General features: G+C 62.2%; 59 protein-coding genes and 1 tRNA gene (2 of these 60 cut by a window edge). 24 read left to right on the forward strand and 36 right to left on the reverse strand.

Features of this window, described 5'->3' with window-relative positions; translation table 11 throughout:
• A protein-coding gene (locus NKH16_RS03510; RefSeq protein ID WP_352571443.1) for a carbohydrate ABC transporter permease crosses the window boundary here: on the forward strand, positions 1–454 show its 3' portion. 464 nt of this gene lie to the left of the window's left edge; the window shows 454 of its 918 coding nt (coding positions 465–918); its start codon lies beyond the left edge, outside the window; its stop codon occupies positions 452–454.
• A gap of 50 nt (positions 455–504) precedes the next feature.
• Here the strand turns inward: NKH16_RS03510 and NKH16_RS03515 are convergent, their stop codons facing one another.
• On the reverse strand, positions 505–1248 hold the full coding sequence (locus tag NKH16_RS03515; RefSeq protein ID WP_352745753.1) for a creatininase family protein: 744 nt from the start codon (positions 1246–1248) through the stop codon (positions 505–507).
• Positions 1249–1253: 5 nt separating this feature from the next.
• Positions 1254–1820 carry a 6-phospho-3-hexuloisomerase gene (gene hxlB / locus NKH16_RS03520; protein ID WP_352745755.1) on the reverse strand — a complete coding sequence of 189 codons (567 nt, stop codon included), beginning with the start codon at positions 1818–1820 and terminating at the stop codon, positions 1254–1256.
• A gap of 185 nt (positions 1821–2005) precedes the next feature.
• Between hxlB and NKH16_RS03525 the strand changes: the two genes are divergently transcribed.
• Complete coding sequence (locus NKH16_RS03525) at positions 2006–3028, forward strand: aldo/keto reductase (RefSeq protein WP_352745757.1); 1023 nt, start codon at positions 2006–2008, stop codon at positions 3026–3028.
• Between the two features lie 88 nt (positions 3029–3116).
• Here the strand turns inward: NKH16_RS03525 and NKH16_RS03530 are convergent, their stop codons facing one another.
• The 4 genes from NKH16_RS03530 to NKH16_RS03545 form a co-directional block, all read right to left on the reverse strand.
• Complete coding sequence (locus NKH16_RS03530; protein ID WP_023674657.1) at positions 3117–3389, reverse strand: HU family DNA-binding protein; 273 nt, start codon at positions 3387–3389, stop codon at positions 3117–3119.
• A 196-nt stretch (positions 3390–3585) separates the two neighbouring features.
• Positions 3586–5997 carry an endopeptidase La gene (gene lon, locus NKH16_RS03535; protein WP_352619243.1) on the reverse strand — a complete coding sequence of 804 codons (2412 nt, stop codon included), beginning with the start codon at positions 5995–5997 and terminating at the stop codon, positions 3586–3588.
• Positions 5998–6263: 266 nt separating this feature from the next.
• Positions 6264–7538, reverse strand: a complete 1275-nt coding sequence (gene clpX, locus NKH16_RS03540; RefSeq protein WP_352449349.1) for an ATP-dependent Clp protease ATP-binding subunit ClpX — start codon at positions 7536–7538, stop codon at positions 6264–6266.
• Between the two features lie 304 nt (positions 7539–7842).
• Positions 7843–8472, reverse strand: coding sequence for an ATP-dependent Clp protease proteolytic subunit (locus tag NKH16_RS03545; RefSeq protein WP_023674655.1), 630 nt, complete (start codon positions 8470–8472; stop codon positions 7843–7845).
• 347 nt (positions 8473–8819) lie between these two features.
• Here NKH16_RS03545 and NKH16_RS03550 point away from each other — a divergent pair, with 347 nt between their 5' ends.
• A complete protein-coding gene (locus NKH16_RS03550; RefSeq protein WP_352745760.1) occupies positions 8820–9410 on the forward strand; it encodes a hypothetical protein in 591 nt (196 codons plus the stop codon).
• Between the two features lie 4 nt (positions 9411–9414).
• Here NKH16_RS03550 and NKH16_RS03555 read toward each other — a convergent pair whose 3' ends face one another.
• Complete coding sequence (locus tag NKH16_RS03555) at positions 9415–10506, reverse strand: NAD(P)/FAD-dependent oxidoreductase (protein ID WP_352745763.1); 1092 nt, start codon at positions 10504–10506, stop codon at positions 9415–9417.
• Positions 10507–10602: 96 nt separating this feature from the next.
• Here NKH16_RS03555 and NKH16_RS03560 point away from each other — a divergent pair, with 96 nt between their 5' ends.
• Positions 10603–11850 carry a cytochrome P450 gene (locus NKH16_RS03560; RefSeq protein WP_352745766.1) on the forward strand — a complete coding sequence of 416 codons (1248 nt, stop codon included), beginning with the start codon at positions 10603–10605 and terminating at the stop codon, positions 11848–11850.
• Positions 11851–12011: 161 nt separating this feature from the next.
• Here NKH16_RS03560 and NKH16_RS03565 read toward each other — a convergent pair whose 3' ends face one another.
• Entirely contained in the window at positions 12012–12926 is a 915-nt protein-coding gene (locus NKH16_RS03565; protein ID WP_352745769.1) for a LysR family transcriptional regulator, read from the reverse strand.
• Positions 12927–13035: 109 nt separating this feature from the next.
• Here NKH16_RS03565 and NKH16_RS03570 point away from each other — a divergent pair, with 109 nt between their 5' ends.
• Positions 13036–14493 (forward strand): LVIVD repeat-containing protein, encoded by a 1458-nt coding sequence (locus NKH16_RS03570; RefSeq protein ID WP_352745772.1) that lies wholly within the window; start codon positions 13036–13038, stop codon positions 14491–14493.
• A 158-nt stretch (positions 14494–14651) separates the two neighbouring features.
• On the opposite strand, the gene NKH16_RS03575 is transcribed toward NKH16_RS03570, so the two are convergent.
• The 5 genes from NKH16_RS03575 to NKH16_RS03595 form a co-directional block, all read right to left on the reverse strand.
• Complete coding sequence (locus NKH16_RS03575; RefSeq protein WP_352646533.1) at positions 14652–15002, reverse strand: cupin domain-containing protein; 351 nt, start codon at positions 15000–15002, stop codon at positions 14652–14654.
• Positions 15003–15007: 5 nt separating this feature from the next.
• Positions 15008–16288, reverse strand: a complete 1281-nt coding sequence (locus NKH16_RS03580; protein ID WP_352745774.1) for an O-acetylhomoserine aminocarboxypropyltransferase — start codon at positions 16286–16288, stop codon at positions 15008–15010.
• A 180-nt stretch (positions 16289–16468) separates the two neighbouring features.
• Positions 16469–16990, reverse strand: coding sequence for a CoA-binding protein (locus tag NKH16_RS03585; RefSeq protein WP_352542616.1), 522 nt, complete (start codon positions 16988–16990; stop codon positions 16469–16471).
• A 76-nt stretch (positions 16991–17066) separates the two neighbouring features.
• Positions 17067–17489 (reverse strand): VOC family protein, encoded by a 423-nt coding sequence (locus tag NKH16_RS03590; RefSeq protein WP_352702557.1) that lies wholly within the window; start codon positions 17487–17489, stop codon positions 17067–17069.
• Between the two features lie 9 nt (positions 17490–17498).
• Positions 17499–18320 (reverse strand): enoyl-CoA hydratase, encoded by an 822-nt coding sequence (locus tag NKH16_RS03595; RefSeq protein ID WP_352745776.1) that lies wholly within the window; start codon positions 18318–18320, stop codon positions 17499–17501.
• Between the two features lie 158 nt (positions 18321–18478).
• On the opposite strand from NKH16_RS03595, the gene NKH16_RS03600 reads away from it, so the two are divergent.
• From NKH16_RS03600 to rpsI, 3 genes are all read left to right on the forward strand, one after another.
• A complete protein-coding gene (locus NKH16_RS03600) occupies positions 18479–18943 on the forward strand; it encodes a PaaI family thioesterase (RefSeq protein WP_352745889.1) in 465 nt (154 codons plus the stop codon).
• A 214-nt stretch (positions 18944–19157) separates the two neighbouring features.
• Positions 19158–19622: a 50S ribosomal protein L13 gene (gene rplM, locus NKH16_RS03605; protein ID WP_023674645.1), complete on the forward strand. Its 465-nt coding sequence runs from the start codon at positions 19158–19160 to the stop codon at positions 19620–19622.
• A 1-nt stretch (position 19623) separates the two neighbouring features.
• Positions 19624–20106 carry a 30S ribosomal protein S9 gene (gene rpsI, locus NKH16_RS03610; protein ID WP_023674644.1) on the forward strand — a complete coding sequence of 161 codons (483 nt, stop codon included), beginning with the start codon at positions 19624–19626 and terminating at the stop codon, positions 20104–20106.
• Between the two features lie 113 nt (positions 20107–20219).
• Here rpsI and NKH16_RS03615 read toward each other — a convergent pair whose 3' ends face one another.
• On the reverse strand, positions 20220–21122 hold the full coding sequence (locus NKH16_RS03615; protein WP_352681584.1) for a LysR family transcriptional regulator: 903 nt from the start codon (positions 21120–21122) through the stop codon (positions 20220–20222).
• Positions 21123–21216: 94 nt separating this feature from the next.
• Here NKH16_RS03615 and NKH16_RS03620 point away from each other — a divergent pair, with 94 nt between their 5' ends.
• Positions 21217–22095 carry an aldo/keto reductase family oxidoreductase gene (locus NKH16_RS03620; RefSeq protein ID WP_352745891.1) on the forward strand — a complete coding sequence of 293 codons (879 nt, stop codon included), beginning with the start codon at positions 21217–21219 and terminating at the stop codon, positions 22093–22095.
• Between the two features lie 354 nt (positions 22096–22449).
• Here the strand turns inward: NKH16_RS03620 and NKH16_RS03625 are convergent, their stop codons facing one another.
• Entirely contained in the window at positions 22450–23508 is a 1059-nt protein-coding gene (locus tag NKH16_RS03625) for a glycerophosphodiester phosphodiesterase family protein (RefSeq protein ID WP_352745892.1), read from the reverse strand.
• Between the two features lie 305 nt (positions 23509–23813).
• On the opposite strand from NKH16_RS03625, the gene speB reads away from it, so the two are divergent.
• Genes speB through NKH16_RS03640 form a run of 3 tightly spaced genes read left to right on the forward strand, consistent with a single transcriptional unit; the run spans position 23814 to position 26617 of the window.
• A complete protein-coding gene (gene speB / locus NKH16_RS03630) occupies positions 23814–24821 on the forward strand; it encodes an agmatinase (protein ID WP_352449331.1) in 1008 nt (335 codons plus the stop codon).
• Between the two features lie 29 nt (positions 24822–24850).
• Positions 24851–25777: an N-acetyl-gamma-glutamyl-phosphate reductase gene (argC, locus tag NKH16_RS03635; protein WP_352449330.1), complete on the forward strand. Its 927-nt coding sequence runs from the start codon at positions 24851–24853 to the stop codon at positions 25775–25777.
• A complete protein-coding gene (locus NKH16_RS03640; RefSeq protein ID WP_352449329.1) occupies positions 25778–26617 on the forward strand; it encodes an aminoglycoside phosphotransferase family protein in 840 nt (279 codons plus the stop codon).
• Here the strand turns inward: NKH16_RS03640 and NKH16_RS03645 are convergent.
• Positions 26607–27701: a COX15/CtaA family protein gene (locus NKH16_RS03645; protein ID WP_352898380.1), complete on the reverse strand. Its 1095-nt coding sequence runs from the start codon at positions 27699–27701 to the stop codon at positions 26607–26609. The two genes, NKH16_RS03640 and NKH16_RS03645, sit on opposite strands and share 11 nt — an antisense overlap.
• A 151-nt stretch (positions 27702–27852) precedes the next feature.
• Here NKH16_RS03645 and NKH16_RS03650 point away from each other — a divergent pair, with 151 nt between their 5' ends.
• Complete coding sequence (locus tag NKH16_RS03650) at positions 27853–28080, forward strand: DUF2842 domain-containing protein (protein WP_023674629.1); 228 nt, start codon at positions 27853–27855, stop codon at positions 28078–28080.
• On the opposite strand, the gene NKH16_RS03655 is transcribed toward NKH16_RS03650, so the two are convergent.
• Positions 28077–29135 (reverse strand): polysaccharide deacetylase family protein, encoded by a 1059-nt coding sequence (locus NKH16_RS03655; RefSeq protein WP_352449326.1) that lies wholly within the window; start codon positions 29133–29135, stop codon positions 28077–28079. The genes NKH16_RS03650 and NKH16_RS03655 overlap by 4 nt on opposite strands.
• Positions 29136–29225: 90 nt before the next feature.
• On the opposite strand from NKH16_RS03655, the gene NKH16_RS03660 reads away from it, so the two are divergent.
• On the forward strand, positions 29226–30455 hold the full coding sequence (locus tag NKH16_RS03660) for a GNAT family N-acetyltransferase (protein WP_352745894.1): 1230 nt from the start codon (positions 29226–29228) through the stop codon (positions 30453–30455).
• A gap of 23 nt (positions 30456–30478) precedes the next feature.
• On the opposite strand, the gene NKH16_RS03665 is transcribed toward NKH16_RS03660, so the two are convergent.
• Complete coding sequence (locus tag NKH16_RS03665; protein ID WP_352745896.1) at positions 30479–32728, reverse strand: GumC family protein; 2250 nt, start codon at positions 32726–32728, stop codon at positions 30479–30481.
• Between the two features lie 255 nt (positions 32729–32983).
• On the opposite strand from NKH16_RS03665, the gene NKH16_RS03670 reads away from it, so the two are divergent.
• The 7 genes from NKH16_RS03670 (at position 32984) to NKH16_RS03700 (ending at position 39079) form a co-directional block, all read left to right on the forward strand.
• Positions 32984–33547 (forward strand): polysaccharide biosynthesis/export family protein, encoded by a 564-nt coding sequence (locus NKH16_RS03670; protein WP_023674625.1) that lies wholly within the window; start codon positions 32984–32986, stop codon positions 33545–33547.
• A gap of 12 nt (positions 33548–33559) precedes the next feature.
• Positions 33560–34684, forward strand: a complete 1125-nt coding sequence (locus tag NKH16_RS03675) for a glycosyltransferase family 4 protein (protein WP_352745899.1) — start codon at positions 33560–33562, stop codon at positions 34682–34684.
• Between the two features lie 116 nt (positions 34685–34800).
• Entirely contained in the window at positions 34801–36336 is a 1536-nt protein-coding gene (locus NKH16_RS03680; protein WP_352702579.1) for an undecaprenyl-phosphate glucose phosphotransferase, read from the forward strand.
• On the forward strand, positions 36333–37622 hold the full coding sequence (locus tag NKH16_RS03685; protein ID WP_352745902.1) for an O-antigen ligase family protein: 1290 nt from the start codon (positions 36333–36335) through the stop codon (positions 37620–37622). The genes NKH16_RS03680 and NKH16_RS03685 overlap by 4 nt, the downstream gene beginning before the upstream one ends.
• Before the next feature lie 36 nt (positions 37623–37658).
• Positions 37659–37735, forward strand: a tRNA-Pro gene (locus NKH16_RS03690).
• Between the two features lie 768 nt (positions 37736–38503).
• Positions 38504–38737, forward strand: coding sequence for a hypothetical protein (locus NKH16_RS03695; RefSeq protein WP_352471996.1), 234 nt, complete (start codon positions 38504–38506; stop codon positions 38735–38737).
• A 147-nt stretch (positions 38738–38884) separates the two neighbouring features.
• On the forward strand, positions 38885–39079 hold the full coding sequence (locus tag NKH16_RS03700; protein ID WP_352745904.1) for a hypothetical protein: 195 nt from the start codon (positions 38885–38887) through the stop codon (positions 39077–39079).
• 38 nt (positions 39080–39117) lie between these two features.
• Here NKH16_RS03700 and NKH16_RS03705 read toward each other — a convergent pair whose 3' ends face one another.
• The gene (locus NKH16_RS03705; protein ID WP_352542413.1) at positions 39118–39576 is read right to left on the reverse strand and encodes a YbaK/EbsC family protein; all 459 of its coding nucleotides are present in this window, start codon (positions 39574–39576) and stop codon (positions 39118–39120) included.
• 120 nt (positions 39577–39696) lie between these two features.
• Positions 39697–39975, reverse strand: coding sequence for a helix-turn-helix domain-containing protein (locus tag NKH16_RS03710; protein WP_352745907.1), 279 nt, complete (start codon positions 39973–39975; stop codon positions 39697–39699).
• A 317-nt stretch (positions 39976–40292) separates the two neighbouring features.
• On the opposite strand from NKH16_RS03710, the gene NKH16_RS03715 reads away from it, so the two are divergent.
• Positions 40293–40484, forward strand: a complete 192-nt coding sequence (locus NKH16_RS03715) for a hypothetical protein (protein WP_023674514.1) — start codon at positions 40293–40295, stop codon at positions 40482–40484.
• A gap of 126 nt (positions 40485–40610) precedes the next feature.
• On the opposite strand, the gene NKH16_RS03720 is transcribed toward NKH16_RS03715, so the two are convergent.
• The 7 genes from NKH16_RS03720 to NKH16_RS03750 form a co-directional block, all read right to left on the reverse strand.
• Entirely contained in the window at positions 40611–40952 is a 342-nt protein-coding gene (locus NKH16_RS03720) for a hypothetical protein (protein ID WP_023674512.1), read from the reverse strand.
• Between the two features lie 74 nt (positions 40953–41026).
• Positions 41027–41569 carry a MerR family transcriptional regulator gene (locus NKH16_RS03725; protein WP_023674511.1) on the reverse strand — a complete coding sequence of 181 codons (543 nt, stop codon included), beginning with the start codon at positions 41567–41569 and terminating at the stop codon, positions 41027–41029.
• 245 nt (positions 41570–41814) lie between these two features.
• Complete coding sequence (locus NKH16_RS03730) at positions 41815–42138, reverse strand: integration host factor subunit alpha (RefSeq protein WP_023717292.1); 324 nt, start codon at positions 42136–42138, stop codon at positions 41815–41817.
• Between the two features lie 105 nt (positions 42139–42243).
• Positions 42244–43215 carry a beta-ketoacyl-ACP synthase III gene (locus NKH16_RS03735; protein WP_023674509.1) on the reverse strand — a complete coding sequence of 324 codons (972 nt, stop codon included), beginning with the start codon at positions 43213–43215 and terminating at the stop codon, positions 42244–42246.
• Positions 43216–43224: 9 nt separating this feature from the next.
• Positions 43225–44295, reverse strand: a complete 1071-nt coding sequence (plsX, locus tag NKH16_RS03740; RefSeq protein WP_352449317.1) for a phosphate acyltransferase PlsX — start codon at positions 44293–44295, stop codon at positions 43225–43227.
• A 123-nt stretch (positions 44296–44418) separates the two neighbouring features.
• Positions 44419–44967: a YceD family protein gene (locus tag NKH16_RS03745; RefSeq protein ID WP_352681620.1), complete on the reverse strand. Its 549-nt coding sequence runs from the start codon at positions 44965–44967 to the stop codon at positions 44419–44421.
• A 40-nt stretch (positions 44968–45007) separates the two neighbouring features.
• Positions 45008–45547, reverse strand: a complete 540-nt coding sequence (locus tag NKH16_RS03750) for a ubiquinol-cytochrome C chaperone family protein (protein ID WP_352898390.1) — start codon at positions 45545–45547, stop codon at positions 45008–45010.
• A 114-nt stretch (positions 45548–45661) separates the two neighbouring features.
• On the opposite strand from NKH16_RS03750, the gene NKH16_RS03755 reads away from it, so the two are divergent.
• Entirely contained in the window at positions 45662–46195 is a 534-nt protein-coding gene (locus NKH16_RS03755; protein WP_352449315.1) for an outer membrane protein assembly factor BamE, read from the forward strand.
• Positions 46196–46319: 124 nt separating this feature from the next.
• Here the strand turns inward: NKH16_RS03755 and NKH16_RS03760 are convergent, their stop codons facing one another.
• Both NKH16_RS03760 and NKH16_RS03765 read right to left on the reverse strand, forming a co-directional pair.
• Entirely contained in the window at positions 46320–48461 is a 2142-nt protein-coding gene (locus NKH16_RS03760) for a sodium-translocating pyrophosphatase (protein ID WP_352745913.1), read from the reverse strand.
• 251 nt (positions 48462–48712) lie between these two features.
• Positions 48713–49213 carry a DUF2165 family protein gene (locus tag NKH16_RS03765; RefSeq protein ID WP_352472005.1) on the reverse strand — a complete coding sequence of 167 codons (501 nt, stop codon included), beginning with the start codon at positions 49211–49213 and terminating at the stop codon, positions 48713–48715.
• Positions 49214–49292: 79 nt separating this feature from the next.
• Here NKH16_RS03765 and NKH16_RS03770 point away from each other — a divergent pair, with 79 nt between their 5' ends.
• The gene (locus tag NKH16_RS03770) at positions 49293–49526 is read left to right on the forward strand and encodes a hypothetical protein (RefSeq protein WP_352449312.1); all 234 of its coding nucleotides are present in this window, start codon (positions 49293–49295) and stop codon (positions 49524–49526) included.
• A gap of 25 nt (positions 49527–49551) precedes the next feature.
• On the opposite strand, the gene NKH16_RS03775 is transcribed toward NKH16_RS03770, so the two are convergent.
• The 7 genes from NKH16_RS03775 to ribH form a co-directional block, all read right to left on the reverse strand.
• Entirely contained in the window at positions 49552–50301 is a 750-nt protein-coding gene (locus tag NKH16_RS03775; protein WP_352449311.1) for an ABC transporter permease, read from the reverse strand.
• Positions 50298–51236 (reverse strand): ABC transporter ATP-binding protein, encoded by a 939-nt coding sequence (locus tag NKH16_RS03780; protein WP_352745917.1) that lies wholly within the window; start codon positions 51234–51236, stop codon positions 50298–50300. The genes NKH16_RS03775 and NKH16_RS03780 overlap by 4 nt, the downstream gene beginning before the upstream one ends.
• Positions 51233–52408 (reverse strand): ABC transporter permease, encoded by a 1176-nt coding sequence (locus NKH16_RS03785; RefSeq protein WP_352745919.1) that lies wholly within the window; start codon positions 52406–52408, stop codon positions 51233–51235. Before NKH16_RS03785 ends, NKH16_RS03780 begins: the two co-directional genes overlap by 4 nt.
• A gap of 43 nt (positions 52409–52451) precedes the next feature.
• Entirely contained in the window at positions 52452–53363 is a 912-nt protein-coding gene (osmF, locus tag NKH16_RS03790; RefSeq protein ID WP_352449308.1) for a glycine betaine ABC transporter substrate-binding protein OsmF, read from the reverse strand.
• Positions 53364–53522: 159 nt separating this feature from the next.
• A complete protein-coding gene (locus NKH16_RS03795) occupies positions 53523–54740 on the reverse strand; it encodes an MFS transporter (RefSeq protein WP_352745922.1) in 1218 nt (405 codons plus the stop codon).
• Positions 54737–55237: a transcription antitermination factor NusB gene (gene nusB / locus NKH16_RS03800; RefSeq protein ID WP_352449306.1), complete on the reverse strand. Its 501-nt coding sequence runs from the start codon at positions 55235–55237 to the stop codon at positions 54737–54739. Before nusB ends, NKH16_RS03795 begins: the two co-directional genes overlap by 4 nt.
• Positions 55234–55426: the 3' end of a 6,7-dimethyl-8-ribityllumazine synthase gene (ribH, locus tag NKH16_RS03805; protein ID WP_352449305.1), read on the reverse strand. The gene runs 302 nt beyond the window's last position; 193 of the gene's 495 nt are visible here — the last part of the coding sequence; its start codon lies off the right edge, out of view; the stop codon is at positions 55234–55236. Before ribH ends, nusB begins: the two co-directional genes overlap by 4 nt.

Below are 55426 nucleotides of genomic sequence, written 5' to 3' on the forward strand. Positions count from 1 at the left end.
TTTCCTCGTGCTTTACCGTGAGGTCGGCCTGCTCGACACGCGCGTCGGGCTGATCCTGCTCTACACGCTGATGGTGCTACCGATCGTCATCTGGATCATGCGCGACCAGTTCAACTCCATCCCGGTGGAGTTGGAGGAGGCAGCACTCGTCGACGGCCTGTCGATCTGGGGCGCCTTCTTGCGCATCGTCATGCCAATCGCGCTGCCGGGCATGGTCGCCGCCTTCATCCTGGCGATGGTGCTGTGCTGGAACGAGTATTTCTTCGCTGCGCTTTTGACCTCGACCGACGCAAAGACCATCCCTGTCATGGTGGCGAGCCAGACCGGCTCACAAGGCATCAACTGGTGGTCGATGGCAGCGCTTGCCACCGCCGCCATCACACCGCTCGCCGTCATCGGCATCGCGCTCGAGCGTTACCTGATCATGGGCATGACAGCGGGCGCGGTGAAATAACTGCGCCGGCTCTCCCTTCTCCCCTTGTTGTGGGAGAAGGGAAAAGCGCGCTAACCCGAAAGTGTTGCCCGCAAATGCTCGAGGATCATGGCAACCCCTTTTTGCCCCAATTCCGCCGAGGCTTCGGGCGCACTTGCCGTGTACCAGCCGGTGTTGTCGGCGAAGCGGCCGACATCCACCGCTTCCGGGCACAGCGCCAGCATCAGTGACGTCTCGCCGGTGCCGGCATGGTCGAACGGGTACCGGCTGTGCATTGAAGCCGGCATCAGCGGATGCACCTGCACCCAGTTGAAGAAATTGCTGCCCTCGGCGTGCTCGGCATAATAGTCGGCCATCGCCGGAGAGCCCCACCAGCCTTCGCCACGTTCTTTCTCCAGGAAGCGGAAGATCGCCTGCCGGCCGGCGGCCTTGAAGGCGAGATCGGTTGGCATGCCGGCGGCAAAATTTTCGGTCTGGTGGTGAATGATGGCGTGGATGTTGCGGAAGCCGATGCGCAGCAGGCTGTAGAACAGTTCTTCCGCAAATGGCGCCAGCACATTGCCGCCGACCTGCACCGAGCCGCTGCCTTCCGGTGCTGCAACAGCATAGCTCGCCGCGCCGTAATAGAAGGGCGGCAGAATGACGATCTCGGCTTCTTTTTCGAACAGTTCCAGGCTCTTGACCACCGCCAGCGTGTCCATGCCGACGGCCATGTGCTCGCCGTGATATTCGAGCACACCCAGCGGCAACACGACCGGCCAGTTCTCGGCGATCGCCTTGCGGATCTGATGCGGCAGCATCAGTTCGTAGCGCATGACACCTACTCCATATTGGTGTGGCGGGCGCGCATCGCTTCCGCCGAGACGCCGGTCAGATCCCTGAGCTTCAGCACCATCACTTCGAAGAGGACGAACAGCGCGCCTTCGAACACCGAGCCCATCGGCAGGACGGATGTCTTTTCCGGCCCCTGGTCGTCGGCCATGGTCTGAGCCGGGATAAGCAGTGTGAAATCGGCCAGCTTCGCGGCAGAGCTGTCGGCTTGTGCGGTGAGCAGCAGGACTGTGGCACCGGCCTCGCGCGCGACCTGCATCAAGGTCAGCACCGTCGACGTCTCACCCGGGCCGGAACTGGCGAGGAAGACATCGGCCTCGCCCAGCGGCGGCGTGGTCATGTCGCCGACGACCGACACCGGCAGACCGAGATGGTAGAGCCGCATGGCAAAACCCTGGACCTGCAGCGCCTCGCGGCCGCAGCCATAGGTGACGATCCTTCTCGCGCCAGCCAAGATGGCGCAAGCTGCGTCGATACGGCTTTCGTCGATGCGCTCCAGCACGGTGCCAAGCTCGTTCAGCGCAATCCCAAACAGGTTTTCGCCGGCGTCCGTCATGACATTTGCACCAGCTTGCCGGTGCCGGAGAACCATTTGAATATCTCAGTCACATCTGCCCCGAACAGCTTGTTTTCACTCATGCTATCACCGCGAAAATCGGTGTCCAACGACACGCAGTGCTTTTGATGCGCCACAGCCGTGATAGTGTCACGGCAAAATCGCAAATGAGGAAACGGCAGCATATGAAGACACGGCATTTCGACCGCATCGGCAATGGCGGCATCACCTTCACCGAGCTCGGCTTCGGCACTGCGCCGCTCGGCAATCTTTATCGCGCCGTATCCGATGAGGATGCCAATGCTACGCTGGAGGCGGCATGGCGGGTCGGCTGCCGCTACTACGACACCGCGCCGCTCTATGGGCTGGGCCTTGCCGAAACGCGGCTCAATCCGTTCCTGCGTTCGAAGAAGCGTGACGACTACGTGCTGTCCAGCAAAGTCGGGCGCATCATGCGCGCCTGCCCGCCGGAACAGCGCACCGGCATCGGCAAATTCTTCGACACCCCATCGCGCCGCGAGGTCTACGATTACTGCTATGACGGCGTCATGCGCTCCTTCGAAGCCTCGCTGGAACGGCTCGGCGTCGACCGCATCGACATCCTGTTCGTGCACGATGTCGACATCTTCACCCATGGCAGCAAGGAAGCCTCGGACCAGCGCATCCAGGAATTCATGAGCTCCGGCTACTACGGATTGCTGGCATTGCGCGACCAGGGCGTGATCAAGGCGTTCGGCGGCGGCATCAACGAGTGGCCGGTTGCCCAGACGCTGGCCGAGCGCGGCGATTTCGATCTGTTCCTGCTTGCCGGGCGTTACACGCTGCTGGAGCAGGAAGCGCTGCAGTCTTTCCTGCCGCTATGCCAGCAACGCGGCATCGGCATCGTTCTCGGCGGGCCGTACAATTCCGGCATCCTGGCAACCGGGCCGAAGCCCGGCGCCTACTACAACTATTCGGAGGCGCCGCAGGACATCATCGACCGCGTCACCCGCATCGAGGCCGTCTGCAAGCGCCACGGCGTGCGCCTGATCGAGGCGGCGCTGCAGTTCCCGCTGCTGCATCCTTCGGTCGTCTCGGTAATCCCGGGCGGCCAGCGGCCGGGCGAAGTCGAAAGCAATCGCTCGCTGCTCGACACAAAACTGCCATCGGCGCTGTGGGCCGATCTCAAGACAGAAGGCTTGATGCGCGCGGATGCGCCGACGGCATAGCGCCGCCTTTTCCAACGACGCTGCGGGCACAGAAAAGAAAAACCGGATATACCGGCTTTTCTTTTCTCTGAAAGACTTAAGGAGGCGCTTAGTTGACCGCGTCCTTGAGGCCCTTGCCGGCCGAGAACTTCGGCACGGTGCGCGCCGGGATCTTCACTTCCGCACCGGTCTGCGGATTGCGGCCGGTCGACGCGGCGCGTTGTGACACGGTGAAATTTCCGAAGCCGACAAGCCGGACATCGCCGCCCTTTTTCAGTTCGCCGGTGATGACGGAAAACACCGCATCAACCGCCGACTGCGCGTCACCCTTCGAAATACTCGCGGCATCGGCGACAGCGGACACCAGTTCGTTCTTGTTCATAAAAATTCCCTTCCATGAGAAAACCGGAACACTCGACTCATCCGGCAGGAAACGGACTTTAGAAAGAAGCGCTCCGGCAACCAAGTCGAAAAGCGCCGGGAAAGTCGAAAAAAGCCCGGAAATCCGGGGTTCTTCACACGAAAAAGCCGGGCTCAAGGCCCGGCTCTCTCTTTGTGCATTGCAACTTTAGCAAGAGCTAATGCGCCAGCGATTTACCAGCTTCGTCTCCGACATCGACCACGGCCGGCGCATTGACGGGTTCGACCCACTGGATCGGTTCCGGCATGCGCACCAGCGCATGGCGCAACACTTCGCCAACCCGTGAGACCGGAATGATCTCCATGCCGCTCTTCACGTTCTCCGGAATCTCCGCCAGATCCTTGGCGTTCTCTTCCGGGATCAGCACCTTCTTGATGCCGCCGCGAAGTGCGGCAAGCAGCTTCTCCTTGAGGCCGCCGATCGGCAGCACCCTGCCGCGCAGCGTGATCTCGCCGGTCATCGCCACATCGGCCTTGACCGGGATTCCGGTCAGCACCGAGACGATCGCCGTCGCCATCGCCACGCCAGCCGACGGTCCGTCCTTGGGCGTTGCGCCTTCCGGCACGTGGACGTGGATATCGCGCTTGTCGAACAGCGGCGGCTCGACGCCGAAATCGATGGCCCGCGAGCGGACGTAGGACGCCGCCGCCGAAATCGATTCCTTCATCACGTCGCGCAGATTGCCGGTCACGGTCATGCGGCCCTTGCCGGGCATCATGACGCCTTCCACCGTCAACAGCTCGCCGCCGACTTCGGTCCAGGCGAGCCCGGTGACCACGCCGACCTGATCGTCGCTCTCGACCTGGCCGAAGCGGAAGCGCGGAACACCAAGGTAATCGGCAAGATTGTCCGCCGTGATGTTGATCGTCTTCTTCTTCGTCTTCAGGATCTCGGTCACGGCCTTGCGCCCGAGCTTCATCAGCTCGCGCTCCAGGCTCCTGACGCCCGCTTCACGGGTGTAGGTCTGGATGATGCCGCGGATCGCGTCCTCACCGACGGAGAATTCCTTCGGCTGCAACGCGTGGTCGCGGATCACCTTGGGCATCAGGTGACGTTTGGCGATCTCGATCTTCTCGTCCTCGGTGTAGCCGGCGATACGGATGATCTCCATGCGGTCCATCAAGGGCGCAGGGATGTTCAGCGTGTTCGCCGTCGTCACGAACATCACGCTCGACAGGTCGTATTCGACCTCGAGGTAATGGTCCATGAACGTCGAATTCTGCTCGGGATCGAGCACCTCGAGCAAAGCCGATGACGGATCGCCGCGGAAATCCTGGCCCATCTTGTCGATCTCGTCGAGCAGGAAGAGCGGGTTGGATTTCTTCGCCTTCTTCATCGACTGAATGACCTTGCCGGGCATCGAGCCGATATAGGTGCGGCGGTGACCGCGGATCTCGGCCTCGTCGCGCACGCCGCCCAGCGCCATGCGGATGAACTCGCGGCCGGTCGCCTTGGCGATCGACTTGCCGAGCGAGGTCTTGCCGACGCCGGGAGGTCCGACGAGGCACAGGATCGGCCCCTTCAGCTTCTTCTGGCGGCTCTGCACGGCGAGGTATTCGACGATGCGGTCCTTGACCTTGTCGAGGCCGAAATGATCCGTATCGAGCACGTTCTGGGCAAAGGCCAGATCCTGCTTGACCTTGGAGTTCCTGCCCCACGGGATCGACAGCAGCCAGTCGAGATAGTTGCGCACGACGGTCGATTCAGCCGACATCGGCGACATCGTCCGCAGCTTCTTCAGCTCGGCTTCCGCCTTTTCGCGGGCCTCCTTGGAGAGCTTGGTCTTCTTGATGCGCGCCTCGATCTCGGCGGCCTCGTCGCGGCCGTCCTCGCCTTCGCCGAGCTCCTTCTGGATCGCCTTCATCTGCTCGTTGAGGTAGTATTCGCGCTGCGTCTTCTCCATCTGGCGCTTGACGCGCGAGCGGATGCGCTTCTCCACCTGCAGCACCGAGATTTCGGCTTCCATGAAGCCCATCGCCTTTTCCAGCCGTTCCTTGACGGACAGCGTGGCGAGCATCTCCTGCTTCTCGGGGATCTTGATGGCAAGGTGCGAAGCGACCGTGTCGGCGAGCTTGGAATAGTCGTCGATCTGGCTGGCGGCACCCACCACTTCGGGCGAGATCTTCTTGTTCAGCTTGACGTAGTTCTCGAAGTCGGTGACCACGGAACGCGCCAGCGCCTCGACCTCGACCTCTTCCTCATCCGGTTCGACCAGCGCCGCAGCACGGGCTTCATGGAAATCGGGACGGTCGGTGAACGCGACGATTTTCGCGCGCGAGGCACCTTCGACCAGCACCTTCACGGTGCCGTCCGGCAGTTTCAGCAATTGCAGCACATTGGCGAGCGTGCCGATGTCAAAGATGGCATCGGGCTCCGGATCGTCGTCGGCGGCATTCATCTGGGTCGCAAGCAGGATCTGCTTTTCCTGACCCATCACTTCTTCCAGCGCCTTGATCGACTTTTCACGCCCGACGAAGAGCGGAACGATCATGTGCGGGAACACCACGATGTCGCGCAGTGGGAGGACTGCGAAGACGCCGTCGCTGGGAGCCTTGGATAATTTGGCCATTGTCCAACCTTTCATATCGCGGCCGCCAATCGGCCAACCGCGAATCTCATATTAACGACCGGGGATCGTTCCGCCTACCACCGTTTGTGACGGGAGTTTTACAGCACAGAATTCGGCACCACGGCCTTCTGCCATTAGTTGGAGGCACAGGGGGTAAAGATCAAGGGTCAACACGGTCCGTCCCTCCAATCCGCAGCGATGACGCGGTGTGACAGCAAAACGGCGCCCTGCGGCGCCGTTTCAGAAAAATCCATTGCCGGCTCACGTCAGGCGCTGACGTTGCCTTTCTTTTCCTTCTGCTCGGAATAGATGTAGAGCGGCCTGGCGTTGCCTGACACCACCTCTTCCGAAATAACCACTTCGCGCACGCCTTCCAGCGCCGGCAGTTCGAACATGGTGTCGAGAAGGATCGCTTCCATGATCGAACGCAGGCCGCGCGCGCCGGTCTTGCGGTCGATGGCGCGCTTGGCGATCGCCGACAGCGCGTTCTCGTGGAAGGTCAGGTCGACATTCTCCATCTCGAACAGCCGCTGGTACTGCTTGACCAGCGCGTTCTTCGGCTCGGTCAGGATCTGGATCAGCGCCGGCTCGTCGAGGTCCTCCAGCGTCGCCAGGACAGGCAGACGGCCGACGAACTCGGGAATGAGGCCGAACTTCAAGAGATCCTCAGGCTCGACCAGGCGGAAAACATCGCCGGTGCGGCGATCCTCGGGCGAAGCAACGATGGCGCCGAAACCGATCGAGGTCTTCCTGCCGCGATCCGAGATGATCTTGTCCAGGCCGGCGAAAGCGCCGCCGCAGATGAACAGGATGTTGGCGGTGTCGACCTGCAGGAATTCCTGCTGCGGATGCTTCCTGCCGCCCTGCGGCGGCACGGAGGCGACAGTGCCTTCCATGATCTTCAAAAGTGCCTGCTGCACGCCCTCGCCCGAGACGTCGCGGGTGATCGAGGGATTGTCCGACTTGCGCGAGATCTTGTCGATCTCGTCGATATAGACGATGCCGCGCTGGGCGCGCTCGACATTGTAGTCGGCCGACTGCAACAGCTTCAGGATGATGTTCTCGACATCCTCGCCGACATAGCCGGCCTCGGTCAGCGTCGTCGCGTCGGCCATGGTGAAGGGGACGTCGATGATGCGGGCCAGCGTCTGCGCCAGCAGCGTCTTGCCGCAACCGGTCGGGCCGATCAGCAGGATGTTAGACTTCGCCAGTTCGACGTCGTTGTTCTTGCCGGCATGGGCGAGGCGCTTGTAGTGGTTATGGACGGCCACCGACAGCACGCGCTTGGCGTAAGGCTGGCCGATGACGTAGTCGTCGAGAACCTTGAGGATTTCCTGTGGGGTCGGCACGCCCTCGCGCGACTTCACCATCGAGGTCTTGTTCTCCTCGCGGATGATGTCCATGCACAGTTCGACGCATTCGTCGCAGATGAACACCGTCGGCCCGGCGATCAGCTTGCGCACTTCGTGCTGGCTTTTGCCGCAAAACGAGCAATAAAGCGTGTTCTTGGAATCACCGCTGTTGTTGCCGACCTTGCTCATTTTCCTGTCCTTTCATGGCCGCCCGCCGATGGTCTGGTTGAAAGGGCGCATATTCAATCTATCGCGGGAATCCGCTGCCGCCAGTGCCCCGGCTCCCGCAACGCATTCCGTACGAAACACAAATCGGAAAACGGGGCAATGATTCGAACAACCCCACGCAAAGCTAAGCCGTCGAAAATCAACATAGCCTTAACGTAGGCAATTGCACCCGTCGAGGGAACAGCCAATTGTGGCCGAAATGCCGCAAGCTGCGCCAAAAGCGCGTGATCCCGCCACTCATTGCCACCGCGGGGCCACCGCGGGCCTATAAGGCAATACCTTCGACCGGCTCACGTGACGAAATGACCTTGTCGATGAGGCCGAAATCCCTGGCCTCGTCGGCAGTCATGAAATGGTCACGGTCGAGCGTTTTTTCAATCTCATCGTAGCTCTTGCCGGTGTGCTTGACGTAAACCTCGTTGAGGCGGCGCTTCAGCTTGATGATGTCCTGGGCATGGCGCTCGATGTCGGAAGCCTGGCCCTGGAAGCCGCCGGAAGGCTGGTGGACCATGATGCGGGCGTTCGGCGTGGCAAAGCGCATGTCCTTGTGGCCCGCCGTCAAGAGCAGCGAGCCCATCGAGGCGGCCTGACCGATGCAGAGCGTCGACACGGCAGGCTTGATGAACTGCATCGTGTCGTAGATCGCCATGCCGGAGGTGACGACGCCGCCGGGCGAGTTGATATAGAGGTTGATTTCCTTCTTCGGATTCTCGGCCTCGAGAAACAGCAGCTGCGCGCAGACCAGCGTCGCCATGCCATCCTCGACCGGGCCGGTGATGAAAATGATGCGCTCCTTGAGGAGCCGCGAGAAAATGTCGTAGGCCCGCTCGCCGCGATTGGTCTGTTCGACCACCATCGGAACGAGGTTCATGTAGGTTTCGACGGGGTTCTTCATGGACTATCCCTTTTTGAGGATGGGATTCCGGCGCCGGAGATTTGCAATCGGGCAGAATCGGTTCTGGATCGTTATTGTGTAAATAGGATGCCGGCTCACCCTAGCGCAAGGCCGCCTCTCCTAGCCATCCGGTTAAGTCGAATCAAGGTTTCCAAACCAGTTTCGCCTGTCGCCGTGCCGGCAGCCCCTCTCCTGCCGTGGGAAGGGGCGCTCATGCTTGGCCGTTGTTTAGCAGTTTCTTAACCGCATCGCTTAACGAAAAGTGGTGAAACCGCTTTTTCCGGCCACGGCTTACCCTACAATCCAACGTTGAACTCGCTTCACGCAGTTCAAACAGGGGGAGTGCGATGATCAGGAAAACTGCTTCCTTGGCCCTTGCCGGCATCACCGTCCTCGGCATGGCATCCGAAACGGCCGCCGGCGGACACGCGGTCGAATGCTACGAGCAGGTCAATCGGCCGGCCGTCTACGACACCGTCTACGAGGATGTGCTCGTCAGCCCAGCCGGCCAGCAGGTGCAGTATGAAGCGCCGATCTACGGGACGCGCGAGCGCGTGGTGCAGATCGCGCCGGCGCGCGTCAGCTACGAGATCGTGCCCGCCATCACCCGCACCATCTACCGCACCGTGAGGGTCGATGACGGCGGCTATTCCTGGGAATGGCGCATCATTCATGGCCGCAAGGTGCTGTGCAAGGTCAGGCACAGGGCGCGCTATGAACGCGTGGCCGAAATCGTCGTGGTTGAGCCGGAACGCCGGCGGCGCGTTGTCCTCCCCGCCGAGTACGAGGGCGTCGCCGAAGAGGTTCTCGTGCGGCCGGAGCAACGGCGCATCATCGACATTCCTGCGTCTTATCAGACAGTAGCTCGCCGCGTGGTGGTCAGGGAGGGCTCATCCAGCTGGCGGCGCGTGCATATTCCGAGGCATTGCCGATACTAGGCGCTCAGGCGCCCTCCGCCCTGAGCCATATCTTCAGGCCGTCGACATCGCCATTGCCGACGCAGGCCGCAACACGCCGGCCGACCGCCGCGCCGAACTTGTAGCCGTGGCCGGAGCAGGCCGAGACGACCAGGCATCTGCCTTTCCGGTGGGCCAGAAATTTCTCGTCGGCGGTGAAGGTGTAGGCGCAGGTGACCTTGTATTCCTCGATACGAGCGATCGGCGGCGAAAACAGGTTGCGGATCGCCTCAACCTCGCCCGGCACCGGCTGGCGGTTCCAGTCGGCATCGCTGGTCGGCACCCTGTGCAGGCCCGAGCCGAATTTCATGCCGGCGCCGCCGGAGGGCGGGATCACGTAGCCGTCGACGCTGCCGCCAATGTTGAGGACGACCGGTGCTGCCTGCCAGACCGCTTTCAGGTCCGCCGGCGGTTCGACATAGGCGAGCGCGGTGCGCCAGGTTTTCAGCTCGCCATCCAGCTCCGGGAACAGTTTTAGCACCCAGGCGCCGGCAGCGACGACGATCCGGTCGGCCTGCATCGTTTCGCCGCCCGCCAGCACGACATGCCCGGCCTCGGCGTCGATCTCGACCACCTTGCTGTTTTCGTAGACATTGGCGCCGTTCGCGCGCAGCCACCTGGCGAGGCCGGCAGCGATCTTGCGGCAGTGCAGCGCGCCGCCGTCCGGCGAAAAATACGCATAGCGGAATGAACCAGGTTCTAGGAACGGCCAGCGTTCGACCGCGGCATCCGGCTCGAACAATTCGAACGGGTAGTTCCCGGCTTCCATGCCTTCGCGGTATTCCTCGGCCTCATCGCCCGGCTGGCGCGAAATGCAGATGAAGCCGCGCGGATCGAGATGGCTTTCACCGAGATCGGCCCACATCTCATCCCAGGCTTCATACGCTTCGGTGATCAGCCGGCCATAGCCCGTTCCGGCCCGGTAGGCGCGGCGGATGATGCGATGATGGTCGCCGGAGGCGGCGAGCGGATTGGGGATTGGTCCCTGCTCGACGATCGAGACGAGGTGACCGGCCTTGGCCAGCGACCACGCCGTCGAAAGCCCGGCAATGCCCGCACCGACCACGATCACATTCATGAAACCGTCCTTCCGCAACCGCTTCGGCGGCTCACCTCACGGGAGGGCCAACATACGGTCTGGCACCAGACTGGCAAGCCGCGCTAATGATCTGGCATGACCGAATTGAAGCCGCCCTATCTTGCCTTTGATCCAGCCTCCCGCCGCCTGCGGCTCGATCCGCACGAACCGGCTTTTTTCCAGAACCCTTACGAAGCCTATGCCTTCCTGCATGGCGCATTGAACGCCTTCTTCTGGGAGGAGTTTGGTTTCTGGTGCTTTGGCGGCTTCGACGACGTCAACCGGCTGCTGCGCGATCGCCGCTTCGGCCGGCAGAACCCGGCCGGCATTCCGGACAGCCGAGGCATCGGTCAGGACCGCACGCACCTCAGCGCGTTCGACGGCATCGAGGCCAATTCGATGCTGGAGCTGGAGCCGCCTGTCCACACACGGCTCAGAACGCTGGTCAACCGCGCCTTCGTCTCGCGCCAGGTCGAGCGGCTCAGGCCACGTGTCGAGGCGCTGGCCAACGAACTGATCGACCGTTTCGAACCAGGAGGAGTCGACCTGCTGCCGGCATTCGCAGCTCCCTTGCCGATCACCATCATTGCGGAGATGCTCGGCGTGCCGGTCGACATGGGGCCGCAGCTGCTCGACTGGTCGCATCGGATGGTCGCCATGTACATGCATGGCCGCACCCGCGAGACGGAGGACACGGCCAATCGCGCCGCGCGCGACTTTTCCGATTTTCTGCGCGGCTACGTCGCCGAGCGGCGAAAGAGGCCGGGCGAGGATCTTCTGTCGCTGCTGATTGCGGCACAGGAGGACGGCCAGAAACTGTCGGAGGACGAGCTGGTATCCTCGGCCATCCTTTTGCTCAATGCCGGCCATGAAGCAACTGTCCACCAGACCGGCAATGCGGTGCGCTCGATCCTTGCGCAAGGCGGCGACGCGCGCCGCTTCTTCGCCTCACCGGAAGCAACAGCCGCGACGGTCGAAGAGTGCCTGCGCTTCGACGCGCCGCTGCACATGTTCACGCGCTACGCCTATCAGGAGGTCGAGGCCGGGCCGGGGATCATCGTCCAGCCGGGCGAGACGATCGGGCTGTTGCTCGGCATGGCCAATCGCGACCCTACTGCGTTTGCCGAGCCCCTCGCCTTCAGGCCGGACCGTGCCGACCAGAAGAACGTATCGTTCGGCGCCGGCATCCATTTCTGCATCGGCGCGCCGCTCGCCCGGCTCGAACTGCAGGTGTCGCTGAAAACCTTGTTCGAACGCCTGCCGCGGCTCCAAATGGCCGAACAGCCGCGCTTCCGTGACACGTATCATTTCCACGGGCTGGAAACGCTTGCCATCAGAATCTGAGGACGGCTTCCGACGACAGGCTTCGAAAGCCGGCTCCGGCGAATTCCGGTCAAATAGGTAACATCTCAAGGTCGCGAGTGCCAAATAATCGCCGATCGAACGATGAAGCTACCGGAAGCAAGACCTCACACTAACAATCCCGGATGCCTACAGAAATTCGGTCATGAAGCTTGAAGAGAGACGGGATTTGAATCTTTTTGCGTCGTCTCGCGGACGATGTCGAGGAAGGCCTTCAGCACCGGCGAGGGTTGTTCATGCCGGTAGATGATTGAAGTGTCGATGGACAAGGTTCGTCCCTGGATGGGGCGATAAACGACGCCGTGCCGGCGCAAATTTTGCAGACAAGCGGGCAGCAACGAGACGCCCAGCCCGACGGATACAAGTCCGATGATTGTCTGCTTGGGCGTTGCTTCTCGAACGATCCTCGGGCTGAACCCGGATGAACGGCACAGCCCGACGATCTCGTCATAGAGGGATGGATTGATGCTGCGCGGGAACTGAATCAACGCTTCGGAGGCCAGGTCGGCCAGCGCGACCTCTGCTTCCGAGGCCAGCCGATGCGTTTCCGGCAAGGCCACGATCAGGGGTTCGACCAGTATGCTTTCGACCCTCAATGCCTCGTGAACGACGGGAGGATGGACAAAACCGATATCGAGCTGGCGTTCGGCCACTGCCCTGACTTGATTGGGAATGCGCAGGTCGGTCAGGCTCAACTCGACCTCGGGATAGCGCTTGGTGAAGCGTTGGACGACAGAAGGCACCACACTGTAGATAGCCGCGTCGATGAATCCGACAGCAAGATGGCCGGTTTCGCCACGATCGGCTTTGCGAGCAAGCTCCACCGCCTGCTCTGTCTGGTGAAGCACGGCCCTAACCTCATCAAGGAACACACGCCCCGCCGCAGTCAGTTCGACCTTGCGCTTGGTGCGCTCCAGCAAGCGCACACCCATCGCCTGTTCCAGTTGCTGGATCTGCTTTGTCAGGGGCGGCTGTGAGATATGCAAGCGCGCTGCCGCGCGCCCGAAATGCAGCTCTTCGGCGACGGCCATGAAGGACTGCATCAGCTTGTGGTTCATCTTCAGCCTTTAATTTCCCAAATAGAATTACCCATGGCTCAAACGATATTGGACGGAAAGTATCGGAATCTGCAAAATCCGGAAAGCTGCAAAATCCGGGAGACGCGCTTTGAAAAATTCCGAGATTTCACGCCGCCAGATGCTGAAAGTGCCGCTCATCGGCGCGACGATCGCCGCGACATCTCAATCCGGTCTTGTCTGCGAGGCCCTTGCCCAACCCGTTCCAGCTTCGTCGCCAGCGCCCCCTGGCGCTTTCGCCCACAATGTCGAAGCAGTGGGTTATACCGATCTCGATCATCGCCCAGCCTTCAAAATGGCGATCAGGCAGGTTGGCGAACGTTGGTATCTCTACACTGGGCACTTCTGGCACTCCGGCTGGAGCATCGTGGACGTGACCGACCCGGCCAAGCCCGAGACGGTCAAGTTCGTGCCCTATCTCGGCACGAATACTTGGACTCTACAAATAGATTTGTCCGGCGACACGATGGTGACCGCCCTCGAAAAGCCCTTTGCTAATTTCGGCGGTGACCCCGACGCACCGTTCGGCGAAGGCGTTCTGATCTGGGATATCGCGGATCCCATCAATCTGAAACAACTCAGTCACTACCGCACCGGCGGAAACGGCACGCATCGCAACCTCTATCCCGGTGGACGTTATGTCCACCTTGCCGCCGGCATGCCGGGTTACAGGGGCAACATCTACGTCATCCTCGATATTTCGGATCGCTCGAATCCGCGCGAAGCCGGACGCTGGTGGGTGCCGGGCCAGCACGAGGCCGGCGGCGAGAGCTTTGCGGCTGCGAAGCCCGCCGCCGACCAGGAGACCGCCGATCGCTACCGGTTGCGACTGAAGCCGCAATGCATGTGCGGCGCCTTCTGCGCCAGCACGGGCGAGGATGTCTCGCTGCACGGCCCGCCTTATGTCACTGGCGATCTTGTCTATTTGCCTTATGGTGCGGCGGGAATCGTTGTGCTCGATATTAGCGACGTCTCCCAGCCGAGGCAGGTCGGCGGCCTGAGCTTCAGCCCTCCGTTTCATTCGCGCTTCGGTGTGCATAGCGTGCTGCCGATTCCAGAGCGCGGCATTGCCTTCGCCAATTCGGAGAACGTCACCTATGGACTTGGTCCGATGCATCACGCTTCGATCGTCGATATTTCCGATTCCAGTGAACCCTTTCTGCTGTCGCTGTTGCCCGAACCAGTGCCACCCGAAGGCGCTCCCTATTCGGATTTCACAACTCGTGGCGGCTGGCGCGGACCGCACAACATCAACCACCACCAGCATCATCCCGATGTCCAGAAACAAGGCGATCTGTTCTATATCGCGCACTTCAACGCTGGGCTCAGGGTCTATGACGTCTCAAATACTCGGCTTCCGCGCGAGGTCGGCTACTTCATCCCGCCGGAGCCAGTCCGACGCTACGGCCCTATGCCGGAAGACAAGCTGGTTGTTCAGACCGAGGACGTGGTCGTGGACCGGCGCGGCTTCATTTACATAACTGACAAGAACCTGGGGCTCTGGATTCTCCGCTACACCGGCCCGCGGCCGGAAACGGATCGAACGTGACGGTCACATTCACCCTGAATGAAGCCTTAGTCGGAGCGCGGAAGCGGAGGCAGTCATGATTCGCTGGGAAAGTTTCATGGCACCGCGACATGATGAGCCGATACGGATTTTCCGACACGGACATCGATGGCTTTTGTAAAGTCCGGCGCCATGCGAGATCAAAGCTTGATTACATACTCCTTGCGCGTCGTTTCAAGCACTTCCCAGCTTCCTCTAAAGCCCGGCCTCAGCACGAAACTGTCGCCTGCCCTGACGGTGCGCGCATCGCCGCCGTCTTCGGCGATCACCGAAACCCCTGACAGGATGTGGCAGAACTCCCACTCATCATATTCGATGCGCCATTTGCCGGGCGTTGCTTCCCAGACGCCGGCATAGAGGCCGCCGTCCTGTTCCTCGACATTCCAGGTGCGGAATTTCGGATCGCCCGAAATCAGGCGATCCGGCGCTGGTGCGCCAAGTTCCGGTTCGACGGTGTCGACGCCGACGGACAGAAATTTCGGCGTGGTCATGGCGATCAAACCTTGGCGAGAGCCTGTTCCAGATCGGCGACGATGTCGTTGACGTCCTCGATGCCGACCGAAAGCCTGACCGTGTCCGGCCCTGCCCCCGCGTTGATCTTCTGCTCGTCGGAAAGCTGGCGATGCGTGGTCGATGCCGGGTGGATGACCAGCGACTTGGTGTCGCCGACATTGGCCAGATGCGAGAACAGTTCGAGCGCCTCGACGAACTTGATGCCCGCCGCATAGCCGCCCTTCAGCCCGAATGTGAACACCGCGCCGGCGCCAAGCGGCGAGTATTTCTTCTGCAACGCGTTGTTCTTGTCGCCGGGCAGGCCGGGATAGGAAACCCAGGCGACCTTGGGATGGTTGGAGAGCCATCCGGCGACCGCCGCCGCATTGTCGCAGTGGCGCTGCATCCTGAGCGGCAAGGTTTCCAGACCGGTCAGGATCAGGAAAGCGTTGAACGGCGAAATCGCCGCGCCGATATCGCGCAGGCCGAGCACTCGGGCGGCAATGGCGAAAGCGAAATTGCCGAAGGTTTCGTGCAGGACGAGGCCGCCATATTCGGGGCGCGGTTCCGACAGCATCGGATATTTGCCCGACTTCGACCAGTCGAAGGTGCCGCCGTCGACAATGGCGCCGCCGATGGAATTGCCGTGGCCGCCGATGAACTTGGTCAGTGAATGCACGACGATGTCGGCGCCATGCTCGATCGGCCGCAGCAGGTAGGGGGAGGCCAGCGTGTTATCGACGATCAGCGGCAGGCCGTGCTTGCGGGCGATGTCGCCGATCTTCTCGATATCGACGAAGACGCCGCCAGGGTTAGCCAGGCTCTCGATGAAGATCGCCTTGGTCCTGTCGTCGATCTGACTCTCGAAGGTCGAGATATCGTTGGTGTCGGCCCAGCGCACCTGCCAGCCGAAATTCTTGAAGGCGTGGCCGAACTGGTTGATCGAGCCGCCGTAAAGCTTTGTCGCGGAAACGAAATTGTCGCCGGGCTGCATCAGGTTGTGGAAGACCAGCACCTGCGCGGCATGGCCGGAGGCGACGGCAAGGCCTGCCGTGCCGCCTTCGAGTGCCGCGATGCGCTCTTCCAGCACCGCCTGCGTCGGGTTCATGATGCGGGTGTAGATGTTGCCGAACGCCTTCAGCCCGAACAGTGAGGCGGCATGGTCGGCATCGTCGAAGACGAAGGAGGTGGTCTGGTAGATCGGCGTCGCGCGTGCGCCGGTCGCCGGATCCGGCTTGGCGCCGGCATGGACGGCGAGCGTATTGAAACCGGGCATGCGGGCCATCGAAAAACCTCCCTCAATGGTGAATGGTGAATGGTGAATGGTGAATGGTGAATGGTGAATGGTGAATGGTGAATGGTGAATGGCAAAGTCGGCCAGCCCCACCCTGATTGCAAGCGGCTCATATGCCGCCTTGCCCGCCTTCCAGAAAAATCCTTCTATTCACCATTCACCATTCATTACCTACTTCTGGCGAACGCCGAAACTCTGGAACCCCGGCCGCATCAGCGGCTTCTTCGACGACAGCACGCCTGAATTGACGCCGGTCCAGCCGATCTCGCCGGACAGCTTGCCATATTCGATCTTGGGGCAACGGTTCATCACCACCTTGATGCCGGCGGCTTCGGCGCGTGCGGCCGCCTCGTCATGGCGTATGCCAAGCTGCATCCAGATGACCTTCGGCAGCGGATCGAGCCGCAACACCTCGTCGACAATGCCCGGCACGGCAGCGGAAGCGCGAAACACGTCGACCATATCGACAGGTTCCGGAACGTCGGCGAGCCTGGCATAGGTCATCTGGCCCAGAATCGCCTTGCCGGCCTGGCCGGGATTGATCGGGAACACCGAAAACCCCTTGCCGAGCAGATATTTCAGCACGAAATAGCTCGGCCGCACATCGTTGGCCGACGCGCCGACCATGGCGATGGTCTTCACGGAATTGAGAATGCCGGCGATATAGGCGTTGTCGTAGGCGTCGTGGTTCATGCCTCGTCATACAGCGCTTCGGAGTGAGGTGCCAACAGCCGAGCAAGTGGCTTGCAATGGGCCAGGGAGAACGTCGTCAGCCCGGCAGCGAAATCGATCCGTCTTCCGCGATCGGAAAAGCGGGATTGTGCGCGACTTCCCAGACATGCCCGTCCGCATCGGCGAAATAGCCGTACCAGCCGCCCCAGAAGGCGCGCCCGGCCGGCTTGACGATCTTGCCGCCGGCCTTCTCAGCCGCCGCAAGCACTTCGTCGACCTCGGCGTCAGAGCGGGTGTTGTAGGCAAGGTAGACGGCCGAAGGTGCCTTGCTGAAGGTCACGCCCGAATCCTCTTCGGCGCTTTGCCGCGGGAACAGGCCGAGAATGGCGCCGCCCATCTGGAAGAAGGCAACGCCCTCGGTGATCCCGGCATGGCGCTTCAGGCCCATCGCCTCATAGAAGCGCACCGCGCGGTCGAGATCGTCGGTAGCTATGGTGATGATGGAGATGCGCGGTTCCATATCCGCCTCCTATTCCTCCGGCCATTCCGGCTTGCGCTTGCCGATGAAGGCACCGATGCCCTCTTCCGCATCGCGCGCCAGCATGTTCTCGACCATGACGCGCCCGGTGTAATCATAGGCCTCGGCCAGCCCCATTTCTGCCTGTTCGTAGAAGGCTTCCTTGCCGATCTTGACGACCAGGGAGGATTTGGACGCAATGGTTTGCGCGTATTTGGTGACAATCTGATTCAGATATTCGCGCGGCACGACGCGGTTGACCAAGCCGAATTCCTTGGCGGTTGCCGCATCGATCGTCTCGCCGGTCAAAAGCATCTCCATGGCGTGCTTGCGCGAGACGTTGCGCGACAGCGCCACCATCGGCGTCGAGCAGAACAGTCCGATATTGACGCCAGGCGTGCAGAAGGTCGCCTCGTGCGAGGCGATGGCGAGATCGCAGCTGGCGACCAGCTGCAATCCGGCCGCCGTCGCCAGGCCGTCGACTTCGGCGATCACCGGCTTAGGATGGCGAACGATCGCCTGCATCAGTGAAGCGCAGGCGGAAAACGTCTTTTCGAAAAAGGCCCTGCCGCGATCGGCATCGGCGCGGTGCGCGCTCAACTCCTTGAGGTCGTGTCCGGCGCAGAACACTTTGCCGGCCGCCCCAAGGACGATGACGCGGACGGATTTGTCGGCCTTGGCGCGGTCGAGTTCCGTCATCAGCGCCGCCATCACTGCAAGCGAAAGAGCGTTGGCCGGCGGATTGGCGAGCGTCAGACGGAGCACGCCCTTGTCCAGCCTGGAGACGACGGGCCCTTCGGCAACGGCAGGTTTGATGGCAACGATTTCGGCCATGGGGTCCTTCCTCCGCGATTCCGGATCGATGATGGACTAATCTAGTATGCCGTCTCGCTTCGTCCAACTCCCTCGTCCGCTTCTGCCATAATGAATGAGCTGTTGCCAGAAACGCCACGTCGCGTTCATACATGCAGGGCGCAAACCGGGAGACTGAAATGCCCGCCCACAGCAATCTCAAGCCGGTGCTGACGGCTGCTGAAATCAACGCGCTGATGGCGACCATTTTCCCGCAGCTCAACGACCAGTTCACCTTCTACGAGGCGTTGGAGGTGTTTCCAGGCGGCTGTGTCGTGCGGCTCAACGCCGACGAGCGCCATTTGCGTCCCGGCGGCACCGTGTCGGGTTCAGCGCTGTTCACGCTGGCCGACATAGGCGGCTATGTCTGCGTGCTCTCGCATGCCGGACCGGATGCACTTTCGGTCACCACCAGTCTCAACATCAATTTCGTCCGCAAGGCCGAGGCCGGGCCGATCGACGGCCATTGCCGCATCCTCAAGCTCGGCAAGAGCCTGATGGTGTTCGATATCGACATCGTCGCCAGCCCGGAGGGACACACGGTAGCGCACGCAACGGGCACCTATTCGATCCCGCCAAAGCGGGTTGATGGTGTGGTAAAATAATACCTTTCATCCAAGGCGTTGTTTTTGCTGGATTTTGATAGCTCGCCGACATTTCACGCGCCTTGACGCAGTCGCCGTCCTCTCCTATAAGCCCTCACGGAACAGCGGCCCGCAAAGGCCGCCGTTTTGTTATTGGCCGCGGGCGAGCGCCTTTCGCCAATCCAAGCAACAAGAAACGCCTTCTTTTGAAGGTCCGAACCGAAAGCAACAATCCATGGCAACCTTTTCGCAGAAGCCTGCGGATGTGGTGAAGAAGTGGGTGCTGATCGACGCCGAGGGTCTCGTCGTCGGCCGTCTCGCCACTGTCATCGCCAATCATCTTCGCGGCAAACACAAGCCCACCTTCACCCCGCACGTCGACGACGGCGACAACGTCATCGTCATAAATGCCGACAAGGTGGTGTTCACCGGCAAGAAGTTCACCGACAAGGTCTATTACTGGCACACCGGCCACCCCGGCGGCGTCAAGGAGCGCACCGCGCGCCAGCTGCTCGAGGGTCGTTTCCCCGAACGTGTCGTCGAGAAGGCCGTCGAACGCATGATCCCGCGTGGCCCGCTCGGCCGTCGCCAGATGAAGAACCTCCGCGTCTATGCAGGCACGGAACATCCGCATGTCGCCCAGCAGCCCGTCGTCCTCGACGTGGCCAAGCTGAACGCCAAGAACAAGAAGGTTTCGTAAGATGGCTGAGCTTTCCTCGCTCGCAGAACTCGGAGCTGCCACCGGCAATACCAACACCCAGCCGGCCGCACCCGTCCACGTCCAGAAACTCGATAAGTCGGGCCGCGCCTATGCCACCGGCAAGCGCAAGAACGCCATCGCCCGTGTCTGGGTGAAGCCCGGCTCCGGCAAGATCGTCGTCAACGACAAGGTGTTCGCCGAATATTTCGCGCGCCCGGTCCTGCAGATGATCCTCAACCAGCCGATCATCGCCGCCAACCGCGCCGGCCAGTATGACATCGTCGCCACCGTCATCGGCGGCGGCCTCTCCGGCCAGGCCGGTGCCGTGCGCCACGGCATCTCCAAGGCGCTGACCTATTACGAGCCGGCGCTGCGCGCCGTGCTCAAGAAGGGCGGCTTCCTGACCCGCGACAGCCGCGTCGTCGAGCGCAAGAAGTACGGCAAGGCGAAGGCCCGCCGGAGCTTCCAGTTCTCCAAGCGCTAAGCGCTGCGCAATTACACGTTTTCGAAAGGCCGCCTCCGGGCGGCCTTTTCTTTTCATACAGGGGCATCACCCCCCACCCGCGCCTGCGGCGCGGTTCATGCCTGGCGCAAAGCTCAGGTCCGGCTGTCCTTGATGAAGTCAATGAACGCCCGCAACGGCGCCGGCACGAGGCGCCGGCCGGGATAGTAAAGGAACGGCCCGGAGAAGCTCTGCCACCAGGGTTCAAGCAGCGGTTCGAGCGCCCCGCTCTCGAAGTGAGGGCGTAGCCAATCCTCGAACAGGCTGATGATGCCGGTGCCGGCGATGGCTGCATCGACTTTGAGGTCAGTCGCCCCGCCCAGGGTCACGACAAGCGGCCCCGTCGGGTCGACCCGCACCACCTCGCCGTCGCGCTCGAATTCCCACGGCGGCATCGCACGGCTGGCAAAGCGGCCGCGCAGGCAGGCGTGGCCGAGCAGGTCGCGCGGGTGTTGCGGCCGGCCATGACGATCCAGGTAGGCCGGGCTGGCGGCGGTGGCGAAGCGCTGCACGCGCGGTCCGATCGGCACAGCGATCATGTCCTGCTCCAGCCGCTCCTCATAGCGAATGCCGGCGTCGCACCCCGCCGCCAGCACATCGACGAAGCTCTCCTCCGAGATCACCTCCAACCGGATGCCCGGATAGGCGGCGAGAAAAGGCGGAACGATGCTGGGCAGTACCAGCCGCGCCGCGCTGACCGGCACATTGAGGCGCAACGTACCTGCCGGCCTGTCGCGAAAGCCGTTCACTACGTCGAGGGCCGACTCCACCTCGGTCAAGGCAGGACCGAGCCGCGCCAGCAGGCCTTCGCCGGCTTCCGTCAGGACAACGCTGCGGGTCGTCCGGTTGAGCAGCCTGACACCGAGCTGCGTCTCCAGGCGCCGCACCGCCTCGCTCAAGCCGGACGCACTGCCGCCGCTGGCGCGTGCCGCATCCCGAAAACCTCTGGCGCGCGCTACGGCCACGAAGGCGTTCAGGTCCCCGAGATCAATCTGCATTGTTCGTCATTCCGCACAGCCCGTGCGAATTGTACCCAATTATCATGAGATCGGACAGGGTCTATCTGTGCACCGTTCCTGAAGGAGAAAGACCATGTCCAGCGTCGACCAGTCCGGCACATTCATCCTCGGCGACCGCAAGGTGAGACGGCTCGGCTACGGCGCCATGCAGCTCGCAGGGCCAGGCGTCTTCGGCCCACTAAAGGACCACGACGCGGCATTGGCCGTACTGCGCGAAGCCGTTGCACAAGGCGTCAACCACATCGACACCAGCGACTTCTATGGCCCGCACGTGACCAACCTGTTGATTCGCGAAGCGCTCGCACCCTATCCCGACGACCTCGTTATTGTCACCAAGATCGGTGCCCGACGCGGCACGGATGGCTCATGGCTGCCGGCCTTCTCGGCAGAAGAGCTGACACAGGCGGTGCACGACAATCTGCACAATCTCGGACTCGACGTGCTGGAGGTGGTCAACCTTCGGGTCATGTTCGACGCGCATGGCCCTGCCGAAGGGTCGATCGAGGCGCCGCTTGCGACGCTTGCCGAGCTCCAGCGACGGGGCCTCATGCGCCACATCGGGCTGAGCAACGTCACCGCTGCACAGATCGCCGAAGGCCGCAGGATGTGCAGGATCGTCTGCGTGCAGAACCAGTACAATCTGGCGCATCGGGGCGACGATGCCTCGATCGACGATCTGGCCCGCGACGGCACCGCCTATGTGCCGTTCTTCCCACTTGGCGGCTTCAACCCGTTGCAGTCGTCGACCTTGTCCAAGGTCGCCGCACGCCTCGGCGCCACGCCCATGCAGGTCGCGCTCACTTGGCTGCTTCGCCGCGGACCCAACATTCTTCTGATCCCCGGCACGTCTTCCGTCGCGCATCTGCGGGAGAACCTCGCCGCTGCCGACCTCGAATTGTCGGACGATGTCATCAAGGAGCTGGATGGTGTGGCAATGGCGGCCTGCGGGTAGATTACCGAAGGCAGTGATGAGCCAATCTCCCCCAAGTGGGTTCCCTTGCGGGGGAGATTGCCGGCAGGACAGCGAAGGCGCGCGACCTCACAGGCGGGACAACCGAGACGCTGAAGGATCGTCGCATTTTTCTGCCACTACGCCACATTTTGTTCTTGCTTTGTGCCGGCAGCTATGCTACTAATCTCCGTATGGTGCTAATTGGCTCCAACGACCCGCCCACAGAGGCGGGTTTTCTGTTTCTGGGTTCCTTCGAAAGTTGGCGCTGCCGGCCTGGGGTCGGCGGGACAGCGCCCTTCTGCCCTGCCGGGCATCGTCCCCACAAGAGGGAGATCCAGTTCTCGCCGCGCCGGTCTAGTTGATGCTGGCCGTGTTGGCCGGCTCGGCCGGGCGCTTCTCACCGGCATAGGGCACGCGAAAACCGTTCGCCGCCAGCCAACTGATGGCGGCCTTCGGTTCGTCGGTCTGGATGATGGTGGCGCCGCGCTCGACCCAGAAGCCATAAGTCTCGCGCGGCAGGCTGGCCGCAACCGCCAACTCGTCGCCGCGACCGCCGGCGAGGAAGCCTCCCGGCTTGTTGACGATGGCATAGGTGTCGGCCCAGATGTGCCAGTCGCCCCTCACCGCCAGCGCGCGCATGCGCGGGCTGAACAGCGGGCCGCCGGTCTCGGTCAGTGTCTCTGATCCCATGCGCCAGTTGATCATCTCGACCGCGCGCATCGGGAAGGCCCGGCCCACTTTCTCGGCAAACATGGCGTCGCGAACCGCGTCATCGGCGATAATCGGCATGAACTGGAAGCCGCTGCCGATCGCGTCCATGGCGGCCTTGACACTGGCAATCCGCTCCGCATTCCACAGGTTCTCCTTGACGATCACCTGTTCGGCCATGCCGAGGTCGCGCGCAACCGCGACCATGCCGACGAGGCTTTCGGTGTCGAGCTTGTTGTCGAGATTGATGAGGATCCTGTCCCTGGTCGTCATCAACATCTCGCGCAACGTCGAGACCGTCTCGCCCGTAACGGCGCCGGTGCCTTCGATCACCAAACGGCACGTCTTGAGTTCGGCCATCGTGCGGTTGACCACCTCACCCTTGCAATTCGTCGTGCGGTCGAGCCAACTGTCATGCATGACGACGAACTGTCCGTCCTTCGAGCGCCTTATATCGACCTCGACGATTTCGGCGCCCATTGCGATCGACGCCTCGGCGGCGGCGATCGAATTTTCGGGATAGAGCGTCTTGCCGGATTGCATGCCGCCGGCGCGGTGCGCGGCCACTATCACATGGTCGCGCCATTGGTTGGCGTGCTCGAAGCGGTCGAGAATCTGCCTGGCGCGCGTTTCGCCTGCCGATGCCTGGCCAAGGGAGAGCGCCAGCGCCGCGGAAAGTAGAAGGCTCAGCCAAATCGTTCGCATGAGACAGGTCATTCGCACGAGAATCGCTCCGTACCGGGATCGCACCCCGGTTAAGCGATGCCCGTGACAGGCAGGTGAACGAAGCCGGCTTGCAAAATGCCGGAAAATCAGGTCAGCGCCGGCCGAAGCAGTCTTCGGCGGCTACTTTCGGTTGCTTGCCAGGCAATCTCCTGGCGAGCCATGCCGGGTTCGCCTGGCGAGCAAGGATTTGTGACCGGATCGAATGGCCATGATCCTCCGCAGGGGTCGCAATTCTGAGAATTATGTCCAATAAGGTTGCGCGTCGACGCACAGGAGATCGCTTCATGCCGCCAAGGACCATCGATCATGCCTTCACCACCCGCTCCAGGACGGGTGCGTCGTTCGAGCCGACCTATGCCGGCGCCCTGTCGTTCATGCGGCGCAAATATTCGAAGGACGTGAAGGACGCCGATGCGGTGGTGTGGGGCATTCCCTTTGACGCTGCGGTCACCAATCGGCCGGGCGCCCGTTTCGGACCGCAGGCAATCCGCCGCGCCTCGGCCATCCTCGACAACGATCCGCAATATCCGTTTTCGCGCGACCTGTTCGAACAGCTTGCCGTGGTCGATTATGGCGACTGCCTGCTCGACAGCGGCAATCACCAGAAGACGCCTGCCACGATCGAACGCGAAGCGGCGAAGATCCTGAAATCCGGCGCCTTTCTGCTGTCACTCGGTGGCGATCACTTCGTCACCTGGCCGTTGCTCAAGGCGCATGCCGCCATCCATGGCCCGCTGGCTCTGGTGCAGTTCGACGCACACCAGGACACCTGGCCCGACGACGGCAAGCGCATCGATCACGGCTCCTTCGTCGGCCGTGCAGTCAAGGAGGGCATCATCGACCCCGACCGGTCGATCCAGATCGGCATCCGCACCCACGCGCCCGACACGTTCGGCATCAAGATCCTGTATGGCCATGAAGTGGAGGAAATGCGTGCGTCGGACATCGCCTATGCCATCGTCGACCGTACGGGCGGCAAGAAGACCTACGTCACTTTCGACATCGATTGCCTGGACCCGGCTTTTGCGCCCGGCACCGGAACGCCGGTCGCGGGAGGCCCGTCTTCGGCAAAGATCCTGTCGGTGCTGCGCCAGATCAATCAGCTCGATATCGTCGGCGCCGACGTCGTCGAGGTTGCGCCAGCCTATGATCACGCCGATATAACGGCAATTGCCGGGTCGATGGTGGCCATGCACTATCTCGGGCTGTTGGCGGAACGAAAGGCCCGACTCGAAGAAATGAACCAGGGCAATCATGGCGTTGCCGGATTGAACCAGGCAAGCGGCATATAGCTTTGAGATAACAGGAATTTTGGCAAGCAATGAAACCGAAAATCTTCATCGACGGCGAGCACGGCACCACCGGTCTGCAGATAAGGGCGCTGCTTGCCGAGCGTGGCGACCTGGAAATCATCTCCATCCCGACCGAGCGCCGCAAGGAAACGGCAGCGCGCGCCGAGTTCCTCAATGCCGCCGATGTCGCGATTCTCTGCCTACCGGACGCGGCCGCCAAGGAAAGCGTTTCGCTGATCGCCAATGACACCACCAAAGTGATCGACGCCTCGACGGCGCATCGTGTCGCCGATGGGTGGGAATATGGTTTCGCCGAAATGGACAAGGACCAGGCGAAGAAGATCGCTTCGGCGAAGCGCGTCGCCAATCCGGGCTGCTGGCCGCAAGGACCAATCGCGACGCTGCGGCCGCTGGTTGCGGCGGGGCTGCTGCCGGCCGATTTTCCGGTCACCGTCAACGGCATTTCCGGCTATTCCGGCGGCGGCCGGCCGATGATCGAGGATTATGTCGGCAAGGGCGAGGATGCGCCGGAATTCCTGCCCTACGGGCTGACGCTGCAGCACAAGCACGTGCCTGAGCTTAGGACCTATGCTAAGCTTTCGCACGATCCAATCATGCAGCCGGCGGTCGGCAATTTCGCGCAAGGCATGATCACGGTGGTGCCGCTGCAACTCGGCGGCCTCGACCATGTGCCGACCGGCGCCGAGCTTCACGCGGCGATCGCCGATCATTTCGCTTCCATCGATGGCGGCGTGGTCGAGGTGGCGCCGTATCTGCATCAGGAACGCATGCCTGACATCGATCCGGAGATCTATAATGGCACCAACCGGATGAAGCTCTACGTCTTCGCCAATGACGATCGAGCGCAGGCGCTGCTGCTTGCGGTCTATGACAATCTCGGCAAGGGCGCCTCGGGCGCCGCCGTGCAGAACATGGATCTGATGCTCGGCCTCTAAATGGATGTGCCGGCATTTCCAAAGCGCTGGAAGGTCGGCGCGCCCGAACTCATCGCCGAAACGTTCAGCAGCCGCATCTGGAAGGTCGCGCGCGAGGACGGCTCGCCGGCAATCGTCAAGGATCTAAAGCCTTTCGACGATGTCGAGGACGAGTTGCGTGGCGAGCATTTCCTCGCCTGGCGACGCGGCGAAGGCGCGGTGCGGCTGCTGGGCCGCGATGGCCACCGCATGCTGCTCGAGTATGCCGGCGAAACCTCGCTGTCACAGATGATTGCGGATCAGGGCGACAATGCCGCCACCGCGATCGCGGCGGAGGTAATGGCCAAGCTGTTCTCGCCGTCGAAGCACCCTGCTCCACCGGACCTTCAGCCGTTGCGGACCCGGTTTTCCAGCCTGTTCAAAAAGGCGAAGGCCGATCGCGCCGCCGGCGAAAAGAGCCTGTATGTCGAAGCTGCCGAAATCGCGGAACGGCTGTTGTCCAATCCGCACGACGTACGGCCGCTGCATGGCGACCTGCATCACGACAACATCATGCACGGTCCGCGCGGCTGGCTGGCGATCGATCCAAAGGGCGTTCTCGGCGACCCCGGCTTCGATGCCGCCAATGTGTTCTACAACCCACTCGACCGAGACGATCTTTGCCTCGATCCGCGGCGGATCGCGCATATGGCGCATGTCTTTGCAGCAACGCTCGGCCAGTCGCCGCCCGCGATACTGGACCACGCCATCGCCTATGGCTGCCTGTCGGCTGCATGGCACCATGAAGATCGCAATGCGGTCGACGAAAACCGCGAACTGGCGATTGCCGCGGCAATCCGGCGGGTGCGGCTCAGCCTCTGAGAGCGATCTCGTGGGGCAGCGGGTAAGCGCCCTTGGTACCGCGCCAATGCGCGGCGGCGAAGCCCAGCAGAAACAGCGCGAATGCCTGATGCGTCAGGGCCATGTGCAGAGGCACCTGCATCAATAGCGTGCCGATGCCGATCGACGCCTGCACCACGACAATCAGGAACAGCAGCGTCGCGCGTCGGGCATGCGTCGTGCCCGGCAGGCGCTGGCGTGTCGCAATCATGTGCCAGAGCGCGACCGCGAAGATCGTGTAGGCGCCGACCCGGTGGACGAATTGCACCGTCTTCGGGTTTTCGAAGAAATTGCGCCATGCCGGCTCCAGCAGCAGCAGGTCGCCGGGAACCAGCTTGCCGTCCATCAGCGGCCAGGTGGTGTAGCTCAAGCCGGCGTCTAGCCCTGCGACCAGCCCGCCGAGATAGATCTGGACCAGCGCCAGCAGCACCAGGAAGCCGGCCAGACGTTGCGTCGAGCGGTCGGCAGCAGGTTCCGAGTGCGGCGCCAGCCCACGCGCGACCACCATGGTCGCCGTGAAGATCAGCGCCGCCAGCGTCAGATGCGTCGCCAGCCGGTATTGGCTGACCGAAACCCGGTCAACCAACCCGGACGCCACCATCCACCAGCCTATCGCGCCCTGCAGGGCGCCGAGAAGGAGGATGCCCGACAACTTCGTGCCGAGGCCCCGCTCGATGCGGCGCGTCGCCCAGAAGAGCAGCAGCGGCAGGGCGAAGACCACGCCGACACTACGCGCCAGGATGCGGTGCACCCATTCCCACCAGAAGATCGACTTGAACGCCTCGATGCTCATGCCGTTGTTGAGTTCGGCATATTGCGGGGTCTGCTGGTAGCGCAGGAACTCCTCCTGCCACTCGGCATCATTGAGCGGCGGGATGACGCCGTGTATCGGCTGCCATTCGGTGATCGACAGGCCGGAATTGGTGAGCCTTGTAGCGCCGCCGACCAGTACCAGCGCAAACAGCACCAGGAGCACGACATAGAGCCAACCGCGTACCAGCGCGCGGTTGCGAAGGTCGCGATCGCGGGCGGCGAAAGGCGCGGCATCGGATATGGCAGCAGCCATGGATTTGTCCCGGCGGTTGAAGTCGCGGATTGGTGAACCATCGCAACCCGGCTTGCAAGACCGGACAGCGCGGCACGCCGTCGCGCCGTTTCTGGCGGGTTGCGCGTATTGGCTGTTCGGCCTAAGCGATAGCGATCAACGAGATCGCGCCATGCCCATTCGCCTGAAAAAGCTGATCGGAAGCTTCCTGCTGGTAGTGCTGGTCATAGTCTATGCGCTGGTCGCCTCGATTGTGGCGGTCGCCCAATTGTCGCAGTCCGGGCCGCTGGCGCACTTCATCTTCTTCCTGCTCAGCGGGCTTTTGTGGGTGCTGCCGGCGATGGGCATCATCAAATGGCTGATCCTGGAGCCGCGGCCGAAGGGGCGAGGCAACAGTTAGATCGTCACCACCGTCTTGCCGGCATTGGCCAGCGGCGTCGTCACGCCCGACAACATTGTTCGGATGTGGGCGACGCTCTGGTAGCGGCCATTGACCGAAATGCGCGGCAGGGCGTGCAGGAAGCCGGCATGCTCGGCGCGGAGTATGCCGTGGCGGGTCGTCACCGCCGAGGCGTAGCCGGCATCGCGGACTAGGCCTACTTCGCGGCGGCCGACGGCACTGGCATAACCGTAGGGATAGGCGAAATGGCGCGGCTCCTCGCCGAGTTTGGCCTGCAATATGCGCTTGACATCGCCGATCTCATGTCGCGCATCGCTCTCGGAAAGCCGCTTCAGATTGCAGTGATTGACGCTATGTGCGCCGATCGTCACCAGCGGGTGCCCGGCCATGGTGCGGATCTCGTCCCAGTTCATCAGCGTGCTCGGGCGCGGACCACCCAACTCGATGCCGTTCGAGCGCGCCAGATCCCGCAACACCGCACGCTGGTCCTGCTCGCGCACCTTCAGCGTCAGATGAGCGTGCAGGCGCGCATTGGCCTGGACCTTTTTTCCCGGACTCGAGCAGTCGATTGTCACCGGGCCATCCGGCGTCGTCAGCGTCAGGCGATCGCGCGCATTGACGATGTCCTCGACCACGTCCCACCACAAATCGGCAGCGCCGTCGATCAGCCCCGGCGCGACGTAGATGGTGATCGGCGCGCCGTGTTTCTCCAGCACCGGCAGCGCCTCGGTCATGTTGTCTCGATAGGCGTCGTCGGCGGTGATTGTCGCAAACTGGCCGTCCTTGTCGCCAGCCTTGATGCGCTCGATCGCCTCGTCAAGCGTGACGAAACTGTAGCCGTTCGCCTTCATGTCGGCGATCACGGTGTCGAGGAACCCGGGCGCGATGTTCAAGTGGCGGTTGACGCCGTTCGGCTTTTCCGGCGTCGCGGTAACCCGATGCAGCATCAGGATGGCGCCAAGGCCGCCGATAAACGGCTTGGCCAGCGGCGCGAGACCGGAATAGCGGGCGATATTGAGCGCCAGTTTGCGGATTGCCTCGCCCCCGTCGATCATTCATTCACCTTTTGCGCCTAAGCTCATCAAGCATGGAATGCGCCTGCGCGGGACCCCCAATCGCGACGAATACGCCCTAAGGATTGAGGTATGGTTGACGCCACCGCGTCATTTGACGGCAATCGGCTGGCAAGCAGCGAGGCGTCGCCGTGTGCCTTGCCGGCCGGCAAAGCCGGCCTGTCAACCTCGGTCGCCGATAGTGCGGCGTTGGCGGCGTACGCAGAATTCTGCCATTCGGCGCTTTTTGCCCCTGCGCAAAGCGCAGGCTGGATCCTGAACTGGGCCGCACATACCGGCGCCGACGTTGTCGTTGCGACGCTGCGCGCCGAGGACAGGCCGGTTTTCTCACTGGCGCTGGAGGTCACTCGCAGTGGAGCGTTCCGCGTCGCCCGGTTCATGGGCGGCCGCCATGCAAACGGCAATTTTGCCGCCGCCGACCCGCAATGGCTGGCGAATGCCGATAGCGCGGCGATCCGCTCGATGCTGGCTGCGATTGCCAAGGCGCGGCGCGACATCGATCTTGTTGCGCTGGAGCGGTTGCTGCCCGATCTCGACGGCGTTGCCAACCCGCTCTCCGCCTTGCCGCATTTTTCGAGCCCCAATCTGTCGCTGGCCGCCGGTCTTGTGGGAGGATTTGACGCACTGCTCACCCGCGTGAGCGGCAAGCGCAGGCGCAAGAAGCATCGCTCGCAGGCGCGCAAGTTCGAGGCCGTTGGCAGCTATCGTCGCATCGAGGCGAGAACTGCGGACGAGGTGCACATGCTGCTCGATGCCTTTTTCGAGATGAAGGAATTCCGCTTCCGCAAGATGGGCATCGCCAATGTTTTCGGTGAGGCGGAGGTGCGCGCTTTTTTCCGCTCGCTGTTTGCCGACGCGCTTCAAGAGGAAGATCCGTCCTTCGTCCTGCATGGGCTGGAAGTCGCCGGCAAACTTCGTGCAGTCACCGGGTCGAGCCGCTCGGGCAAGCGGCTGATCTGCGAATTCGGGGCGATTGCCGAGGACGACCTCGCACACACCAGCCCGGGCGACTTCCTGTTCTTCGAGAACATCCAGGAAGCCTGCGAGGCGGGTTTCGAAATCTATGATTTCTCGGTCGGCGACGAACCCTACAAGCGATTGTGGTGCGATGTCGAAACGCAGCATTTCGAGGTGCTGGTTCCGCTGACGCCGAAAGGTCGTGCGCTGGCGCTTGCGCTCAGGCACGGCGCAAGCCTGAAGGCATTCATCAAGCACAGCCCAATGGTCTGGAAGCTGACCAAGCTGCTGCGCCGTAAAGCCGTGGGGCGGACAGCACCGGCCGCAGGCGAAGACGACAGCTGATTTCGATTTGAGAGAAAACTGCCTCAGGCGGCCGAGCGCCGTCCCGGCATTGGGCCCGGCGCCACATGGCCGATGGGCGTGACCAGCGTCAGGTCGGGATAGCCACTCTCGATGAGCGCGACCGCGGCCTGCGTCACCTCGTCGTCCGGCTCAAGCATGGAGAGCAAGACCTCGGTCCCCTCGCCCACCAGGCGGCTGATGCCTTGCGCGTCGGCCGGTCCGCATTCGACCACGACCAAATCATAGGCGGTGGTCAGCGACTGCATGATGATCGGCAGCCGGTCGGCGGCGCGCATGGCGCGGACCGGATCGGCTGTGCCGACGGGAATAACGTGGCAGTCCGAATAGAGATCGGGGTGGATCACATCGCTGAACTGCGCTTGCGAGGCGAGCAGATCGGTGATGCCCGGAAACAGCCCGCTGTCCAGCATCGGCCGCGAGGCGGCACCCGAAGCGGTGAGATCAAGCAGCAGCACGCGAAGCCCGGCGTCGGAGACTGCGCGCGCCACCAGCACTGCCGAGGCAGCCGCCTCGTCGCCTTCTGGCGACACGAATATGGCGCGGGCGGCACCGGTGGCGATCAGTTTTTCCGCGGCCTTGTCGATGTCGACCTCGCCGAGGATAGAACGTGCCGGTTCAATGTCTCCAGCGGCCATTTCAGAGTACTCCGGTTCGATTTTCTCGGCAGCCGCTTCCGCCACCGCGACGGGTTCCGGCTCCACTTTGCTTTCAATGATATTGTCGTCGTCGGCCTCATCGATCTCGACGACTGCCGGTTCGGACCGGCCAACCGACGGGTCGGGCTCGGCCATCACGCGTTCGGCCTGGACAGCCGGCATCGCAACCTGCTCGATGCGCTCGAAATGGGCACCGGCGGCCGGACGCATGGCGCGGCCGGAAAACAGTTCCTGCAGCAGCGTGACGATCGCCATGATGAGCAACGAGCCGACAAAGGCCGCACTGACAATCGGACCAATCTTGGGGAAATAAGGTTCGGCCGGCACCTGGGCGTCCGAAAATACGCGAGCGTCGACGGGCAGATAGTTGCGATCCTTGCGTGCGGCCGCCTGGAGATAGCTGGATGAATAGAGATCGAGCTGCTGACGCTTGGTCGCGGCATCACGCTGCAGCGCATCGAGTTCCACCTGCTCTTCGCCGGCGCGGGCGGACGCCGCCTTCAGCGTGTTGACGTCTGCCACGAGTTGAGCCTCTCGCGCCTTCGCCGTCTCGGCCTGCGCCATCAGACCTTTCATGATCTTTTCCGCTTCGTTGCGGATCTGGCGGTCGAGATCCGCGAGCTGCGACTTCAGCGCGCGGATGCGCGGATGGTTGTCGAGCAAGGTGGTGGAAAGGTCGGCGATGTTGTTCTTGAGTTCGACTTGCCGCTCGCGTAGGCGCTGGATCAGTTCGGAAGACAACACCTCCGGAACGGCATCCAGCGAGCCGCCATTGCGCAACGCCCTGCGCACGCTGTCGGCGGTCGCTTCCGCCGAAGCGCGATTGGCGCGCACGCGTGACAGTTCGCTCGACAATTCGGACAGCTGCTGGGTGGCAAGCACCGAATTGTTGCCGCCCATCAAAAGATCGGACTGCGCACGGAATGCGGCAACCTTGGCTTCCGCCTCCTTCACCCGGTTCTGCAGATCCGCGATTTCCGGCGCCAGAAAGTCGGTGGCGGCGGAATTCGATTCGAGCTTGGCATTGCCCTTGGAGGCGATATAGGCGTTTGCAATGGCGTTCGGGATCGCGGCGGCAAGCTTTGGATCCTCTGACGAGAACTCGATTGCGATCGCGCGGGTTTTTTCAACGCCATAGACGTTGAGCTTCTCATGCATTGCGTCCAGCACGCGCTCTTCCAGCGGAATCTCGAACGGATCGCTTTTCAAGCCAACAAGGACAAGGGCGCGGCTCAGCGCCGACATCTTCAGCGCCTCGTCGAATTCGGGCAATTTCGCCAGGTTGAGCTTCGCCGCCACCTGCTTGAGGATGTCGGGGGACGAGATGATCTGGACCTCGGTGGCCACAGCCTCTTCGTCGGGAATCGACCGCTCGTTGCTGTTGGCCCCGGCTGGCCGCGTGAACTCCGATTCTCGAGGCCCGATCTCCAGCTTGGCTGCCGCCTTGTATTCGGGCGTTGCAAGCCAGGCGAGCGCAAAGGCCAGGCCGGTTACAACCAGTGCGACGACAAGGATGCGCAGCCAGTTTCGCGCCAGGCTGGCGAAAAGCTGCCTGAGATCGACGTCGACATCTGCGGCCGCGGATTGAACGGACATGCATCCCTGCTCCGGTACTGAGTCAGCATGCACCGTAAACAACTATGGTAACTCAGCCGTTAATATCGCGGTAAGAACCTGTCAGGCTCTATTAATAAGCCGCAAACAAGAGGCTGAAAACCATCTGCATTCGTCGATCCGGCCCGCATCGGCCGCGCGCCTTTACCGGCCATTAACCCTAACAGGATGATAACCGAGCTCGATCGTTAAGGTTTGCCGCAGAGTCGCCGGCTATTCAAAGGTACGTGTCCGCTCATGAAAAGCACTGCTCCCCTTTTCCGCGCGCTGCTTGCCGTATCGATGCTTTCGGGCTGCTCCAGCTACCGGCCGACGCCGGCCGCATTCCATGAAGTTCTCGACCAGCCCTATCGCCTCGGCGCCGGCGACCGCGTCCGCGTAACCGTGTTCGAGCAGGAAGGACTGACCAATACCTACAGCGTCGACCAGTCCGGCTATCTCTCGCTGCCGCTCGTCGGCAACGTGCCGGCGCGCGGCCACACCGCCCAACAGCTTGAAAGCGAGATCGCCGAGAAACTGCGCCAGGGTTATTTGCGGGATCCCGATGTTTCGGTCGAAATCGATCGCTACCGGCCGATCTTCGTCATGGGTGAAGTGGGTGCGGCGGGGCAGTATTCCTACGTTCCAGGCCTGACCGTGCAGAAAGCCGTCGCCATCGCCGGCGGGTTCACGCCACGCGCCAACCAGGAAAGCGTCGACATTACCCGCGACATCAACGGCAAGGTGATAACCGGACGCGTGGTGACCTCCGACCCGCTACTGCCCGGCGATACAGTCTATGTTCGCGAACGCCTGTTTTGATGTGCTGACAAAGTGGCGGACACACTCAGGATCGTCCACTGCTTTCGCTCACCGGTCGGAGGCATCTTCCGGCATGTGCGCGACCTGACCGAGGCTCAGGTCGAGGCCGGCCATGCCGTCGGCATCGTCTGCGATTCGACGACGGGCGGCGATTTCGAGGAACGGCTGTTCGAACAGATGAAAGGCAGCCTGGCGCTCGGCATTCACCGCACCCCGATGCAGCGGCATGTCGGGCCAGGCGATCTCGCCTCGGCCCGGCGCACCTATAGGATCATAAAAGAATTGCGGCCGGACGTGCTGCACGGGCATGGCGCCAAAGGTGGCGCCTATGCCCGTCTGTTCGGCTCATTGTTGCGGGTATCCAGGTCTCGCGTAGCCCGCCTTTATTCGCCGCATGGCGGCTCGCTTCACTATGACGAGACCACCGCCATGGGGAAGCTGTTCTTCGCGCTCGAGCGCTTCATGGCTCGCTTCACCGATTGCCTGCTGTTTGTTTCCGATTATGAGCGGCGGACCTATCGCAGGAAGGTCGGCGAGCCGCCCATTCCGAACGCTCTCGTCCACAACGGCCTGCGCGCCGCCGAGTTCGAGCCGGTGCGGACCGAGCACAATGCGGTTGACCTCCTCTATATCGGCATGATGCGCGATCTCAAGGGCCCGGACATCTTCATCGATGCGCTGGGGCTAGCCGCGACACGGCTCGGCCGCCCATTGAAAGCGCTGATGGTCGGCGACGGCGACGACCTGGCGCGCTATCGCGCCCAGGTGAATCAGCTCGGCCTCGAGGTCAGCTTCCTGGCGCCGATGCCGGCCAGGCTCGCCTTCAGGCTGGCCGAACTGGTCGTCGTTCCCTCGCGCGCGGAAGCCATGCCCTATATAGTTCTGGAAGCGCTCGCCGCCGGCAAGCCGATCATCGCGACGGCGGTCGGCGGCATACCGGAAATCTTCGACACCGGCTCACCTGTCCTGATCCGGCCCGACCCGCGCGAACTTGGCGACAAGATAAGCGCCGCATTGGCCGATCTCGACACCTACAAAGGCCTGATGCCCGGCCTCGCCGACCTCAAGGCACGCTTCGGCGCCGATGTAATGGCCGCCGAAATCGAAAAGGCCTATTTCGCCGCGCTCAAAAAATAGAGCAACGGGTTTCCACCGGGCTGCTCCTGGTGAAAGCGTCTCCAAAGCCATCTGTTGTTTCAAGGGTTTCTTAGCTCTCTTTTGCTATTCACCTGAGGGAAACCTGCGGACGCCCCATGAACGAAATCGACCCAGCGCGCCGTTTTTCGCTAGACGCGGTGCGCAAATTCGACGCCCCTGCCGAGAACAATACGGCCGGCGGCATGAACGATGTTGCCCGCCAGGTCGCCTCGCAATACCGGCGCGATACGATGTCGCCGATCATGGTGAGCGGCGTCCTGCGCATGGTGGAATTCGCGCTGCTGTTGGTCTCAGGTCTTGCCGTCTATTTCTATTATGTCGGCTTTTTCAACTATCTTGCCTGGCAATACTCACTGACGATCGCCGCCACCTCGTTCCTCGCGGTCGTTCTGTTCGACGTCACCGACCGCTACCAGATCGTCGCGCTGATGCGGCCGATCGCCAATTTCGGCCGTCTCCTGCTGGTCTGGGCCGGAACATTCGCCTTGATGGCGCTCACCGCCTTCACCATGAAAATGTCGGAAGACTATTCGCGCCTGCTCTTCGGCACGTGGTTCGTCGTCGGTTTCGTGTTGATCCTGGGTCTCCGCCTGGTGATCTCGAAGCTGATCCGGCGCTGGGCGCGCGACGGGCGGATGGAGCGCCGCGCCGTCATCGTGGGCGGCGGCAAGGCCGCGGAGGTATTGATCCGCTCGGTCGAAAGGCAGCCCTACAACGACATCCGCATCTGCGGCATCTTCGACGACCGTGGTGACAAGCGTTCACCGCCGGTTGTCGCCGGCTATCCCAAGCTCGGCACGATTTCCGAGCTCATCGAATTTGCCCGCATCGCGCGCATCGACATGCTGATCGTTTCGCTGCCGCTGACCGCCGAATCGCGCGTGCTGCAATTATTGAAGAAGCTGTGGGTGCTGCCGGTCGACATCCGGCTGTCGGCGCATTCGAATGCGCTGCAGTTCAGGCCGCGCGCCTATTCCTACATCGGCTCGGTGCCGATGCTCGATATCTTCGACAAGCCTATCAACGACTGGGATTCGGTCGCGAAACGCGCCTTCGACATCGTCTTTTCGATCATCGGCATCATCGTGTTCTCGCCGGTGATGCTGGCGACCGCAATCGCGATCAAACTCGACAGCAAGGGGCCGGTGCTGTTCCATCAGAAGCGGCACGGCTTCAACAACGAGATCATCGACGTCTACAAGTTCCGTTCGATGTATACCGACAAGGCGGACCCGACGGCCAAACAGACCGTGACCAAGAACGATCCGCGCGTCACCCGCGTCGGCCGCTTCATCCGCAAGACCTCGGTCGACGAACTGCCGCAGTTCTTCAATTCGCTGTTCGGTTCGCTGTCGCTGGTCGGGCCGCGCCCGCACGCCATTGCCGCGCAGTCGCACAACCTCCTCTACAATGAAGTGGTCGACGGCTATTTCGCTCGCCACAAGGTCAAACCCGGTGTGACCGGCTGGGCGCAGATCAATGGCTGGCGCGGCGAGATGGACACCAACGAGAAGATTCGCATGCGGACGGAATACGACCTCTATTATATCGAGAACTGGTCGCTCTTGTTCGACCTCAAAATCCTGTTCCTGACGCCGATCCGACTGCTCAACACGGAAAACGCATATTGAGCGCGACGGCCTATGAATTGCCGGCGGCGGCGGTCAACGCCAAGCTGATTGCACTGATTGCGTCGGGGGCGGTTTTCCTCGGCGTTTTCCTGTCCGGTTTCGTCATTGCCGAGCCCGCGCCGTACGATCTCTACATGATCGGGCTGATCGTGGTGTGGCCCTTGTTCGGCATGCGTATACAGCGCGCGGCGGTGCCACTTCTGGTGCTGCTGGTTATCATGAACATCGGCGGTATGATCTCGATGACGCAGATGTCGGACCTCGCCGGCACGCCGCTCTATCTCGCCGTCTCGCTGTTCCTGGCCCTAACCGCGGTTTTTTTCGCTTCGGTAACGGCCGTCCGGCCCAGTCTCTACCGGGTGATCTTCGTCGCCTATGTGGTGTCGGCAGTGCTGACTTCGCTGGTCGGCATAGCCGGCTATTTCCATGCCTTTCCAGGAGCGGAGATCTTCACCAAATACGACCGTGCCGCCGGCGCCTTCCAGGACCCGAACGTGTTCGGTCCGTTCCTGGTGCTGCCCGGCATCTACCTGCTCTACCTGCTGCTTACCGGCTCGGTCGCACGCATGCCGCGATTGGCGGTGCCGTTGCTGATAATCACCGCCGGCATCTTCTTTTCCTTTTCGCGCGGCGCCTGGGGCATGTTCGCCGTTTCGGCGATCCTGCTGACCGGTGCCTTGTTCCTGCAGAGCGCCAGCGGCAAGTTCAGGCTGCGCGTCGTCGTCATGACCATCGCCGCCGTCGGACTGCTGGTCATCGCAATGATCGTCATCCTGCAACTGCCAGGCGTCGCCGAGATGTTCTCGAACCGCGCACAGCTCGAACAAAGCTACGACACCGCCCGGCTCGGCCGCTTCGCCCGCTATACGATCGGCTTTCAGATGGCACTGGAGCATCCTTTCGGCATCGGCCCGCTCGTCTTCGGCAAGATCTTCGGCGAGGACACGCACGACATCTGGCTGAAGATGCTGATGGATTACGGCTGGCTCGGCTTCGTGTCGTTCCTGACGCTGACGTGCTGGACGATCGCCGCCGGCTTCCGCATTCTGCTGCGCGACCGGCCGTGGCAGCCTTATCTTCTATGCGCCTACGTCGCCTTCATCGGCAATATCGGGCTCGGCACCTTCATCGACATCGACCACTGGCGCCATGTCTACCTGCTGCTCGGCTTGATCTGGGGTGCCATCGCGCTCGAATACCGCCACCAGTGGCAGCTGCGGGCGACGCAGCGACCGGCAATCCCCGTCGCGGTTGCTTCAGGCAGGACAGCAACCGAATTCGGTTGACCGGACCCGGTCTATCACGATACATCGCGACCGGTCCGGAGTGTAGCGCAGCCCGGTAGCGCACTTGACTGGGGGTCAAGGGGTCGTCGGTTCGAATCCGGCCACTCCGACCATTAAAATCCAAAGGCTTAGCCGGTTTTCCCCCAAAACTGGCTGTACAGACGATAGCCGCACTGCAGCCAGCGCAACATACGCAGGCGTGATCTCATCGAGGGAACCGATCACGCATCACTCGTGCGCGAGGCACGGAGGCTGGCGTCTAGCCAGAAGCCCACCGAGAAACCGCGCGGTAATGGCTAGGTAAGCTTTGCTGCTACGCCCAACCTTTATCGTGAGAAAAGGTCCCGCCGCACATGCCAGAACGGCGGGACTCGATCAGGCGCCTTGCATCAGGCAGGGGTGACTCGGGGGTTGGGCATGCCCGATACGCGCGGATCGAAGTGAACCCTAGGCGCATCAGCTGCAATGCGTCCACCAACCGTCGGTTGGAAAGAACTAATTCAATCCCGACGGCTGGCCTGGCCTGAACAGGCGCGCGCTCAAGGCTCAGTTTCTTCCCGGGGAGGAGCTTTTTGGTCAGGACAATCAGGATAGGGCAATTCTTCACACGGAGAGGGCCTGTCGCCAACGCTGCGATAATGTTCCGCGAGTTTTGCGAAACCGTAGGCGAAGGCGAAAAGAAGCGCGAGGACAACCGCTATTCGGACGGCCATACCGTATTGTAGCAGGATCCTCCCATTGGAGCGCGCGGCGTTTTGGTACGTTTGAATGTTGAGTTCGAAAAAGGTTGGCTCTAGTTGAATTGCCGTCGTCCGCAGTTGTAAGGGCGAGCGGACGCTACGAAGATGCCACGCACTTTCGCCCTTTTCGGGAGAGATGCAATGTCGCTTCAAGGAGTTGCCTGTCCTGCCGAGCTGACCATGTTGACCAAGGCACTTGATGCCCGATGCCGTGAGCTAGGCCTCGCTGATGGAGATCCAGGCAGAGAAGTGCTCGGCCGCAGAGTGATGGATTTATTTGAAAGTGGTCAGCTCAGCGCCGAAGATTTGAGACTGGCTCTGAGCGGCGAGATCTTTAACGCCAAAAATCCTCCGGCCGGAGCCAGTGGGCCTTGATACGGCAAGCGGCTATCCGCGCAGCCATTTGAATTACTGGCCCAGCGTCGGCTTCCGTGTGCGCAGGAGCGCGTGTGAACAAATGTGATTTTGCGGTCGGTGCCAGACGGGCTAACTTTACCCATCGAACGAAAGAGGAGAATGATCATGAAGACATTCCTCGCAATAGCCGCGGCACTGACCATGTCCATATCAGCTGCCTCTGCGGATTGCCCCGCGCATTCCAAGGTCCAGGCATCGGTCGACACGCAGACGAAGACAGCAAGCGTCGAGAACGCCGATATGTCGACTGTCACGGACGCTCAGACGATCAAGAAAGAAGAGCCACAGAAGACCGAGTAGCGGTAACGCTCAGCGGATCCCACGACCCGGATAAATGGCTACTGGCATACATCCACCCACTCGGCGTCGACGAGTTCGGCCAGGCGTTGCGGGCTGAGCCGTACGGCGGCATTCGTCGCGCCTGCCGCCGGGACGACCTCGTCAAAGGCGCGCAGCGAGATGTCGCAGTAGACCGGGAGCGGCGCCGGTAGGCCGAACGGGCACACCCCGCCGACGGGATGATCGGTCGCGGCGAGCACCTGGTCGGCGTCCAGCATTCGCGCCTTGCCACCAAACTGGTCCTTGAATTTGCGATTGTCCAGCCTGGAGATCCCGCTGGCCACGATCAGCATCGTCTGGTCGCCGGCGCGCAAGCAGATCGTCTTGGCAATCTGCGCCGGCGCTACGCCATGCGCTTCGGCGGCCAGAGCCACCGTCGCCGAGCTTGCCTCCGTGACGATGACGTCAATGTCGGGCGCGTGTGCGGCGAAAAAGGCGCGAACGGATTCGAGGCTCATCTCCGGCAATTTCCGTCTGGCGTCGCCGTGGCGGCCGGCAAGTCCACTACGTGGCCGAAAAAACGAAGCCCGCCAGGGCGACCCATGGCGAGCTCGTGGAATAAAAAGCATGACACGTCGCTACGACACGGATCGCCTTTTCGCAGGCAACACGGCTTCGTCGAACAGAGCGCTTTCCGGAAGTTGAAGCGCGGAGGCAATACGCCGACGTTTCGAGGGATCGGCATCCTTGCCGCTTTCAACGTCGGCAATCTCATAGGCTGCCAGCCCGCACGCCAGGGACAGCTCTTCGATGCTGTATCCACGGGCTTCCCGGGCGGTTCGGACGGCACTGCGTTCAGGCGCAACCGCGCTCGCCGCCAGTTCGGAGTAAGGTTCGCGTTTTGCTATTTGGGGCATTGGCAACTCCGTGGGATGAAAGAGTTAGATCAAATCATGTTGTTGCCTGAGACGATCGGGAGAATGCCCGCTCGCCGGTGATTTGCCAAGCATCAAAGATAGCGTCACGGCATCGTGAACCGACGCCGGAATGAATGGCGGATGCCCGCGCGCCGACATCTGGCCGGATCGTCAGCAGACACAGTTCGGAAACAAAATTCTACAGGCCGGAAAAACGGCCGAAAAACTCCAAAGCGATAGTCCCAACCGCAGCGCTCGACTCACCGACCTGAATCGGTGACGCTCAAATTCCGCCTGCGCAAAAAGGAAACGATGTCATGAAGAAGCCTCTTCTCTCCGCCCTTGGACTTGCAATCGCACTTGCCCTCTCGATGCCGATCATCGGCGCAAGCAGCGCGAATGCAACGACGATGCACACCACCGTCAAGAAGCATCACCGCCATCACTACCATCACCGCGTCCACCACTACCGCCACCATCACAAGAAGGTTGTCGCGAAGAAGTACTGAAAACACCCTCGGGCGAACAACCCGCAATCAGGCGTTCTGGTGCTTGATCAAGGGCGGCGCGCTTGCCGGGCTTTCCGTGTCGGCGAAAAATGGCGGCGGTCCGCTGACCACCGCCATTTGCTTATCTCAACGTGCCGATCTTGAACGCGCTCGCGGTGCTTGTTGCTGCCGGCCGCCGAGGAACAGACTGGCGACGAGCCCGACCAGAACCAGCCCGACAGCGGCCGCCGTCGCCGGGTGATCTCGGGCGGTCTTCTCGATCGCCCGGCCTTGCCTTCTGATTGCCGGCAAGGCGTCGCCGAGGCGCTCAGTGATATCCGAATAATAATCCGACGCGGTATCGCGCCCGTCTTCGTAAAAGGCGCCGCCCCGCTTTAACACGGCTTTCTTCAAGGTGGCCAGTTCCCTGGTCAGGGCCGCGACCTGTTTGTCCAGATCGGTGTCGGAGATGCTCGAAAGCGATGCCATGACGTGCTTCCTTCATCTGTAGAAGGAAGCCTAACGCATGACCCTGAAGACCGTTCCGGTCAGCCCGGCGGGCTCTAGCGAACCTGATCGAGCAGGCGCTTGCATTCCAGGAGGTCGAACAGCGCCTCCTGCAGCAATGCGCGATTGTCACGGGAAAGTTTTGACGTGTCCGGCGGAACCGGACCTTCCTCGTCGGTCTTGCCTATACCGAAAAAACGACGGCTGGGTTTCACCCTCGGCTGGCCAACCAGCATTTCGTCGTCCGGGCCGCGCGGCTGCGCCGCTTGCGTCAGCGGTACCGTGTCGGCCTGTCGGCGCTGCGAGATCGCCTCGACCGCCGCCATGTCGCCACTGCCGACGGCGATCAGAAACTGGTTGCCGTTCTCGCGCAACAGCTTCTGCACGCCCTTGATCGTATAGCCCTGGTCGTAGAGCATATGACGAATACCCTTGATCAGTTCTACGTCCTGCGGACGGTAGTAGCGGCGGCCGCCGCCGCGCTTCATCGGCTTGATCTGGTTGAAACGCGTCTCCCAGAAGCGCAGCACGTGCTGCGGCAAATCCAGATCCTCCGCGACCTCGCTGATGGTGCGGAAAGCATCAGGGCTCTTGTCCATGGGCGAATCCTCACGCTAGAGCATGATCGCGAAAGGCGGGAACCGGGTTCGGGCGACATCACGCTTAACAAGGAGAGCAGCTTTCCGTCCCGCCGGAACGGATCACACCCAAATACCGATCCGGCGTACCGAATCGCATCTTATTTCAGCGGTTTATGAAACAATATTCAAGCCCGGCGCAAAAGCAGGGTTCGCTTTTCAACCGAAGCCTGGAGCATGATTCTTGGCAAAGGGGGATTGGGCGGCTACTTGCTGCCCTTGGCTTTGCTGTTTTGATGGGAGCGCAGGATACGATTCTTCAGCACGTTCGACGACTTGAAGGTCATCACCCGGCGCGGCAGGATCGGCACTTCCTCACCGGTCTTGGGATTGCGCCCGATGCGCTCGTTTTTGGAGCGCACGTGGAAGGTCGCGAAGGACGACAGCTTCACCGTCTCGCCGCGAACGATCGCCTCGCAGATCTCATTCAGCACCGCCTCGACAAGCTCGGCCGATTCAGTACGCGACAGCCCAACCTTGCGGTAAACGGCTTCGGCGAGGTCGGCGCGCGTAAGTGTCTTTCCCCCCATACGAACCGTCCCATCAGCTCAAAAACATAAATCGATACAAGCAACGGCAGAACCTAAGTAATTGATCCGTCAAGGTCAAGGGACCCGAACCCGATAGTTCGGCACTTACCAGCGGAGCAGGACGGCACCCCAGGTGAAGCCGCCGCCCATCGCCTCGAGCAGTACCAGGTCACCCTTTTTGATGCGACCGTCGGCGACGGCTGCGGACAGTGCCAGCGGCACGGAAGCCGCCGAGGTATTACCGTGCAAATCGACGGTCACCACCACCTTCCGCTCCTCTATCCCGAGCTTTTTGGCCGAAGCGTCAATAATTCGTTTATTGGCTTGATGCGGCACGAACCAGTCGAGATCGGCGGCGCCGATGCCGGCCTGTGCGAACGTCGCCTCGATGACGTCGGTGATCATGCCGACCGCATGCTTGAACACTTCGCGGCCTTCCATCCTGAGGTGCCCGACCGTTCCGGTGGTCGACGGCCCACCGTCGACAAAAAGCTTGTCCTTGTGGATGCCGTCGGAGCGCAGGCTGGCCGCCAGAACGCCTCGGTCGGCGATGCCGCCTGCCCCCGTGCCTGCTTCCAGCACCATCGCGCCGGCGCCGTCGCCGAACAAAACGCAGGTCGAGCGGTCGTTCCAGTCGAGAATACGCGAAAATGTTTCCGAGCCGATCACCAGTACCCGTCTGGCCAAGCCGCCGCGGATATAGAGGTCGGCGGTCGTCACTGCATAGACGAAGCCGGAGCAGACCGCCTGCAGGTCGAAGGCAAAACCGTGGTGCATGCCGAGCCGGTTCTGGATCTCGACCGCGGTCGCGGGAAAGGTGTTGTTGGGCGTCGAGGTCGCCAGCACGATCAGGTCGATGTCGTCAGCCGTCAGGCCGGCGCTGTCGAGGGCTGCGCGCGCTGCCGCCTCGCCCAGCGAGGCCGTCGTCTCGTCGTCGGCCGCAATGTGGCGCTGGCGAATGCCGGTGCGCTGGACGATCCACTCGTCCGACGTCTCGACCATGCCTTCGAAATCGGCATTCTTCATAATGCGGCGGGGCAGCGCGGCGCCCGTGCCGCGCACGACTGATCTGATCAATGCTCTTTCCTATTCCTTTGCGTCGATGACGACGTCGGATTTCCGGATTGTCTGGGCATTCGGATTGCGGGCATGGAACAGGTCGAGATCGGCTTCGATGCGGTCAAGCAGATTGTTGCGCACCATGTCGTAGCCAAGCTCGATCGCCGCCGCGAAGCCATCCGAATCAGCCCCGCCATGGCTTTTCACCACGATGCCGTTCAATCCGAGGAAGACGCCGCCATTGGAGCGGCCGACATCCATCTTCTCGCGCAGGCGATCGAAGGCGGTCTTGGCGAAGATATAGCCGATCCTGGCCATCAGCGTCCGGTTCATCGCCGCGCGCAGATAGCCGGCGATCTGCCTGACGGTGCCTTCCGCCGTCTTCAGCGCGATGTTGCCGGCAAATCCTTCGGTAACGACGACGTCGACACTGCCCTTGCCGATGTCGTCACCCTCGACAAAGCCGTGGTAGTTCATCGAGGCCATGTTGGCCTCGCGCAACATACGACCCGCCTCCTTGACCTCTTCCTGGCCCTTGATCTCCTCGACGCCGACATTGAGCAGGCCGACGCTCGGCCGTTCGATGCCGAAAACCGAGCGCGCCATGCCGGTGCCCAGAATGGCAAAATCAACCAGTTGATGCGCATCCGCGCCAATGGTGGCGCCGACGTCCAGCACCACGCTCTCGCCGCGCAATGTCGGCCAGAGCGCCGCGATTGCCGGGCGATCGATGGTCGCCATGGTGCGAAGGCAGAATCTGGACATTGCCATCAGCGCGCCGGTATTGCCGGCCGAGATGCAGGCGTCGGCAGTGCCTGCCTTGACCGCCTCGACGGCCTTCCACATCGATGACTTCCAGCGGCCATGGCGCAGCGCCTGGCTCGGCTTGTCGTCCATCCGCACTGCGATCTCGCAGTGGATGAACTCGCTCACTTCCGCTAGCTTGGGGAATTTCGCGAGTTCGGGCCGTACCACTTCTTCGCGCCCATAAATGACGAAGCGTATATCCGGACGGCGGGTGGCGACAGTCATGAGCGCCGGGATGACCACGCTTGGCCCGTGATCGCCGCCCATGGCATCGATGGAAATCCTGATCACGCGGTGTTCATCTCACGGTTGCTTGGCCAGCGGGCTTGCCAAGGTGCGGGGCTCGCGAAGGTTCGGCGAAAATAACGGTTTTGGGCTGCCGCACAACCAACTTTTCTCAAATTGGGTCAGCTATCAGGATTTTCCCAACAGTGATCTGAGCTTTTGCTGGAATTCATTCTCCACAGGCTCGGCATCGCCGGCGGCCTCCAGCGATACACCCGGCTTGCGCGGATATGGATCGATCGCCAAGCCAAAGAACTGCTCGGCAAGCGCCCCGACGTCGATCGCATCGCCGGAAAAGGTTTCCGGGCTGTCCGGGCCTTCGGCGTCGAGCAGGATCTCACCGCCGCCGTCGAAACCTTGCCGCCCGAGCTTGGATTGCTCCGGCAGGAACAGCGCTTCGACCGCCTCATCGATATGCGCCTCGACCGGGTCGAGGGTGACGATACAGGCCTGCGTTATATCGGCCTCGACATGGCCGCTGACTTTCACCCCGTTGCGCTTCCAGGGCTCGACCAGGAGTTCGGCGCGATAGTTCTCGACCGAAAGCAGCTCGTGCTCGACGGCCAGCAGGGCGCGCTGCCCAGCGTCGGCATCGATGACCACCGGCAGCCCCTTTTGCGGCAGCCGGGCGACATTTGCCAGGAATGACACTGGGCTGTGGGTATCAGGGTGTTTCATCTTCGCCTCCACTTCGCCACCTTCATCGGCCTGCCGTCGCTCAAGCGTTGGCCACGGGAAATGCCACCGTTCCGGAAACGATCGATTCGGTCGGCTGTTCCGCGAGTTGCCTTGATGCATCGGCGGCATAGAGTGCCAGTTGCGACGCTTGCGGCCAGGCGCCGGCATCCGGCCTGACATTGCGGGCAAGGGCGGCGGCGAGTGCATCATGGTCATTTCGTTGCAGCGCATCATCATAGGCGGCGGTACGGCCATAGAACATCTTCGCCAGTTTCCGCATTCGCTTCGGCACGCCGACGTCGCCAATGCCCAATTCACGCAACGAATGTTCGACATCCATGAAGAACTCGTCGATCAGCACCTGCGCAACCTCTGCCGTAGCACCGCCCTCGCCGCGCAACCGGTGCTGGAACAGGAACATGTGCAACGACAGCATCTCGAAGCGGCCGAGCGGCGTGTCCGGCACGTTCCAGGCGGAATAAAACACCGTTTGCCGCGCCGCCGCCACGATTTGTGCGTAAAGCGCCTCGGTGATGGCGCGGTTGGCATGTCGTTCGCGGCCAAAGAGGCGCTGGAACATTTGAGGGTGGTCTCCCGGGACCGTTTGTTGAAGTGGCCTTGTTGCATCGGCAAGCAAGCTGGTTTACCGGTTTTGCGGCCCAGCGCAAGTTGCGGCCAGCTTATGGAGTTGTAGTTGCGCGCGCTGAAATTCAAGTCGACTTTCCTGCCCAGGCCCGGCGGTGCGGTTTCGCTGCTGGTGATCGCTGCGGCGCTTTCCGCCTGCAATTCGTCTAAGATGATCGGCGATCTCAATCCGAGCGAGACGCTGACGCAAGGCTACGTCATCGACCAGCAGGCGATCGACCTGGTGCCGGTCGGCTCAAGCCGCGAACAGGTGCTGCTGGCGCTCGGCACTCCCTCGACGAAGGCGACCTTCGATAACGAGGCCTTTTATTACATTTCTCAGACGCGCAAGCGCTATGTCGCCTTCGACAAGCCGCGGCTGGTCGACCAGCATGTGCTGGCGGTCTATTTTGGCGATGACGGGCGCGTCACCCAGATCGCCAATTACGGCTTGAAGGACGGCAAGGTGTTCGACTTCATCTCGCGCACCACGCCGACCGGCGGCAAGGACCAGAACTTCCTCAGCCAGATCATCAGTGGCGCCAGCAAGCTGGCGCCTGGTGTTCCCGGCGCCAGCGGCGGCAGCACGCTCGGCGGCTCCTGATCCACCCGAGGGTGTCGGCTTCCTTCCGTTCCTTTCGCTTCCCTGTAAGCGGCATATCTCAGGCAATGAAAAACCCGCGGGAGCGATCCCGCGGGTTTTTGTCTTAAGGCCATAGCGACCGAGCTTAGCCGTGCGCGAGAACGGCCAGCAACAGCAGCGCGACGATGTTGGTGATCTTGATCGCCGGGTTGACCGCTGGGCCGGCAGTATCCTTGTAGGGATCGCCGACCGTGTCGCCGGTCACCGAAGCCTTGTGCGCTTCGGAGCCCTTGAGGTGCTTGAGGCCGTCCTTGTCGACGAAACCATCTTCGAACGACTTCTTGGCGTTGTCCCAGGCGCCGCCGCCGGAGGTCATCGAGATGGCGACGAACAGGCCGTTGACGATGACGCCGAGCAGCGAGGCGCCAAGCGCGGCAAAGGCGGATGCCTTCGAACCGGAGATCAGGAGGACGCCGAAATAGACCACCAGCGGCGCCAGCACCGGCAGCAATGACGGAACGATCATCTCCCGGATCGCTGCCTTGGTCAGAAGGTCGACGGCGCGCGCATAGTTCGGCTTCGAGGTGCCGGCCATGATGCCCGGATCCTCCCGGAACTGCTTGCGCACCTCCTGGACGATAGCACCCGCGGCGCGGCCGACGGCGGTCATGGCGATGCCGCCGAACAGATACGGGATCAGGCCACCGAAGATCAGGCCGGCGACGACGTAAGGATTGGAGAGATCGAAGGAGACGTCGCCCATACCCTGGAAGTAGGGGTATTTGTCGCCATTGGCGGCAAAGAACTTCAGGTCGTTAGAGTAGGCCGCGAACAGCACCAGCGCGCCGAGGCCAGCCGAACCGATGGCGTAGCCCTTGGTTACCGCCTTGGTGGTGTTGCCGACAGCGTCGAGCGCGTCGGTTGACTGGCGCACTTCCTTGGGTAGGCCGGCCATTTCGGCAATGCCGCCGGCATTGTCGGTGACCGGGCCGAAGGCATCGAGCGCGACGATCATGCCGGCGAGGCCAAGCATCGTCGTCACCGCGATCGCCGTGCCGTAGAGGCCGGCGAGCTGGTATGTCGAGATGATGCCGCCGACGATGACGATCGCCGGCAACGCCGTCGCTTCCAGCGAGACCGCGAGGCCCTGGATGACATTGGTGCCGTGACCGGTGACCGAGGCCTGGGCGATGGAGTTCACCGGACGCTTGTTGGTGCCGGTATAATATTCGGTGATCACCACGATGAGTCCGGTCACCGCAAGGCCGACAAGGCCGCAGATGAACAGGTTCGTGCCGGTGACGGTCATGCCGGCGACGGTGCCGATCTCACCCCAGCCGATGCATGCCGAGGTGGCCACGGCAAGGCCGACAATTGACAGCAGGCCGGTGACGATCAGGCCCTTATAGAGCGCACCCATGATTGAGCCGCTGGAACCGAGCTTGACGAAGAAAGTGCCGACGATCGAGGTGAGAATGCAGGCGCCGCAGATGGCCAGCGGATAGAGCATGGCCGCGCCGAGAACGTCGGTGCCACCGAAGAAGATGGCGGCGAGGACCATGGTGGCGACCACGGTCACCGCATAGGTCTCGAACAGGTCGGCGGCCATGCCGGCGCAATCGCCGACATTGTCGCCGACGTTGTCGGCAATGGTGGCCGGATTGCGTGGATCGTCCTCGGGAATGCCGGCTTCAACCTTGCCGACAAGATCGCCGCCGACGTCGGCGCCTTTTGTGAAGATGCCGCCGCCGAGACGGGCGAAGATCGAGATCAGCGAGGCGCCGAAGCCGAGCGAAACAAGCGAGTCGATGACGACGCGATCGTTTGGCTGCAGACCCATGAACTGGGTCAGGATCAGGTAGTAGATCGAGACGCCGAGCAGGGCCAGGCCAGCAACCAGCATGCCAGTGATGGCGCCCGACTTGAAGGCGATCTCGAGACCGGCAGCGAGGCTGTTGGAAGCCGCCTGCGCGGTGCGCACATTGGCGCGCACCGAGACGTGCATGCCGATGAAGCCAGCGGCACCCGATAGAACGGCGCCGATCAGGAAGCCGATGGCCGCGGTGATCGAAAGCAGCCACCAGGCAAGCAGCAGGACCACGACGCCGACGATGGCGATGGTGGTGTACTGGCGCGCCAGATAAGCCTGAGCGCCTTCGCGGATGGCCGCGGAAATTTCCTGCATGCGTGCATTGCCCTGATCGGCCGCGAGGACCGAACGTGTCGCCCAGATGGCGTAAAGGACTGAAAGCAGACCGCAGGCGATGACAGCTGAAATTATGGTCATTGCCGAATTTTCCTCGATTGGTGGCCCAAAAGAACCCCTCCCCGGGCCGTTGAGACAGGGGACGAATTTTCCGCAACCGGAATCCGTCCCTTCGCAGCGGCTTATGCGAAACAGGGCTCGGAACGTCAAGATATTGTTCCGTTCCTGTCCGGCTTTCGCCCAAAAGATCCCGGGTTTCGCCCAAAAGGCTGGACGGCAGCGCCTGTCGACACTGCCATCCGGTTAGATCGGTTGAAATCGGCGAACAGTGGTCAGGCTTTACGCGGGTCGCCGTCCGGCTGGACGACGAAGACCAGCACCAGCAGCATGGTGATGTAGAATTTGAACGCCGCCTCCTGACCATTCCAAGTCGAAGACTGCCACATGGCGAACCACTCGCCGCCAACGACCATGAAGCCGAAATACCAAACGAGGAAGCCCATTGTGGCGGCAATGATGGCGAACTTCTTGGCATCGTTGAAAGCCTGTCCGCTGGCGTTGCGCGCCTGCCAGAGTTGCCAGGCGGCGATTAGGTAAAGCAGGCAGGTCAGCGCCTCGCCAATGATGATCAGCCAGTAGCCAGCCGTCCACAGCGACGGGTTGGTGATCGAGCGGTACATCAGTGCATTGCCGGGAAAGGTCGTGTCCATGCTCAGCACATGCTGGACAAAGGCGAAGTTTGAGCCGTAATCGGTGATGTTGCCGAAGGCGACGAGGAAGGCGAAAGCCGCCAGACACAAACACATGACGATCTTGGAGAAACGCGCGGTCATGGCAAGAACTCCTGCTGAAAGATCGGGGCATCGCACTCATCAATCACCGAGTCCCGAAGATCGCGCAACGGGTGGGCCAGTGATCATCGTGCTCACAGCCATTGCGAGACATTATGCCGGCAAGCAAGACATTGCCGAGACTGTCGAAGCCCTCGATCTCGACAGTGATTGCGCGGTGGGCGACTTGGTCTCTGTGGTTAGAGCCGACACACAGCACGACTTCGCCATCATCCGCCGCCGCTGGATCACCGGCGAGACGAGCACAACGCTGGAACTGACGCTCGATCATCCAGCGCGTTCAACGGGCCACTGAAAGAAACGAACTTCGCCCCGAGAGGTTACTCGGCCTCGCGTCCCATGCGCCGAGCCGTGTAGCGCTCGACCGCTGACAGCCCGTCATAGATCAGCACGGCAAGGGCGGCGACGATCAGGCCACCCTGCAGGATGAAGGCGAGGTTGTTGGACAGCAGGCCTGCGATGATCACCTCGCCCAGTGTCCTCGCCGCTACCGTCGAGCCGATGGTCGCGGTGGCGAGGCTGATCACCACCGACAGCCGGATACCACCGAGAATGATCGGCGCGGTGAGCGGCAGCTCGACCTTGACCAGTCTTTGCCAACCGGTCATGCCGGCGCCACGCGCCGCCTCGACTACGTTGGCCGGCAGCGTCGTCAGGCCGGTCAGCGCATTCTCGAAGATCGGCAGCAGTCCGTAGAGAAACAGCGCAATCAGCGTCGGCTTTTCGCCAAAGCCGACGGCCGGCACGGCAAGCGCCAGCACCGCAACCGGCGGAAAGGTCTGGCCGATATTGACCAGGCTGCGCGACAGCGGCAGGAATTCGGCGCCGGCTGGCCTGGTGACCAGAATGGCGAGCGCGACCGCAACGACCGTCGCGGCAACGGTCGCGATCAGCACGGTCCGCAGATGCAGCAGCGTCAACGTCAAAAGGCTGCCCTGATTGTAGATTACCGGCGCGTTGTTCTCTGTCAGCGGCTTCAGCAGCGGTTCGAACCAGCCGGGATTGGTGACGAAGGCAATAAGCACCACCACCAGGGCAAGCCTGAGCAGCGAGGGAAGCCAGGCTTTCATGCCGGCCTCGCCGCGCGCTTAACCAGCCCGTCCACAGTGACGCGGCCAAGCGGCTTGCCGTCGGTATCCTTCACCGGAAGTGCCGGGCGGCCCGACCACAGGAGTTCGGCGAGCGCGTCGCGTTGGCTGGCGTCACCGGGGATCGCCTCGCCTTCGGCCGTGCCTTTTTCCACCGCGTCGCGCACCCGGCCAAGCGACAACAGCCGGAACGGTTTTTCACTGGCGCCAACCAGGGTCTCGACAAACGCGCTGGCCGGTTTCGCCAGTATCTCGGCCGGCGCGGCATATTGCACTACTTTGCCGCCATCCATCACCGCGATCTTGTCGCCCATGTGAACGGCCTCTTCCATGTCATGGGTGACGAGGATGATGGTGGTGCCGAAGCGTTTCTGGATCGCCAGCAGATCCTCCTGCGCCTTGTTGCGGATGATCGGATCGAGCGCGCCGAACGGCTCATCCATCAACAGCACGTTGGGTTCCGCGGCAAGCGCCCGGGCGACGCCGACGCGCTGCTGCTGACCGCCGGAAAGCTCATGCGGATAGCGTGGCCCGTAGGCTTGCGGGTCGAGCTGGTATAGCGTCATCAGCTCGTCGACGCGGGCCTTGATGCGGTTGGCGCCCCAGCCGAGCAATACCGGCACAGTGGCGATGTTCTGCGCCACCGTGCGATGCGGAAACAGGCCGTGGCCCTGGATGGCATAGCCGATGCTGCGACGCAGCTCATAATCCGGGACCGAGCGGTTGTCGACGCCGTCGAGCTTGATCATGCCCGATGTCGGCTCGACCAGCCGGTTTATCATGCGAAGCAGCGTCGTCTTGCCGGAGCCGGAGGTGCCGACGATGACGGCGATGCTGCGCGGCTCGATTACTATCGACACGTCGTCGACGACTGTCGTCTCGCCGTAGCGCTTGGTGATGCCTTCGATCTCGATCATGCCGTTTCAACCCTGCGCTTGCTGGCGCTCATTTCGATCACTGCATCGAGGATGATGGCAGCGGCGAAGGCCAGCACCACCGTCGGAACAGCACCGAGCAGCACCAGGTCCATCGCCGTCTGGCCGACCCCCTGGAATACGAACACGCCAAAGCCGCCGCCGCCGATCAACGCGGCAATTGTGGCGAGGCCGATATTCTGCACCAGCACGATGCGGATGCCGGTGAGGATCACCGGGAAAGCCAGCGGAAACTCGACGCCGAACAGCCGCTGGCGGTCGGTCATGCCCATGCCGCGCGCTGCGTCGTTGGCGGCACGCGTCACACCGGCAAGGCCGACCACGGTGTTGGCCACTACCGGCAGCAGTGAATAGAGGAACAGGGCGACGAAAGCCGGCGCTGTGCCGATGCCGCGGATGCCGAGCGCGGCAGCACCCGGCACATGCGAAGCTACCCAGCCGAGCGGTGCGATTAAGAGGCCGAACAGCGCGATCGAAGGAATGGTCTGGATGATGTTCAGCACGTTGAGCACGCCGGCCCGCAATTTCTCGACGCGATGGCAGAGGATGCCGAGCGGCAGGCCGATAATCACCGCTGCCGCCAGCGAACCCAGCGCCAGCGTCACATGCTTGGAGCCTTCCGCCCAAAAACTATCGGAGCGATTGAAATATTCCTTGAGGATCGACAGGCTGTTCCAGCTTCCCGAGACGAGCAGCAGCCCGATCGCCGCGGCGGCGACAACAAGCACGCCGATCCGTGCCTGCGGCGACAGGTTCAGCCGCGTAAGCACGTCGGCGAGCAGAAGCGTGAAGGCGAAGATAAGCAGCCAAAAGCCCGAAGCCGGCGAGATACGGGCGAAGGTGTTGCCGGCAGGTGTCAGGAAACTGCCGGCGACGCCGATCAGCAGCGCCAGCGCCGCAAGCGCAACCACACTGGCGGCGAGGCGCAGAACAAGCGGCGTTTTCAGCAGCGCAATGAGCGCCGCTGCGACGACAATCGCCATCAACAGCGGACCGACCGTCGCAGGCAAAGATTCGAGGATCGAGCGCGCCTCGCCGGGTACGATGCGATTGGCGCGGAACGTGGCGAATGGTGCCGCAAAAGCCGCATAGGCTGATATCGCCGCGATGACCACGCCGAGCTTGTCGAACCGGATGCGCACGCCCTCCCCCATCGGCCGATCCGGCGCACCTCGAAAGCGGCGCGCCGGAATCGCCTTACTTCAGGAAGCCGTTCTTTTTCAAAAAGTCCTCGGCGACGCCCTTGACCGGTTCGCCGCCGACCTGCACGCGGCCGTTCAACTCCTGCAGCGTGACGAGATCGAGCTTGGCGAACACCGGCTTCAGCAGTGTCTCGATCTCGGGATGCTCCTTCAGCACCGCCTCGCGGATGATCGGCGCCGGCTGGTAGACCGGCTGCACACCCTTGTCGTCCCCAAGCACGACGAGGCCGGAGGGCGCGATGCCGCCGTCGGTGCCGTAGACCATGGCGGCGTTGGCGCCGTTGGTCTGGTTGGCCGCAGCGGCAATGGTCGCCGCCGTGTCGCCGCCCGACAGCGTGATCAACTGGTCCGGCTTCAGCGTGAAGCCATAGGTCTTCTGGAAAGCGGGCAGCGCGGCCGCCGAATTGACGAACTCGGCGGAGGCCGCCAGCACCACCTTGCCGCCGCCCGAGACATATTTGCCGAAGTCGGAAAGGGTGACGAGCTTATTGGTATCGGCGACCTCCTTGCGCAGGGCGATCGCCCAGGTGTTGTTGGCCGGTGACGGTGACAGCCAGACGATCTTGTTGGCGTCGTAGTCGAGCTTCTTGGCAGTCTCGTAGGCCTTGGCGGCGTCTTTCCACACCGGATCGTCGGCCTTCTCGAAGAAGAAGGCGGCGTTGCCGGTGTATTCCGGATAGATGTCGATCTCGCCGGCTGTAATCGCCTTGCGTACCACGGGCGTGCCGCCGAGCTGGATACGGTCGGTGGTCTGGATATTATTGGCGTTCAGCACCAGCTGGATGATATTGCCGAGCACACCGCCCTCGGTGTCGATCTTCGACGACACCACCACCTGGGCACTCGCCGAGGCCAACGCAATTCCGAGCGCTAGTACAGCGCCGGCCAGAATCTTGATTGAAAACATCTCACAAATCCCTTGCTGTGAACCGGAATACGGCTGCCGCATATGAGCATGGCTTCGATGCCCCGTCGGGGTACACGGTTTCATAAGAGGGGGGATCGGCGCAATAATTTTGTTCGGATGTGAGTGAATCCGCTGCCGCGACGTCCCGACAGCGTGACGTCAGTTGGCCGCGCGCAAGCCCGTCATCTTCAACACGCCCAGTGCCACGAAGCACAGCGCGACGACCGGGAAAATCATCCAGTTCAACATCTCCCAGCCCCAGGCATTGTAGACTGCCCCCGACATCAGCGAGGCGAAGGCGACGGAGCCGAACAGGACGAAATCGTGGAACCCCTGGACCTTGCCTTTTTCGGATGACTGGTAGCTGTCGGCCACCATGGCGGTGGCACCGATGAAGCTGAAGTTCCAGCCAAGGCCGAGCAGGATCAGCGCCGTCCAGAACTGCCACAGTGCCAACCCTGACAGCGCCACTATGGCGCAGCCAATCAGCAGCACCAGGCCGATGGCCACGATCCGCTCAGCGCCGAAGCGATAGATCAGCGACCCCGTGAAGAAGCTCGGCGCGAACATCGCCATCACATGCCAGGAAATGCCGAGCGTGGCGTCGTCGGTCGAAAGGCCGCAGCCGACCATGGCCAGCGGCGCGCCCGTCATGACGAAGCTCATCAGCGCGTAGCTGCCGACGGCGCAAAACAGCGCTGCGACGAAGCGCGGCCTGGTGACGATTTCCGAGAGCGGCCGGGCGTCGCTGTCGGCGATCTCCACCTTGTCGGTTGCCTTGGCCGGGATGCGCAACAAAGAGAGAATGGCGGCGCCGACCGCCGCCAGCACCAGGATGGACGCAAACGAGCCGGCAAACTTCACCGGCGAGAACAGGTCGCCGGTGAAGATGACGATCTGCGGTCCAAGGATGGCGGTGACGATGCCGCCGGCCAGCACGAAGGAGATGGCGCGCGCCTTGAATTCAGGCGGCGCATTGTCGGCGGCGGCAAAGCGGAACTGCTGGACGAAGGCGCCCCCGATGCCGATCACGGCCAAGCCGAAAGCGAACAGCCAGAAGCTGGGATGAAACAGCGCCAGCGTGGCGACCAGCCCGCCAAGCGCTGTCACCGCCGTGCCGGTCATGAAGCCGTCGCGCTGGCCGAGCCGGCGGATGATCGCCGCAGCCGGCAGGGAACCGAGCGCCACGCCGACATTGAAGCCGGTGATCGGCGCGGTTGCCAGCGACTTGTCGGCTTCGAGCAGATACTGCCCGGCCAATCCGCCCATGGAAATGGCGATGGGTGCGGCCGAGCCGATGATCGCCTGCGAGGCTGCGAGGATGAAGGCGGTGCGACGCGCTTCCTTGCCCGCCCCAACGGCGACGATAGCAGTCATGAGGCGTCCTTGCCACGGCCCTCGCCACGCACCCGGCGCGACACGCGATCAAGCACCGCATTGACCAGTTTCGGCTCGTCTTCCTCGTAAAATGCCTTGGCGATGTCGACATATTCGGAGACGATGACCGCCACCGGCACGTCCTCGCGCTGCATCAACTCGTAGACGCCGGCGCGCAATATGGCGCGCAACGTGGAATCGAGCCTCGACAGAGGCCAGTCCTCGGTCAGCGCCTGTCGAATGACTGGATCGATGGTCTTCTGGTGCTCGACAACGCCGGCAAGAATGGCACGAAACCATTGCGCATCGGCTTCGCGATAGAGCGCGCCGTCGACTTCCTTGCCGAGCCTGAACGCCTCGTATTCGGCGGTGATCTCAAACACACCGCTGCCGGCGACGTCCATCTGGTAGAGCGCCTGCACGGCGGCCAGACGGGCAGCACCGCGCTTGTTGGCATGGCGAACCGCAGGCTGGCCGGGCGAAGCGGGTTCGCTCACGTTCGCTCTCCCAGCTGTTCCTTTAGAGCGATCATGGTCAGCGCCGCACGCGCCGCAAAGCCGCCCTTGTCGCCTTCCGAACGCCTGGCCCGTGTCCAGGCCTGTTCGTCGTTTTCGGTGGTCAGGATGCCGTTGCCGATGCAGACCGCATCCTGCACGGACAGGTCCATCAGGGCACGGCTGGATTCA

This window comes from Mesorhizobium sp. M1307, from assembly GCF_040318155.1.
Taxonomy (GTDB): domain Bacteria; phylum Pseudomonadota; class Alphaproteobacteria; order Rhizobiales; family Rhizobiaceae; genus Mesorhizobium.

Coding starts and splice junctions, on each gene's coding strand:
- NKH16_RS03545 (WP_023674655.1), bottom strand. CDS start 8,472: ATGAAGAACCCCGTCGAAACCTACATGAACCTCGTTCCGATGGTGGTC.
- NKH16_RS03515 (WP_352745753.1), bottom strand. CDS start 1,248: ATGCGCTACGAACTGATGCTGCCGCATCAGATCCGCAAGGCGATCGCC.
- NKH16_RS03550 (WP_352745760.1), top strand. CDS start 8,820: ATGATCAGGAAAACTGCTTCCTTGGCCCTTGCCGGCATCACCGTCCTC.
- NKH16_RS03785 (WP_352745919.1), bottom strand. CDS start 52,408: ATGGGGGAGGGCGTGCGCATCCGGTTCGACAAGCTCGGCGTGGTCATC.
- NKH16_RS03710 (WP_352745907.1), bottom strand. CDS start 39,975: ATGCCCCAAATAGCAAAACGCGAACCTTACTCCGAACTGGCGGCGAGC.
- NKH16_RS03645 (WP_352898380.1), bottom strand. CDS start 27,701: ATGGCTGCTGCCATATCCGATGCCGCGCCTTTCGCCGCCCGCGATCGC.
- NKH16_RS03725 (WP_023674511.1), bottom strand. CDS start 41,569: ATGGACAAGAGCCCTGATGCTTTCCGCACCATCAGCGAGGTCGCGGAG.
- rplM (WP_023674645.1), top strand. CDS start 19,158: ATGGCAACCTTTTCGCAGAAGCCTGCGGATGTGGTGAAGAAGTGGGTG.
- argC (WP_352449330.1), top strand. CDS start 24,851: ATGAAACCGAAAATCTTCATCGACGGCGAGCACGGCACCACCGGTCTG.
- osmF (WP_352449308.1), bottom strand. CDS start 53,363: ATGTTTTCAATCAAGATTCTGGCCGGCGCTGTACTAGCGCTCGGAATT.
- NKH16_RS03625 (WP_352745892.1), bottom strand. CDS start 23,508: ATGCGAACGATTTGGCTGAGCCTTCTACTTTCCGCGGCGCTGGCGCTC.
- NKH16_RS03650 (WP_023674629.1), top strand. CDS start 27,853: ATGCCCATTCGCCTGAAAAAGCTGATCGGAAGCTTCCTGCTGGTAGTG.
- NKH16_RS03730 (WP_023717292.1), bottom strand. CDS start 42,138: ATGGGGGGAAAGACACTTACGCGCGCCGACCTCGCCGAAGCCGTTTAC.
- NKH16_RS03615 (WP_352681584.1), bottom strand. CDS start 21,122: ATGCAGATTGATCTCGGGGACCTGAACGCCTTCGTGGCCGTAGCGCGC.
- NKH16_RS03525 (WP_352745757.1), top strand. CDS start 2,006: ATGAAGACACGGCATTTCGACCGCATCGGCAATGGCGGCATCACCTTC.
- NKH16_RS03695 (WP_352471996.1), top strand. CDS start 38,504: ATGTCGCTTCAAGGAGTTGCCTGTCCTGCCGAGCTGACCATGTTGACC.
- NKH16_RS03760 (WP_352745913.1), bottom strand. CDS start 48,461: ATGACCATAATTTCAGCTGTCATCGCCTGCGGTCTGCTTTCAGTCCTT.
- NKH16_RS03795 (WP_352745922.1), bottom strand. CDS start 54,740: ATGACTGCTATCGTCGCCGTTGGGGCGGGCAAGGAAGCGCGTCGCACC.
- NKH16_RS03680 (WP_352702579.1), top strand. CDS start 34,801: ATGAACGAAATCGACCCAGCGCGCCGTTTTTCGCTAGACGCGGTGCGC.
- NKH16_RS03585 (WP_352542616.1), bottom strand. CDS start 16,990: ATGAACCACGACGCCTACGACAACGCCTATATCGCCGGCATTCTCAAT.
- rpsI (WP_023674644.1), top strand. CDS start 19,624: ATGGCTGAGCTTTCCTCGCTCGCAGAACTCGGAGCTGCCACCGGCAAT.
- NKH16_RS03620 (WP_352745891.1), top strand. CDS start 21,217: ATGTCCAGCGTCGACCAGTCCGGCACATTCATCCTCGGCGACCGCAAG.
- NKH16_RS03665 (WP_352745896.1), bottom strand. CDS start 32,728: ATGTCCGTTCAATCCGCGGCCGCAGATGTCGACGTCGATCTCAGGCAG.
- NKH16_RS03580 (WP_352745774.1), bottom strand. CDS start 16,288: ATGGCCCGCATGCCCGGTTTCAATACGCTCGCCGTCCATGCCGGCGCC.
- NKH16_RS03655 (WP_352449326.1), bottom strand. CDS start 29,135: ATGATCGACGGGGGCGAGGCAATCCGCAAACTGGCGCTCAATATCGCC.
- NKH16_RS03670 (WP_023674625.1), top strand. CDS start 32,984: ATGAAAAGCACTGCTCCCCTTTTCCGCGCGCTGCTTGCCGTATCGATG.
- speB (WP_352449331.1), top strand. CDS start 23,814: ATGCCGCCAAGGACCATCGATCATGCCTTCACCACCCGCTCCAGGACG.
- NKH16_RS03700 (WP_352745904.1), top strand. CDS start 38,885: ATGAAGACATTCCTCGCAATAGCCGCGGCACTGACCATGTCCATATCA.
- NKH16_RS03640 (WP_352449329.1), top strand. CDS start 25,778: ATGGATGTGCCGGCATTTCCAAAGCGCTGGAAGGTCGGCGCGCCCGAA.
- NKH16_RS03780 (WP_352745917.1), bottom strand. CDS start 51,236: ATGATCGAGATCGAAGGCATCACCAAGCGCTACGGCGAGACGACAGTC.
- NKH16_RS03660 (WP_352745894.1), top strand. CDS start 29,226: ATGGTTGACGCCACCGCGTCATTTGACGGCAATCGGCTGGCAAGCAGC.
- hxlB (WP_352745755.1), bottom strand. CDS start 1,820: ATGACGGACGCCGGCGAAAACCTGTTTGGGATTGCGCTGAACGAGCTT.
- NKH16_RS03555 (WP_352745763.1), bottom strand. CDS start 10,506: ATGAATGTGATCGTGGTCGGTGCGGGCATTGCCGGGCTTTCGACGGCG.
- NKH16_RS03600 (WP_352745889.1), top strand. CDS start 18,479: ATGCCCGCCCACAGCAATCTCAAGCCGGTGCTGACGGCTGCTGAAATC.
- NKH16_RS03750 (WP_352898390.1), bottom strand. CDS start 45,547: ATGTTCCAGCGCCTCTTTGGCCGCGAACGACATGCCAACCGCGCCATC.
- NKH16_RS03745 (WP_352681620.1), bottom strand. CDS start 44,967: ATGAAACACCCTGATACCCACAGCCCAGTGTCATTCCTGGCAAATGTC.
- NKH16_RS03595 (WP_352745776.1), bottom strand. CDS start 18,320: ATGGCCGAAATCGTTGCCATCAAACCTGCCGTTGCCGAAGGGCCCGTC.
- clpX (WP_352449349.1), bottom strand. CDS start 7,538: ATGAGCAAGGTCGGCAACAACAGCGGTGATTCCAAGAACACGCTTTAT.
- NKH16_RS03565 (WP_352745769.1), bottom strand. CDS start 12,926: ATGAACCACAAGCTGATGCAGTCCTTCATGGCCGTCGCCGAAGAGCTG.
- lon (WP_352619243.1), bottom strand. CDS start 5,997: ATGGCCAAATTATCCAAGGCTCCCAGCGACGGCGTCTTCGCAGTCCTC.
- NKH16_RS03765 (WP_352472005.1), bottom strand. CDS start 49,213: ATGACCGCGCGTTTCTCCAAGATCGTCATGTGTTTGTGTCTGGCGGCT.
- NKH16_RS03560 (WP_352745766.1), top strand. CDS start 10,603: ATGACCGAATTGAAGCCGCCCTATCTTGCCTTTGATCCAGCCTCCCGC.
- NKH16_RS03705 (WP_352542413.1), bottom strand. CDS start 39,576: ATGAGCCTCGAATCCGTTCGCGCCTTTTTCGCCGCACACGCGCCCGAC.
- NKH16_RS03575 (WP_352646533.1), bottom strand. CDS start 15,002: ATGACCACGCCGAAATTTCTGTCCGTCGGCGTCGACACCGTCGAACCG.
- NKH16_RS03590 (WP_352702557.1), bottom strand. CDS start 17,489: ATGGAACCGCGCATCTCCATCATCACCATAGCTACCGACGATCTCGAC.
- NKH16_RS03720 (WP_023674512.1), bottom strand. CDS start 40,952: ATGGCATCGCTTTCGAGCATCTCCGACACCGATCTGGACAAACAGGTC.
- NKH16_RS03530 (WP_023674657.1), bottom strand. CDS start 3,389: ATGAACAAGAACGAACTGGTGTCCGCTGTCGCCGATGCCGCGAGTATT.
- NKH16_RS03775 (WP_352449311.1), bottom strand. CDS start 50,301: ATGAAAGCCTGGCTTCCCTCGCTGCTCAGGCTTGCCCTGGTGGTGGTG.
- NKH16_RS03715 (WP_023674514.1), top strand. CDS start 40,293: ATGAAGAAGCCTCTTCTCTCCGCCCTTGGACTTGCAATCGCACTTGCC.